The sequence below is a fragment of the Lentzea sp. CC55 genome (genome assembly GCF_021056325.1).
In the GTDB taxonomy this organism is placed as follows: domain Bacteria; phylum Actinomycetota; class Actinomycetes; order Mycobacteriales; family Pseudonocardiaceae; genus Lentzea; species Lentzea jiangxiensis.
Window position 1 is genome coordinate 56,534 of the sequence record NZ_JAJCXE010000009.1, and the last position, 54,938, is coordinate 111,471.

Sequence of the window (54,938 nt, forward strand, 5' to 3'; positions counted from 1 at the left end):
AGCGCCGGGTCATCTTCGAGTGGGAGCCGTTGGCGTTCCCGCTGCACGACGAGGTGGCGACCAAGTACTTCTCACTCGAACCGTGACTGGCCCCAGGTGCCGGTGAAGACGGTTTCGGACAGCGGCTGGCGCCGGCGTTCGCGCTGTTCGCGGGCCTGGAGGTCGTCCGGGAGGACCGAGAGGTCGCCCTGACGGCCCAGAGCCATCGCCACGAGCGGGCGGACGTCGCCGGGCATGGCGAACGCGGTGTGGGCGGCCCGCTCGTCGAAGCCGCCCATCATGTGCGCGATCAGGCCCAGGTCGGTGGCCTGCAGGGCCATGTTCTCCATGGCGAGGCCCAGGCCGAACTCGACGTTCGGGATGTCGCCGCGCGCGTCCCGGGTGATCACGCAGCCGATGAGCAGCACCGAGGCGCGGTGGGCCCACGTCCTGTTGCCGCGGGTGAGGGTGTCGAAGATCGCGTCGAACGTCTCCGTGCCTCGGTGGCCCACGATGAAGCGGGACGGCTGGCTGTTGCCGTGGGACGGGGCCCAGCGGGCCGCTTCGAGCACCGTGCGCAGCTCGTCGTCGGAGACCTCGGCCCCGGCGTCGAAGGCTCGGGGGCTCCAGCGCTTCGAGATCAGCTCGTTCATCAGATCGCATACTGCCAAACGGCGAGGGAGTAGGCGCCGAACCACGCGCTGAGCAGCGTCGCCATGCCGAGCACGGTCAGCACCGTCGAGGTGCGGCGGCGCGCCAGGACCAGCGCGAGGGGGAGCAGCAGGGTGAACGCGGGCAGCAGCAGGCGGGCCTTCGAGTTCATCAGGCCGTTCGAGCCGAGGTCCATGACCAGGACGCCGATCGCGTAGACGACCAGGGGCCATTCGAGGCGGCGCTGGAAGGCGTAGAAGACCAGCACGATCGCCAGGCCCAGGAGCCAGACGGTGCCGGTCTCGAGGACCGAGCGCGGGTTCGCGAGGTGGCCCAGGGCGAAGTCCCAGGTGGCGGCGCCGCCGTCGAACTTCGAGCCCCAGCCCCGCTGCTGCACGCCGAACCAGCCCATCAGGTCGCCCGTCCGGACGGCGACCCAGCCCAGGTAGCCGAGCAGGCCGAGCGGGGCGATCGCACCACCCACCCAGGCCCGCCAGTCCCGGTGGTCGGCGATCACCGCGACCAGGGCGGCCAGGCCGACGGCGGCGATCAGGGCCGCCGCGGTCGGGCGGACCAGGCCCGCCGCCGCGCAGCAGACGCCCGCGAGGACCCAGCGCTTCTTCACGACACCGACCAGGGCCCACGCGGCGAACGCGCAGAACGTCGCCTCGGAGTAGGTCATCGACAGCACGACCGCCATCGGGGACGCGGCGAAGAGCGTCACGAAGACCAGGCCGGCCCTCGTCGAGCCGTCGCGCACGACGCGGCCGAGGACGAACAGGCCGTATGCGCAGAAGAGCCCGCTGATCAGGCTCACCGCGAACGCCGCGCCGACCACGTCCACGCCCGGCAGGCCGTCGACCCACCTGATCAGCGCGGGGTAGCCGGGGAAGAACGCGAGCGGCGTCTCGGCGGTGCGCCTGCCGAAGGCGTCGAACGGCGGCGACGGCACGCCGTTGTAGCCGCCCGAGGCGATGCCGAGGAACCAGTCGCCGTCCCACGACTTCAGGTTGCCGGTCGCGGTGTCGGCCTTGCCGGTGATCCCGTTCTGGTACTCGACGACGAGCTGCAGGACGAACAGGCCCACCTGGCGCACGGCCAGGTAGATGACCGCCGGGGCGGTCCAGAGCGCGGCCGGGTGTCTGAGCGCCTCGGCCATCCGTGAGCGCGCACTGCTCTCCTGCACGGCTGCTGGGGCCTCCACGACATCGGCGCTCGACGACACGCGGACAGAGTAGTCACGCGCATCACGGCTCCAGAGTCTCACCAGGTGGTCCGGGTAGGCTGCCTACGACGTGGGGTTTTGGTCGCGCGAAGGAGGTCAGGTCGGTGGCGCTCGTCGTCCAGAAGTACGGCGGTTCATCGGTGGAGAGTGCCGAGCGGATCAAACGCGTGGCCGAGCGCATCGTCGCGACCAAGAAGGCGGGGAACGACGTCGTGGTCGTCGTGTCCGCCATGGGCGACACGACCGATGAGCTGCTCGACCTCGCCCGCCAGGTCTCGCCGGTGCCCCCCGCCCGCGAGCTCGACATGCTCCTCACCTCCGGTGAGCGGATCTCCATGTCGCTGCTCGCGATGGCGATCAACTCCCTCGGTGCCGAGGCGCGCTCCTACACGGGCTCGCAGGCCGGCGTGATCACGACTTCGGTGCACGGCAAAGCGCGGATCATCGACGTGACGCCGAGCCGGATCCAGGACGCCACGGGCGAGGGGGCCATCGCGATCGTCGCGGGCTTCCAGGGCGTCTCCCAGGACTCGAAGGAGATCACCACGCTCGGCCGCGGCGGCAGCGACACCACCGCGGTGGCGCTCGCGGCGGCGACCAAGGCCGACGTGTGCGAGATCTACACCGACGTGGACGGCGTCTACACCGCCGACCCGCGCATCGTGCCGAACGCGAAGAAGCTCGACACGATCACGTACGAGGAAATGCTCGAGATGGCCGCCTGTGGCGCCAAGGTGCTGATGCTCCGCTGCGTGGAGTACGCCCGGCGCTACAACGTCCCCGTGCACGTCCGCTCTTCGTTCAGCAACAAGACCGGAACCATCGTGTCCGGTTCAGTGGAGGACCTTCCCGTGGAACAGGCGATGATCACCGGCGTCGCGCACGACCGGTCCGAGGCCAAAATCACCGTGACGGCAGTTCCCGACCACCCCGGCATCGCGGCCAAGATCTTCCGCGTCGTGGCGCAGGCGGAGCTCGACATCGACATGGTCGTGCAGAACGTGTCGCAGGCGGCGTCCGGCCGCACGGACATCACGTTCACGCTGTCCAAGGACGACGGCCCGCGCGCGGTGGCGGCCCTGGAGAAGGCCCGCGGTGAGATCGGCTTCGACCAGGTCCTCTACGACGAGCACGTCGGCAAGGTGTCGCTGATCGGCGCGGGCATGCGCTCGCACCCCGGTGTCACGGCGACGTTCTGCGAGGCGCTGGCCACGGCCGGCGTCAACATCGACATCATCTCCACCTCGGAGATCCGCATCTCGGTCATCTGCCGCGACACCCAGCTCGACGACGCCGTCCGTGCCCTGCACGACGCGTTCGACCTGGGCACCGACGAAGAGGCCGTTGTTCACGCAGGGACTGGACGATGACCGCCCCCGTGCTCGCGCTGGTCGGCGCGACCGGTGCCGTCGGCACCGTGATGATCGACATCATGAACACCCGCTCCGACTTCCCGTGGGGCGAGGTCCGGCTGATCGCCTCCCCGCGCTCGGCGGGCAAGAAGATCAACGTGCGGGGCCAGGACCTCACGGTCGTCGCGCTCTCGCCCGAGGCGTTCGACGGCGTCGACATCGCGATGTTCGACGTGCCCGACGAGGTCTCCGCCCAGTGGGCCCCGATCGCCGCCGAGCGCGGCGCGATCGCGATCGACAACTCCGGCGCGTTCCGCATGGACACCGACGTGCCGCTGGTCGTGCCCGAGGTCAACGCGGACCAGATCGACAACCGCCCGCGCGGCATCATCGCGAACCCGAACTGCACGACGCTGTCGATGATGGCGTCGCTCGGTGCCCTGCACCGCGAGTTCGAGCTCAAGGAACTGGTCGTCGCCTCCTACCAGGCGGCGTCCGGCGCGGGGCAGTCCGGCATCGACCGCCTGTACGCCGAGATCGCCGCCCTCGCGGGCAAGGAGGCGGGCGTCGCCGCGGGTGACGTGGCGCAGGCGCTCGCCGCCGCCGGTCTGTCGGCCGACGACTCGCCGTTCCCGGCCCCGCTGGCGCTGAACGTGGTGCCGTGGGCGGGGTCGCTCAAGGACGACGGCTGGTCGTCGGAGGAGCTCAAGGTCCGCAACGAGGCCCGCAAGATCCTCGGCATCCCGGACCTGAAGGTCTCGGCGACGTGCGTGCGCGTCCCGGTCGTCACCACGCACTCGCTGTCGGTCCACGCGACGTTCGCGCGCGAGGTCACCGTCGAGGCGGCGCACAAGATCTTCTCCGAGCAGCCGACCATCGTCCTCATCGACGACCCGGCCGCGGGGAAGTTCCCGACGCCCGCCGACGTGGTGGGCGGCGACCCGACGTACGTGGGCCGCGTGCGCCAGGCGCTGGACTTCCCGAACACGCTGGACTTCTTCGTGTGCGGTGACAACCTGCGCAAGGGTGCCGCGCTGAACACCTACGAGGTCGCGGAGGAGCTCGCGAAGCGGCTCTGAAGATCGTGAAGTCGAGGCCCCTGCCGTGCGAACGGCAGGGGCCTCTTCTCTCCTAGGCTGAGCCCCATGGCGGAGAGCGACGAGCAGTACGACGCCCTGGGCGCGATCTACGAACGTGCCAAGCACATCCCGACCGGACTGGCCGAGCGCGCGACCCTGCTGTCGGCGGTCGGCGACCTGCTCGGCAGGTCGGTGCTGGACGTGGCCTGCGGCACCGGGTTCTACGCGCGGCTCTTCCACGACCTCGGCGCGACGCGGGTCGTGGGCGTCGACTCGGCCGGCGAGATGATCGGCTACGCCCGGTACGTCGAGGGACGCGAACCCCGCGGCATCACCTACGAGCAGCACGACGCGACCGATCTGCCGGTGCTCGGCGAGTTCGACGTCGTGACGGCCGTGTGGCTGCTCGGGTACGCGGACGACGAGACCGCGCTCGACGCCATGCTCGCCAACCTGAAGGCGAACCTCGCGGAGGGCGGCCGGCTCGTCGTGCTCGTGCCGAACCCGGACGCCGACTGGGACCTGCTGGGCCAGTACGGCCGCTACGGCTACGAGATCACCCGCACCGGGCCGATGAACGTGAAGCAGCCGGTCAAGGTGCACGTGCTGGGCGACCCGCCGTTCGACTTCGACTCCTTCTACTGGGAGCGCGGCGTGTTCGACGCGGCGTTGACCCGTGCGGGGCTCACAGACGTGACGCGGCAGCCGGCCGTGACGCCGGACGACGAGCGCGGCGAGGAGTTCTGGGGCCCGCTGCGCAAGTCGCCGAGCTTCGCCGTCTTCACCGCGGTGCGAGGTGCCCGGTGATCGTTCTCGCCGTCGACCTCGGCACCACGGCCACCAAGGTCGTCGCGGTGGACGCGCAGGCCCGCGTCGTCGCCTCGACCGAACGCGCCTACCCGATGCGCACCAGCGGCCTCGAAGCCACGCACGACCCGCACCAGGTGCTCGCCGCCGCGGTCGACGCGCTGAGCGAGCTCGCCTCCGACGACGTCCGGGCGATCTCGCTGACCGGGGCCATGCACTCGATCATGGGCCTGGACGCGGGCCTGCGCCCGGTCACCGACGCGTTGAGCTGGGCCGACAACCGCGCCGTCGAGCAGACCGAACGCCTGCGCGGCACCGCGGAGGGCCGCGCGCTGCACCAGGCGACCGGCGCCCCGATCCACTCGTTCACGCCGCTGATGAAGCTCGCCTGGTTCCACGAGAACGGCATCCGCGCCGCGAAGTGGTGCGAGATCAAGGACTTCGTGCACCTGCACCTGACCGGCGAGCTGCTCAACGAGTACTCGTGCGGTTCCGGCACGGGCCTGATGAACATCAACACGCTCCAGTGGCACGAGCCGTCGCTCGAGTTCGCGGGCGTCACGGCGGACCAGCTCCCGCCGCTGGTCGACCCCACGCACTCGACGCCGCTGAGGGCCGACATCCCCGGTCTGCGACCGGGCATCCCCGTGGTCATCGGCGGTGGCGACGGGCCGCTGGGCAACCTCGGTGTCGGAGCGGCGACCCCCGGAGCCGGTGCCGTGTCGCTCGGAACGTCCGGCGCGCTCCGCGTGGCCCAGCTGGGGCCGGGCGTCGACGCCGAGGGCCGCACGTTCAGCTACGCGATCGGCGAGGGCCTCTGGGTGCGCGGTGGCGCGATCAGCAACGGTGGCGTCGTCGCGCAGTGGGCGGCGGAGATGTTCGGCGTCCCGGTCGGCGAGCTGCTCGCCCAGTCCGCCGACGCCGACTCGGACGGGCTCGTCGCCCTGCCCTACCTCCTGGGCGAGCGTGCGCCGTGGTGGGACCCGACCGCGCACGCCGCGTTGCTCGGCCTCCGGCGCGAACACACCCCTCAGCAGATCACCAAGGCGTTGGTCGAGGGTGTGTGTCAGCAGCTGGCGCTGGTGCTGGAGGCCGTGCCGCACGTGGAGTCGTTGCGGATCACCGGCGGTGCGTTCCGCGCCCCGGTCTGGGCCCAGACCCTGGCGAACACGCTCGGCATGCCGTTGCACCTCACCGAGGACACGGGCGGTTCGGCGGTGGGCGCGGCGCTGCTCGCGTGGCGGGCACTGGGGGAGATCGAGTCGCTGACCGTCGACCTCGTGGAGCCGATCCGGACGATCGTCCCGGACGAGGGGCTCGTCGAGCGCTATGCCGCCGCACGGCCGTTCGTGGTCAAGGCCTACCGGGCGCTGGAGGACCTCTACGGCTGAGGCGACGATCACATCGTTAGCAAAGAAAACCTTTTGCCGTCCGGGCGAGGATGACGGGTGTGGACCTCGCCCCCTTCAAACACGTCCTGATGCTCCCGGGAGTGCGTCCGTTCGCGCTGCTCATGTTCTTCGCGAGGATGCCCCCGGCGGCGACCGGCGTGATCCTGACGCTGCACGTCGCGGTCACGCTGGACCGGGGCTACGGCGCGGCGGGCCTGGTCGGCGCGGCGGGCACGGTCGGCATGGGGTTCGGCGCCCCGCTGATGGGCAAGCTGGTCGACGAGCGCGGCCTGCGGCCGATGCTCGCGGTCGGCGTCGTCGCGTCCGCGGCGTTCTGGCTGACCGCGCCGCTGATGGGCTACTGGACGCTGCTCGCGACGTCGTTCCTGGTCGGGCTCCTCGGCGTGCCGATGATGTCGATCGGCCGCCAGGTGATCACCGCGCTGGTGCCGCAGGACCGGCGCCGGGTGGCGTTGTCGGTCGACTCGATCTCGGTCGAGCTGTCCTTCATGGGCGGTCCGGCGCTCGGCGTGTTCGTCGCGACGAAGTTCTCCACGAACGTCGCGCTGCCCTTCATCGGCGTCTCGATCCTCGTCGCCGGAGTGCTGCTGTACTGGGCGAACCCGCCGATGCTGCACGAGGACGAGGTCGTCGACGGCCCCAAGCCGAAGCTCTTCGAGTGGCTGCGCGGCCGGATCTTCGGCGTGCTCGTCGTGTGCGTCGGCGCGACCGTGTGCCTCGCGGGCATGGAGGTCTCGGCGATCGCGTCCCTGGAGCACATCGGCAAGCAGAGCTGGCTCGGGGCCGTGTTCTTCGCGATGTGCGCGGCGTCGATCGTGGGCGGGCTGGTGTACGGCGGGGTCAAGCGGGTGCCCAGCGTGCTGGTGCTGCTCGTGCTCATGGCCGTGCTGGAGATCCCGGTCGGTCTGGGTGACGGAAACGTGCTGCTGCTGTGCCTGCTCCTCGTGCCGATGAACCTCATGTGCGCGCCGTTGATCGCGGCGTCCGGTGAGCACATCAGCAGGCTCGCGCCGCCCACGGCCCGTGGCCTCGCGATCGGGTTGCAGGGCTCGGCGTTCACCATGGGCAACGCGATCGGGGCGCCCGTCGTGGGCGTCGCGATCGACAGGGGCGGCGCTCCGGCGGGGTTCGCGATCGCCGGAGTGATCGGGCTGCTCGTGGCGGGTGTCGCCTGGCTGCTCACGCGGCAGCGGCGGGTAAATCCGTTGCCAGTCGGGTGACGATGGCTCCGTGAACCTCGCGCCGTTCCGGACCGTCCTGTCCCTGCCGGGGGTCCGGCCCCTGATGCTGCTGATGCTGTTCGCCCGGATCCCTCCGACGGCGGCGGGGGTCACGGTGACGCTGCACGTCGTCACCACGCTCGACAAGGGGTACGCGGCCGCCGGCACGGTCGGCTTCGCGACCATGGTCGGCCTCGGCCTCGGGTCGCCGCTCATGGGCAAGCTGGTCGACAGCAAGGGCTTGAGGTTCGTGCTGGCGCTCAGCCTGCTCGAAGGCCTGTTCTGGGTCACGGCGCCGCTGATGGACTACTACGTGCTTCTCGTGCTCGCGTTCGCCAACGGGCTGGTGGCGGTGCCGATGATGTCCATCGGCCGCCAGGCGCTGACGGCGCTCATCCCCGAGCCGCAACGGCGACCGGCGTTCTCACTGGACTCGATCTCGGTCGAGCTGTCGTTCATGGTGGGACCCGCGGCGGGAGTGCTGCTCGCGACGGAGTTCTCGACCGGCACGGCCCTGGTCGCGATCGGCGTGGCGATCCTGGCGGCGAGCCTGGTGCTCTTCGTCGTGAACCCCGTGCTGGTGCACGAGGACGAGGACGTCTCCGGTCCGCAGCCGCGCGTGCGGGAGTGGCTGCGCGGGCCGGTGATCGCGGCGCTGATCATCCCGTTCGGCGCCACGATGACGTTGTCCGGCATGGAGATCGCCTCGATCGCGTCGCTGGAGCAGGCGGGGAAGCAGAGCTGGCTCGGGCTCGTCTTCGTCGTGATGTGCGCGGCGTCGGCCGTCGGCGGCCTCGTCTACGGCAGCCTCAAACGGGTGCCGGGCGGGGTGGTGCTGCTGGCCTGCATGGCGTTGCTGGAGATCCCGGTCGGCCTGGGCGACGGCAGCGTGGCGTTGCTCGCGATCGCGCTGGTCCCGATGAACCTCGTGTGCGCGCCGACGATCACCGCGTCGACCGAGCTGATCAGCCGGCACGCGCCCGCCTCCGCCCGCGGTCTCGCGCTCGGCCTGCAGGGGTCGGCGTTCACGTTCGGCGTCGCCGCCGGCCAGCCGCTCGCGGGGGTCGCCGTGGACCACAGCGGACCCCCGCTCGGCTTCGTCGTCGCCGGGCTCGCCGGGCTGGTGGTGGCGGGCCTCGGCTGGGTGTTCTCCCGCCGGCGTCAGGCGGTCCCCGTCACGTCCTGAGCGGAGTCGGCCAGCGCGAAGCCGGTCCGCAGCGCGCCCACGGCCTCGGACACGGCCTCGCGGAAGACCCCGCCGACGCCGAGCACGTTCGCGAAGCCGTGGAAGAGGCCCTCGTGCCGCCGCAGCACGACCGGCACGCCCTCCGCCGCCAGCCGTTCCGCGAAGGCCTCGCCCTCGTCGCGCAACGGGTCGTAGCCCGCGGTCGCGATGTAGGTGGGCGGCATCTTCGACAGGTCCTCGGCCAGCATGATCGACAGACGCGGGTCGTGGCGGTCCCCGTCGCCGGGCGCGTACTGGTCGAGGAACCAGTCGATCTTCTCGTCGGTGAGGAAGAAGCCGTCACCGAAGACCTCGCGCGAGCGGCGGCGCACCGAGGCGTCCACGCCGGGGTAGAGGAGCAGCAGGAACGCGATGTCGACCTCGGCGCCGTGCGCGGTCACCGCGGCCAGGTTGCCTCCCGCGCTGTCCCCGCCGAGCGCGATCCGCTTGGCGTCGACGCCCAGGTCCCCGGCCTTCGCGACGGCGTAGCGCAGCACCTCGGCGGCGTCGTCGGCCGCGGCGGGGAACGGCGCCTCCGGGGCGAGCCGGTAGTCGGCCGCGAGCACCCGGACACCGGCCTGCGCGGCGAGGAACCGGCACAGGTTGTCGTGGCTCTCCAGACTGCCGCTCACCCAGCCGCCACCGTGGTAGAAGATCAGCAGCGGCGAGCCGGCGGCGAGGCCGTCCGGCGTGTAGAGGCGGCCGGCGAACTCCCCGATCGTGAGCTCGCGCGCACCCACACCGGTGATCTTCGGCCCCGCCACGAGCTTCGAGCTCAACTCCAGGTCCAGCCGGCTCTCGGGCGCCGTCCTCGTGCGCCACCCCGTCCCGGACAGCTGCTGCAACCTCAGCAGCAGCTGCGCCTCGGGGTGCAGGTCCTGACCGTCGAGGCGGATGGGGGGCCCGGCGATGAGCCGGCGCACGGGGCCGGGGAGACCGAACGCGAAGCGGAGAGCACGGGCCAGCGCGGCCGCCTGGAAGTTCGACATGTGGTGCAGGTTACTCACGAGTAGTGCTGGATCTCCAGGTAGCTGGAGGTGGAAGGATCGTTGCCATGACGGTGACGGTGGTGGGCATCGGGGGCTCGATCAGGTCCGACTCGCAGTCCGAACGGGCGCTGCGGGTGGCTCTGGAGGGTGCTCGCGAACTCGGTGCGCGGACGATCCAGTACAGCGGCCCCGACCTGGTGATCCCGTTCTACGACCCGTCGGTGCCGGACCGCACCGACGTCGCGACGAGGATGGTCGAGGACCTGCGCCGCTGCGACGGCGTGATCGTCGTGTCGCCCGGCTACCACGGCACCGTGTCCGGCCTGGTCAAGAACGCCCTCGACTACATCGAGGACCTGCGCGACGACGAACGCCCGTACCTCGACGGCCGCGCGGTCGGCACCATCACCGCCGCCTACGGCTGGCAGGCCGCGGTGAACACCCTCGCGGCGGTGCGCTCGATCGTGCACGCGCTGCGCGGCTGGCCGACCCCGCTCGGCTCCGCGATCAACTCCGCGCAGGTCAAGTTCGACGGCGACGGCTCCTGCTCGGACGCCGACGTGGACCGCAACCTGCGGGTCATCGGCCGTCAGGTCGCCGAGTTCGCGCTGCGCCAGGCGCCCCGCCCGGACGTGAACTGAGACACGATCGGGCATTTAAGTCGCGCGCGATGCGTTCTCCTGGGTGAAAGGGCACCACCCACTGACTCGAGGAGAGCGGAATGGAAGCGCTGTACACGGCTGAGGCGACTGCTTACGGCGAAGGCCGCAACGGCGAGGTGCGTTCCTCCGACGGTGTGATCGACGAGGTGCTGTCGGTCCCGAAGGAGATGGGCGGCCCCGGCGGCGACGCGACCAACCCCGAGCAGCTCTTCGCGGCCGGGTACTCGGCGTGTTTCAACTCCGCCATCGCAGCCGTCGCGCGTGCCGGGAAGATTCAAGTTGCGTCTTCCGAGGTAACCGCCAAGGTGGGTATCGGATCCAACGGCACTGGCGGCTTCCAGCTGGCCGTCGAACTCGCGGTGAAGATCCCCGGACTCGACCAGGCGGTCGCGGAGAAGCTCGTCGAGCAGGCCCACCAGGTCTGCCCGTACTCCAACGCGACGCGCGGCAACATCGAGGTGGCGCTCACCGTCACCGTCTGAGGAGGCTCGTTCCACCATGGCCAAGAACCCGATCACCAGCCCTCTCGCTGACGCTGACCGCGACGCCGTCGGCGCCATCCTGCAGGCGACGCTGGTCGACCTCGTCGACCTCTCCCTGATCGGGAAGCAGGCCCACTGGAACGTGATCGGCAAGAACTTCCGCAGCGTCCACCTGCAGCTCGACGAACTGGTCGTCCTCGCGCGCAACGCCGCCGACCAGGTCGCCGAACGCGCGGCCGCTCTCGGTGTCACGCCGAACGGCACGGCGAAGACCATCGCCGCGTCGTCCGGCGTGCAAGAGATCGAGACCGGCTGGCTGAAGGAGGAGCAGGTCGTCTCGTCGATCACGGCTTCACTGGGGTCGTTGATCGCCCGCATGCGCACGCGCATCGAGGAGTCCGACAAGCACGACCTCGTCAGCCAGGACCTGCTGATCGGCATCACGCAGGAGCTGGAGCAGGCGCACTGGATGTGGCAGGCCCAGTCGGCCTGACGCGCGGCGAACGGAAGGCCCGCTCCGCGGTGGAGCGGGCCTTCGTCGTGTCCGGACCTACTTCGCGAGGTGCCTGCGCGCGAAGTCCACCTCGGCCGCCGTCTGCCGCATGGTCTCGGCGACGACCAGCGAGCCGTGGCCCGCGTCGTAGCGGTACATCTCGTAGGTGTGCCCGCGCGCCGCGAGCGCGTCGAGGTAGTTGTCGATCTGCCGGATCGGGCAGCGCGGGTCGTTCTCGCCCGCGAGGATCAGCACCGGCGCGGTGACCCGGTCGACGTACGTGAGCGGCGAGCACTCCCGGTAGAGCTCCGGGAGCTCCTCCGGGGAGCCGCCGAACAGCGCCCGGTCGAACGCCCGCAGGGGCTCCATCTCGTCCTCGTAGGCGGCGAGGTAGTCGGCGACGGGAACGCCCGCGATGCCGACCGCCCAGCGCTCCGGCTGCGTGCCGATGCCGAGCAGGGTCAGGTAGCCGCCCCACGAGGCGCCGTTCAGCACCGACCGCGCCGGGTCGGTGAGCCCGGACTCGACCGCCCAGTCGTGCACGGCGGCGATGTCCTCGAGCTCGGTGATGCCGGGCCGGCCCTCGATGGCGTCGCGCCACTTCGAGCCGTAGCCGCTCGAACCGCGGTAGTTCACGTGCACGGTGGCGAAACCGGCGTCGAGCCACACCGCGCGGTACGCGGAGAAGCGGTCCTCGTCGGAGGAGTGCGGACCGCCGTGGATGAGGAAGACCGTCGGGAACGGGCCCTCGCCCTCCGGCTTCGACACCAGGGCGTGCACCTCGCCGACGAAGACGTCCTCCAGCGGCGCGGACGTCGCGGGCTTGGCGCCGGCCGGCTCGACGAGCACGCGCTCGGTGCCGTCCGTGGCGAGCGCGCGGATGACCGTGGACTTCTCGGCGGACGACCACGAGTACTCGACCGTGCCGTCCGGGCGCACCCCGGCGGAGCCGATCACGCCGGGCGCGGTGTCCAAAGTGGACAGCTCGCCGGTCGTGAGGTCGTAGCGGTGCACGGTGTTGCGGGCGTGGTGCGTGTGGACGATCAGCAGCGCGGAGGCGTCCGGGTACCAGTCGGCGGCGACCTCGCCCGGCAGGTCGAGGACGATCTCGCGCTCGGTGTCGGCGGCGACGTCCCAGATCAGCAGCTCCTCGCGGCCGCGGCGCTCGTGCAGCACCAGCAGCCGCTGGTCGCCGCGCACCGGGCTGAACGAGATGGCGTCGAGGCCCTTGCCCTTGCCGTCCCACTTCTCGGCGACCGTCTCGCCGGTCTCGGCGTTCAGGGCGCGCAACGCCATGTGCCGGTTGTCGCCGTGCTCGGAGTGCGCGATCACGACGAGCGACTCGTCCTTGGCCAGCGCGCTGACACCGGCGTCGTTGACGTGCTGGTAGAGCACCTCGCTCTTGCCGTCGCGCGACAGCCACACCGTGGTGCCGTCGTCGGTCGACGCGGCCACGGCCGTCACCGTGCGGCCGATCTCCAGACCCGCCGGGTAGCCGGGCGTGACACCGGCGACCGCGGGCTCGGCCTTGCCGCCGTCCGCCTCGAACGGCTCGCGCACCCACACGCCGAACTCGTCGCCGTCGTGGTCGTCGAACCACCAGATCTCGGTGCCGTCCGGGTTCAGCGTGGCGTGCGACGTGCCGTTCGGGCGGTCGGTGACCTTGCGGTGCTCGTCGGTCGCGCGGTCCCAGGCGTAGATCTCCCACACGCCGCTCGCGTTGGAGACGTAGAGGGTGCGGTCCGGTGCGTCGTCGGCCCAGCCGGGCAGGCTCATCCGGGGAGCGGTGAACCGTTCGCGCCACCGGGTCTCGGCGGCGGGGTCTTCGAAGAGCTGGTCCGGAATGGCGGGAGAAGGGTGCGTCGTCACGCTTCAACACTAGAGTCCGCTCCGGGCCCGGGGGAGGCGACGATCGGCTTCGACTCGTACGGGCCGGAACCGCCACCCCGCTCGACAGTTCGCGGCTTTGTTCTGACGCGCCCGGCTTTCCCGCGTGGCCAGAGCCGAAGCCGGGTGATCAATTCAATTGATCGAAACAGTTCCCGCCGCCGGTGGAACATCTAGGCGTGAGACCTGCCGACGGTTAACGTGGACGAATGTCCGACACGATGGAGCGCCTCGCGGGGGCTGCCACGTTGGAGGAAGTGCAGCGCATCGTGCGCACGACGGCCAGGTCGTCGCTGGCAGCGCACGGTGCGACGGTGGTCCTCCTCGACGGCGACCTCTGCTACTACGCCGACGAGGACTCCATGAGCCCGCTGTGGAAGGGCCAGCGCTTCCCCGCGGTGAACTGCATCAGCGGCTGGGCGATGAGAAATCGTCAGACCGTCGCGATCCGCGACATCCGCTTCGATTCGAGAATTCCCCAGGAAGCGTATCGGCCGACATTCGTGCGGAGCCTGGTGATCTCCCCGGTCCTGCGCCCGGACCCCATCGGCGCGATCGGGTGCTACTGGGCCGTCCCGCACTCCGCGACCCCTGCCGAGGTGCGGACGCTGGAAGCGCTGGCGGTCTCCGCCGGCGAGGCGCTGGAACGCTTCCCGGAGGGCCTGCCCGCACGGGGCTTCCTCAGCAGGTGACGCTCGCGAAGTGCCGCAGGGTCAACGGCCGCCGCAGGTACTCGTCCTCGTCCGGGAACGTCACCGGATCGGTCCGCCAGCCGGGCCCCGCATATCGTTCGAGCGCCTGTTCGTCCCGCCACCGGCTCACGTACCGCACGCGCGACGGGTCGTCGAGGTCGACGAGCACCTCGTGCCCCTCGAAGCCGTCGCAGGTCTCGGGGAACGTCCTGACGAGCTCCAGGACCCGCGCGACGAACTCCTCTTCCCGCCCGGGCTTCACCAGAGCCTCGGACACCCGCGTCAGCACGGACCGACCCTACTGGCGGCCCAGTTCCTCCTCGAAGATCCGGTCGACCCGGCGCGACGCGCGCGAGAGCACCTTGACCGAGAAGACGACGACCGCGATCGCGGCTGCGACAGCAAGCGTCACCCACACCGACGTGAGCATGTAAACGATCCCCAGTGATTGCAACACCACAATTGCCTTGGCCGCGATGACGATCCAAGAGCGATGACCGGGATTGGCGGCGGAGGCGGAGTTCATCAGAACATCTCCCGATTTCGTGCAACGAGGGCCGAGCCACTGCCTTCGTCGTCTGGATCAAGTTGCCCGTTACGCAACGTGAGTTGAACCGTCAACCTTCACTCGTAAGGGTTAACGTAACGTGGTCGTTCCGTAAGATTTGGTCCGGAACGATGGCTCTCTGTCATAAAGGCACGGTGACGTCTACGGCCGCGCGTGTCGAGCCGTGTCACACGATCGAGTGGCTTATCAGGAACGTTGATGTCCTTCGCGGGTGTGGAGTCGGGACCTTCGCCCCTGTGCTGTCGGGGCCTCGTCATCGACTTGTCGGCAAACAAAAAGCAATACGAATCGTGCTGATGTGGAATTGCATCCCTGGGTCGGGTTGGCTGGTCGATTCGGCTCCGTGAAGTCGCGAGACGAGCGATGGGACTGCTCGCCGACTCGACCCCTCGGCCCTGTCCGCCACCGCCGCAGCCGACCTTGCCGCGCCCGAGTGTTCTAAGTCACTCAAAGCCGCGCCGGTGTCCGCGGAAACAAAAAAGCCCCTGTCCGCATTGCTGCGGAACAGGAGCTGATTTGTATTTCAATCGGGGTGACAGGATTTGAACCTGCGACCTCTTCGTCCCGAACGAAGCGCGCTACCAAGCTGCGCCACACCCCGGCTGGGAACGAGTAGAACTCTACATCATGTCCGCCCCAGCTCCGAATCGGACCCCCTCATTTCGGCCCTGACCAGGCGTAACAGGCCTCGGGACCAGGGTCAGCAGGGACGCCTCCGGAGGACAGCAGAACCGCACCGGCGCGTACGGGGAAGTGCCCATGCCGGCGGACACGTTCATCCACATGTGCGAGCCCCAGCGCGAAACCCCGCGGGCGCGGCCGCGGTCCAGTTCGCAGTTCGTGACGACCGCGCCGTAGAACGGGATGCGGAGCTGGCCGCCGTGCGTGTGGCCGGCCATCACGAAGTCGTAGCCGTCGGCCGCGAACGGGTCGAGCACGCGGGGTTCGGGGGAGTGCGTGACGCCCAGCCGCAGGGCGGCGCTGGGGTCGGGGGTGCCCGCGATGTCGGCGTAGCGGTCGCGCTTGAGGTGCGGGTCGTCGAGGCCCGCGCAGAAGATGGCCTGGCCGTTGACCATCACGGTCTTGCGGACGTGCGTGAGGTCTTCCCAGCCCCGCTCGATCATGCCCGCGCGGAGGTCGCGCCACGGCAGCGTCACGCCGTGGATGCGCTTGGTCTTCGACGACGGCAGGAGGTAGCGCACCGGGTTCTTGAGCTTCGGGGCGAAGTAGTCGTTGCTGCCGAAGACGAACACGCCCGGCTTGTCGAGCAACGGGCCGAGCGCGCGCAGCGTTCCGGGGACGGCGTCCTTGTGCGCGAGGTTGTCGCCCGTGTTCACGACGAAGTCCGGGTCGAGGTCGGCCAGCGCGGCCACCCAGCGCTGCTTCGACACCTGGTTCGGCGTCATGTGCAGGTCCGAGATGTGCAGCACGCGGATCGGCTTCGCGCCGGGGGACAGCACCGGCACTGTCGCCGTGCGCAGGGTCCAGTGCCTCCTCTCGATTCCCGCCGCGTACGCGATGGTCGCGGCGCCTACTGCGGTCGTGGCGAGGAGGGCTCGGCCGAGCTTGTTCACGCGTCCAGGGTACGGAAGGCGGTTAACTCGATCGGCGCGGCATCCGGCGGGCGGTACCGTTCTGCGCCATGGCGGAGTTGAAGACGCGGCTGCAGAACGACCTGACTGTGGCGATGAAGGCTCGGGAGACCGTCACGGCCGGTGCGCTGCGGATGGCGCTCACGGCTGTCACGAACGAGGAGGTCTCGGGCAAGCAGGCCCGTGAGCTCACCGACGACGAGGTCGTGAAGGTCCTCGCGCGCGAGGCGAAGAAGCGCAAGGAGGCCGCGGAGGCCTTCGACGGTGCCGGCCGGGCCGAGAAGGCGGAGCTGGAGCGCCAGGAGCTCGCCGTGCTGGAGACCTACCTGCCCAAGCAGCTCGGCGACGCGGAGCTGGCGTCCATTGTGGACAAGGCGTACGACGCCGTCGCCGCGCAGCTCGGCGAGGCGCCGGGACCCAAGCAGATGGGCCAGGTCATGAAGGCCGTCAACGCCGAGGTCGCGGGCCGTGCCGACGGCGGTCGTGTCGCCGCCGCCGTGAAGGCCAAGCTCACCAGCTGAACCGACGTGCCGCAGCGGCCGGAACCGCTGCGGCACACCAACCTCAGAACGCCTTGTCGACCGCGTCCGCGAACTCGCCCATGGACCTGAACTCGAGGTCGTAGCGGTAGTCGCCGGACGGCTGCGGCGTCGCGCCCCAGCCGGGCCTGTCGTGCCGCCGGTTGATCCACACCGACGGCAGCCCCTCCCGCTTGGCCGGAACGTGGTCGTGGAACAGGCTCTGCGCCACGTGCAGCAGCTCCGACCGCTCCACCCCCAGCGAACCGAGCGTGGTGTCCAACGCGCGGAAGTGGTTCTCGGCGGGCTTGTACGCGCCGACGTCCTCGGCGGTGATGATCGCCGCGAAGTCCCCGCGCAGGTGCCGGTTGCTGCCCGCGAACCCCTCGCGGTGCACGTTCGACACGATGATCAGCTCGTAGTGCGCCGCCAGCCGCGCCAGCGCGTCCGCGGAGTCCGGGAACGCCGGCCAGTCGGGCACGGACGAGCCCAGCCGCTGGGCCCACTCGTCGCCCACCTCGCGCCCCAGTGCGGCGCCGGTGCGGCGGAACGACTCCGCGAGCACCTCCGGGTAGAGCCGGAACGGTGTCTCGGCCGCCACGACGGCCTCCTGCTCGCTGTACGCGAGCAGCAGTTCCTCGTCCGACACCGACAGGCCGGCCGAGCGCGCCCACGGCGACAGCACCGCCGCGATCCCGGTCTCCCAGTCGATGAGCGTGCCGTAGCAGTCGAAGCTGAGCGCCTTGTACGCAGTCAGGTCCATGACGCGAACTGTAGTACAGTTCAACTGTAAGGCAACCCGTTAAACTGGCCACATGTCAGCCCTCGACGGCCTCGAAGTGCGCCGCACCACCACGGCCCAGCAGCTCGCCGACGGCCTGTCCGAACGGATCATGGCGGGCGCCTTCGGCCCCGGTGACAGGCTGCGGGAGAGCGCGATCGCGGCCGAGCTCGGCGTCGCGCGCAACACCATCCGCGAAGCCGTCCGGATCCTGGAGCTGACCGGGCTGGTGCGCTACGAGGTCAACCGCGGGGCCGTTGTCATCGCGCCCACGCCGGAGAACGTCGAGGCCCTCTACACCGCCCGCGAACGCCTGGAGACCGCCGCGCTGGCCCGCGTCCCGCGCCCGGAGCAGCTCGCGGCGATCACGCAGAGGTTCGAGGAGCTGCGCGCGGCCGCGGAGAGGGGTGACACCCGCGAGATCGTCGACCGCGACCTCGCCTTCCACCAGGCGATCGTGGCGCTGCTCGACAGCACGAGGCTCGACGAGTTCTACGCCGGCCTGACCCAGGAGCTGCGCTTCTACCTCACGGTCCTGAGCAGGTCCGAGACGCCGGAGCAGGTCGTCGCGGAGCACGAGGCCATCCTCGACGCCCTCCGCCGCGGCGACCGCGACAGGGCGGTCGCCGAGATCCGCGCCCACGTCGACGCGAGCGTGGACCGCCTCAAGGCGATGCTGAGGCCTTAGCGGGTCGGCCTGCCCGGCTCGGTCGGCAGGGTGATCGGCGGGCCGTTGCCGTTGCCGTTGCCGGGGTCGCCCGGCGGTGGCGGGGCGTTCGACGGCTCCGTCGGCACCGGCGGCGGCACGTAGCCCGAGCTCACCGACAGCGTGATCACCGTGCCGCGCAACGCGTTGCCGCGCGGCGTCTGGCTCACGACCCTGCCCTTCGGCTGGTCGGAGTTGACGGTCTGCTGGCTCGACTTGTAACCGGCCTGCTCGAGCACCCGCACGGCGTCGTTGACCTGCCTGCCCACGACGTCCGGGATCTGGATCTCGCGGCCGCCCTTGAGGTAGCGCTGCTCCACCTGCGGCAGCGGCGACACCGGGATGGCCGCGTGCACCTTCGTCATCGTCTCGAACCACGTCTTGGCCGGGATGGTGCCGCCGAAGATGTTGCCGTTGCCGCACAACCGGGGCGTGCCGGTCACGCAGATCGGGCGCGGGGTGGTGCCGTCGTTGAACGTCTGCACGGCGCCCGCGAAGTCCGGGGTCGCGCCGATGAACGCCGCCGACTTGTACTCCTCGGTGGTGCCCGTCTTGCCGATCATCGGGCGGGTCCACTTGGCGTTGCGGGCGGCCGCCGCCGCGGTGCCGCCGCCGACGTCGTCCTTGCTCATGCCGACCGCGAGGCCGTTCGCGAGGCCCTCGGCGACCACCTGCTCGCACTGCGCCTCGTTGACCTGGACGGGCTTGCCGTTGCGGTCCAGCACCCTCGCGATCGGGGTGGGCGGGCACCACTTGCCGCCGCTCACGATGGTCGCGGCGACGTTCGCCAGCTCCAGCGTGGACACCGGCGCCGGCGACAGCGTGAACGACGCGTTGCCGCCGTTCTGCTTGTAGAACTCCGTCTGCGAGATGCGGTTCTGCTTGTCCTTGGCCTTCGGGTCGGGCCGGGTGCCCTGCAGGTTCGTGGCCATCGTCTCGCGCATGCCGAGGCGCGACGCCATGTCGACGACCGCGTCCATGCCGGTCTGCTCCTCGAGGATGACGAAGCCGGTGTTCGGCGACGTCGCGAGGGCCTGCTGCAGCGACATCGACGACGGGTAGCTCGAGTCGAAGTTCGACAGGCAGTACCAGCGGGTGCCGGGCTCACCGGTGCTCGGGCAGCGCTGGGCGCCACCCTTGAACACCCGCGACACGTGCGAGGTCGGCGTCGGGATGACGTTCTCGATGCCGAGGCCCTTCTCCAGCGCCGCTGCCGCGGTGAAGACCTTGTAGACCGAGCCCGCGCCGAACTTGTTCTCCACGCCGCTGGGCAGGTCGTACGTCGTCTGCCTCAGGTCCGACTTCAGGCCGTAGTCGCGGTTCGCGACCAGCGCCAGCACCTCGTGGCGTTCCTTGCCGGGCTTGACGACCGCCATCGTGTTCGCGATGCCCTCGGTGGTCTTGGCGACGCCCGCCTCGGCCGACGCCTTGGCCTGCTGGGTGACCGTCCTGTCCAAAGTGGTCTGGACGGTGTAGCCGCCGGTGCGCAGCTGCTCCTCGCTGAAACCCGCGCGCTGCAAGTAGTTCACGACGTACGAACAGAAGAAACCGTTTTCCGGGCCGGCGCCGACACAGCCGTTCGGCGGGGTGCGGACCGGGGTCGCGAGACCCAGTCCTTCCTTCTTCGCCGCCTCACCCGCGTCGCGCGACAGCTTGTCGTTCTCGACCATCCTGTCGATCACTTTGTTGCGCCGGTCCAAAGCTTTGTCCGGATACGCTTCGGGGTCGAGCGCTGACGGACTGTTCACCATTCCCGCGAGCATCGCGGACTGGGGAACGGTCAACTTGTCCGGCGTCGTGTTGAAGTAAGCCTGCGCCGCCGCCGCGATGCCGTAAATGGTCGAGCCGAAAGGAACGACGTTGAGGTACCGGGCGAGGATCTCCTCCTTGCCGAGCTTGCGCTCCAGTTGCAGCGAGATCCGGGCCTCGCGCATCTTGCGCGCGATGGTCTGCTCCTGGGCCTTGGCCTGCTCCAGCTTGTTGTTCCGCGCCACGACGTGGACCAGGTAGTTCTTGACGTACTGCTGGGTCAGCGTGGACGCGCCCTGCGACACCGAGCCGCTGACCTGGTTCGTCAGGCCCGCGCGGATGGTGCCCTTCCAGTCCACGCCCTGGTGCTCGTAGAACCGGCGGTCCTCGACCGAGATCAGCGCGGCCTTCATGGTCGGCGAGATCTTCTCGGGTGGTGTCAGCACCCTGTACTGGTCGAACAGGTAGGCGATCGGGGCGCCCTCCCTGTCCGTGACCGTGGTGATCAACGGGGGATCCGTCGTCACGAGGTCGGCGGAGATGCTGTCCACGGTGTCGCTGGCCCTGTTCGAGACGAGGCCTGTCGCACCCACGACTGGGAACAGCATGCCGGCGAGGAGAACCCCAGCCAGCAGGCACAGGCCGAGCATCTTGAGCACGCCATTCCTGACTCGCACGCAGGTCAGCGTACGCCGTACACGAACGGGTGAAGGTGATCAGTAAGTGCCGTTACTCAGCATGAGTAGACATACGCAAGACAGGTAACAGTCGGGTGACCCAGGGTTGGACAGGGAACCGAACGGCACTACAGTCCGTCAACGTCCAAGGAATGCAGTCGTAGCTCGAACGCTACGGCATCCGTGGCAGGGGTGTGGCGGATTTCCACATTTGGACAGCACTGAGGAGTGGGGGATATGAACCAGGGGGATTGGCGTATCAACGCTTCGTGCCGGGACGAAGAGCCGGATCAGCTCTTCGTCCGAGGTGCGGAGCAGCGCAAGGCGAAGCTCGTGTGCCTGGGTTGTCCGGTGCGCATGGAATGCCTGGCCGAAGCGCTGGACAACAAGATCGAGTTCGGGGTCTGGGGAGGCATGACCGAGCGCGAACGCCGCGCTTTGCTGCGCCGCCGCCCGGACGTCGAATCGTGGTTCGAACTGCTCGACAACGCACGTCAAGAGCACGTCGAAGACACGAGGGTCGGCTAGGGGACTATTCCCCGGCGAGCCGGCGACCTATCTCCCGCAGGCCGTCGAGGTCGTGCACGTCCGCGGGCAACGCGGGCACGCCGACCAGCGCGACACCGGGATGAGCACGCGTGAACCGGGCCAGCAGCCGCTTCTCACGATCGGCCACTGCGACCCGGTCCGCGTGCAGCCGGAGCACTGCCGCGGCGAGCGGCGCGTCACCGGAGCGGTCGAGGTCGTCCGCCGCGGCCAGCGCCTTCGCCGCGGGCAGGTCCGCCGCGAGCACCGGGTGGGTCCTGTTCGCGACGAGGCCGCACAACGGCATGTTCTCGGCGCTGAGCCGTTCCACGAAGTAGCTCGCCTCGCGCAACGCGTCGGGTTCGGCCGCCGCAACCACCACGAAACCGGTTCCGGGCGACCGGAGGAGTTCGTACGTGCGCTGCGCGCGCTCGCGGAATCCGCCGAACATGCTGTCGAAGGCCTGGACGAACGTCGACGCGTCCTGCAGCAGCTGGCCACCGACGATCGTCGAGACGGCCCGCGTGAAAAGGCTGAACCCGGTTCCGACGATTTTGAGCAACCCCCGGCCGCTCGCGCGGGCCGGTGCCGAGAGCATCCGGATGAACTTGCCGTCGAGGACGGTCGAAAGCCGCTGCGGCGCGTCCAGGAAGTCGAGCGCCGACCGGCTCGGCGGGGTGTCGACGATGATCAGGTCCCACTCGTCCTGCGCGACCAGCTGGCCCAGCTTCTCCATCGCCATGTACTCCTGCGTGCCGGAGAACGACGAGGAAATGGTCTGGTAGAAGGGGTTCGACAGGATCTGGTCCGCCCGGTCGCGACCGGCGTGGGTCAGCACCATGTCGTCGAACGTGCGACGCATGTCGAGCATCATCGCGAACAGCTCGCCCTTGGGCTGGAAGCCGTCGACGGTGACCGCGCGCGGGTGGTTGTCGAGCTCCCGCAGGCCCAGCGACTGCGCGAGGCGCCGGGCCGGGTCGATCGTCAGCACGACCACGCGCCTGCCGCGTTCGGCCGCGCGCAGCGCCAGCGCCGCCGCGGTCGTCGTCTTGCCCACGCCGCCGGAACCGCAGCACACGAGGACGCGCGTCTCGAGGTCGTCGAGCAACGGGTCGAAGTCGAGCTTGTTCATCGGACTCCCGCCGCGACCAGCACCTCGGCCAGCTCGTACAGCGCGGCCACGTCCACCCCGTCCGTCAGGTCGGGCAGCTCGAGCGTCGGCAGGTCCGACTCGCCGAGCAGCTCCTTGGCCTCCTGCTGCGACTGCACCCGGACGGCGTGCTCCACGGTCTCGTCGACGAGGCCTTCGAGCGTGAACTCGTCGAGGTCGAGCCCGGCGGTCCTCAGCCCGGCGAGCACGCGCGACTCGTCCACCCTGCCCTCGGCGGCGACCGGCACGGACCGCGCGGGCAGCCGCGCCGGCTGCACCCGGTTCACCAGCACCGCGCCCGGTCGCAGGTCGGCGCCGTCCAGTTCGGCGACGGCGTCCAGGGTCTCGCGCACCGGCATCTCCTCCAGCAGCGCGACCAGGTGCACCGCCGTGTCACCGGAGTGCAGCAGCCGCACGACGCCCTCGCTCTGCCCCTTGATCGGCCCGACCTTCGCGAGGTCGGCCATGGCCTTCGTGACGTCGAGGAACTTGACCACGCGCCCCGTCGGCGGCGCGTCCAGCACGACGGCGTCGTAGACGTGGCGGCCGTCCGGCCCGGTGCGGTTGACGCATTCCTTGACCTTGCCGGTCAGCAGCACGTCCCGCAGGCCGGGCGCGAGCGTGGTGGCGAACTCGATGGCGCCCATCTTGCGCAGCGTCCGGCCGGCGAAGCCGAGGTTGTAGAACATCGCCAGGTACTCGAGCAGCGCCGCCTCCGCGTCGACCGCGAGCGCGTGCACCTCACCGCCGCCCGGCGCGGACGCGATCCGCTCCTCGGAGTACGGCAGCGGGGCCCGGTCGAAGAGCTGGGCGATGCCCTGCCTGCCCTCGACCTCCACCAGCAGCACCCGGCGGCCACCGGTGGCGAGCGCGAGCGCCAGCGCGGCCGCGACCGTGGTCTTCCCGGTGCCGCCCTTGCCGGAGACCACGTGCAAACGGGCTCGGGTCAGCTCCTCGGTCCACGACGTCACACGTCCAGACTATGTGTGAAATCGGTCAGGTGTGGCCCGGGCGGTCAATCAACCATGGTGAGGAAGAGAACTGCCATGGCGGTGGCGGCGACCAGTGCCCAGGCCACGACGGACGGCAGCCACAGCGCGATGCTCGCCGTGACGACGACCACGACGACCAGACCGATCAGACCCGCCTGCACGACCTGGGGGCGGTTGCTGTGCTTGCGGTCGCGGACCTGGGCCATGGCGACGAGCACCATCACGAGCCCACCCAGCGCGAACAGGCTGGTGGCGATGATCCTCCAGGTCTCCACGTGATCAAGGTAGCCCGAAGTGCGCGAACCCCGCAGGCGTCGATCGGGTGGCAAGTTAGGCTCGGCGCATGACGAAGTGGGAGTACGCGACCGTGCCGTTGTTGATCCACGCCACGAAGCAGATCCTCGACCAGTGGGGCGAGGACGGCTGGGAGCTGGTCACCGTGCTGACCAACCCGACCGGTGAGCAGCACGTCGCGTACCTGAAGCGGGTGAAGGCGTGAGCACCTGGAGCGCGCGGTTGCAGGAGCTCGGCATCGAGCTCCCCGGCGTCGCGGCGCCGCTGGCGGCGTACGTGCCCGCCACGCAGAGCGGTTCGTGGGTCTTCACCTCCGGCCAGCTGCCGTTCGTCGACGGCAAGCTCCCCGCCACCGGCAAGGTGGGCGCGGAGGTCTCGCCGGAGGAGGCCAAGGAGTACTCGGCGACGTGCATCCTCAACGCCCTCGCGGCCATCGACGCGCTCGTGGGGATTGACTCGATCAAGCGAGTCGTGAAAGTTGTCGGGTTCGTGGCCTCCGCCGAGGGCTTCACGGGGCAGCCGGGTGTCATCAACGGCGCGTCGGAGCTGCTCGGCGAGATCTTCGGCGACGCGGGCAGGCACGCCCGGTCCGCCGTGGGCGTGGCCGAGCTGCCGATCGGCGCTCCGGTGGAGATCGAACTGGTCGTCGAGGTCTGAGTCCCGGTTCGCGTACCGGGTTCCGCTGAAGGGTGTGACATGTCGGACACGTGCCACGAGCTGCTCCTGAGGCTCGCCGGACGCCTGCCGGACGAGCTGCTGTGGCGGTACCGCGACTGGGCGGCCTCGGACGCGTACGCGGTGCTGGCCAGGTCACTGCCGCGCACCCTGCTGCACGGGCGCATCCCCTTGACCGATCACGAGCTGCGCCTCCTGCAGGACTCGCTCGTGCCCTACGGGGCGGAACCCGGTGCCGTCAGTTCGGTCAAAGGGCTGGACGAACTGCCCCCCACCGACTACACCTTTTCCCCAGAATCACCCGATCGGGTGCCGATGGGGGATTCCGCGACCGTCGTTCTCGGTGCCACGCTGCGAGGCCGCAACGGGGTCGGTGAGGTTCGCTCCTGCTGGCGCATCGGTCCCTCGGGGATCAACCGCGTCCTGCTGGTGGCGGCCACCACCGGTCACTCCCGGCTGACCGGAGAGTTGCAGCGCGTGCTGCGGGCGTTGGGCGAGCACGACCCGTGCGTCGAGGTCGTTCCGTCCGGCATGGACCTTCCGCCCTACCACCGGGCGGCGTTGGCGGCATCGGAGCTGGTCTGCGCCGGCGCCGAGTCCGATGAGCACCTCGTGCTCAGCTAAGGAGAGTTGACGTGACGAACGACGGTGTCGGCCTGCCGGTCCGTCTGCACGACCTCCTGCTGTCGATGGCCGGGCGCGTCGACGACGACGCCCTGTCGCTGGCGCGCGAGTTCCTCGCGGTCGGAGAACTGGACCGCTCGATCGAACTGCTCGTCGGCACCCTCATCGCCGGCGGCATCCCGGTGCTGCCGGACGAGCGCGCGACCATCACGTGGGTCCTGCACGAGGTCCGCTCGGACGCCTCGCTCACCGACCGCCTGCCGGTGGTCGAGATGGTGCCGTTCATCCGGCACCGCTTCACCTCCGAGACCGACCCCGGCGCGGACATCGCCGCGCACCTGGTCCGCGCGGTGTCGGTGCTGCCCGACATCCGCTCGGTGCGGTGCGTCTGGCGTTCCTCGCCGACGGGCTCCACGCCCGGCCCGCTGCCGCAGCGGGTGGTGCTGGTGGACATCGGCCCGCAGGGCTTCGCGCCCGCGACCGCGTACCGGATCGACTCCGTGCTGCGCAAGGCCGGCGTCCGCGCAGCCGTCGAGGTCCTCACGACCGGCATGCAGCTCGGCGAGTACCACGCGTCCGCCGTGACGTCCTCGCGCGCGGTGCCGATGTCCGGGTCCCCGGTCCCGGTCGCCGAGCCCGTCTCCCCGCAGGGTGCGTGGTTCGACCAGCCGGAAGAGCCTCCCGCTCCGGCGCCGGTGGCCGAGCCGACACCGGCGCCGGAGCCACAGGAGGAGACCGGCTCACGACGCACGCGTTCCACACCGGCGCTGGAGGGCTCGCAGCCGTTCCCGCCCAAGCCCGTGAAGCGCATCCCGATGGCGACCGTCGAAGCGCAGGCCGAGCCGCTCCCGGAGCCGCTGCCCGAGCCGGTGCCGATCAACAGGGCCGAGGTCACCACGGAGCTCAAGGCCGACGAGCTGGCGGCCCTGCAGGCCGCTCTCGCCGAGCCCGCCGAGCCGTCCTCGGTGGACGCGAACCTCAGCGAGCGCGAACGGGCCCTGCTGCAGCAGCTGCACGAGGAGCTGGCACAGCGGGAGCAGACCGGTGCGCCCGCCTCGGACAGCGGCCGCTGGCAGATCGACCGCTCCTCGTCGCGCCAGTCCGCGTTCGGCGCGACGAACAACGGCCACCAGTCTCAGTAGCCGCCGCGCAGGTACTCGAGCTGGGCCCGCACCGACCACTCGGCGGCGGGCCACAGCACCCTGTCCACGTCCGCGTAGACGACCTCGACGACCTCACGTGGGGTCGGTGCGCCGCCGAGAGCTTCCACGGCGTTGCGGACCTGCTCCAGCCGTTGCGTGCGGTGCGCGAGGTACATCCGTGCGGCCTCGCCCGCGTCCGCCAGTTCGGGGCCGTGGCCGGGCAGCACGGCCGTGTGCTCCGGCAGGTCGGCGAGCAGCTTCAGCGACTCGAAGTAGTCGCCGAGCCTGCCGTCCGGGTGGGCCACGATCGTCGTGCCGCGGCCGAGGACCGTGTCGCCGGTCAGCACGGCCTCGCCGTCGATCACGAAGCACAGCGAGTCGCTGGTGTGGCCGGGCGTGCCGAGGACCCGCAGCTCCAGGCCGGAGCTGGTGATCACGTCGCCGTCGCGGAGACCTTCCGAGCCGTAGGTGAACGTCGGGTCGAGCGCGCGCACCGGGGCTTTGACCAGTTCCGCGAACTCACGAGCGCCGTCGGAGTGGTCCGGGTGGCCGTGGGTCAGCAGGATCTCGGACACCGGGCCGAACGACGCGATGCGCTTCAGGTGCGCGTGGTCGAGAGGGCCTGGGTCGACCACGACGTACGACTCGGCGTCCGGGGCCTTGAGCAGCCACGTGTTCGTGCCGTCGAGCGTCATCGGTGACGGGTTGTCCGCGAGCAGCACGGCCGCGTGCGGCGTGACCTGGCGCAGCTCGCCGTACAGCGGGTGCGCGGCGCGGGCGCCGATCAGCGGGGACCCGCTCACGGCAGCACCACCCGGATGACGTCGCCGTCGCGGATCAGCTTGGGGATGATCTTCTCGACGCTGCGCTCCTCGGCCATCACCTTCTCGACGCTGCCGAGCGCGCCGACCTCCTCGAGGGTGCGCCAGGTCGGCGGCATGAGCATCCGACGACCCTCCTGCGCGTCCTGGACGGCGTCCTCTGGCGTCTGCCACGACGCGTCCGACGCCTCGGTCGTCTCCCCGTCGGCCTTCTGGCCGGACGGCAGCGCGGCGACGAAGAACCGGGTGTCGTAACGGCGGGGCTCCTCCTGCGGAGTCACCCAGTTCGCCCACGGCCGCAGGAGGTCCGCCCGCAGCACGAGGCCCTCCGAGGTGAGGAACTGCGCCAGCGAGATCTCGCGGTCGACCAGCTGCTGCCGGGCCTTCGAGTACGCCGAGGTGTCCGCGACGACCGACGTGGCGTCAGGACCCGCGAGCAGCACTCCGGACTCCTCGAACGTCTCGCGCACGGCCGCGCACACGAACGCACGGGCCGTCGACGCGTCGACGCCGAACACCTCGCCCCACCACTGCGGTTCCGGACCGGTCCACGCGACGGACGTGTCGGCGTCGCGCCGGTCGACGCCGCCGCCGGGGAAGACCGTCATGCCCCCGGCGAACGCCATGCCCTTCACGCGGCGCAGCAGGAAGGCCTCCAGGCCCCGCACGCCGTCGCGCAGCAGGACCACGGTGACGGCGTCGCGGGGCTCGGCAGGTTGGGAGACGGGCTTCGCGGGTACCAGGTTTCCCGGCAAGGTCATGTCGTCGGGCATCCTCCGAGCGTACGACCGCGCTTACCCGAGGATGGTGTGATGGCGACGAAGGTCTCCGGTTGTCTGGTGCAGGTGCTGCTGTTCCTGCTCGGAGCCGTGCTGGCGACGGGACTCACCGCGGTGGCGGGCGTGGTGATGTTCGTGCCGGACCGCACGACCGTGATCAGCGTCGACCCGACCTCCACGACACCGGGCGTGTACGTGAAGAAGGTCGAGCAGCTCGTCGGCGGCACCCACTACGAGATCTGGCTGGGCCCGTCCCCTGACCGCGGCCACGTCGTGACGGTGCCCGCCGGCTGGGACCACGACCCGCGGCGCGAGTCCTCCCCGGACGGCCTGCGCCTGGAGTTCGGCAACGGCGGCGAGATCTTCGTCCCCAAGGCGAGCTACTCCTGAGGCAGGATGTGCGAGTGGACGAACAGCTGCGCGTAGGACTTGTCGGTGCGGGCCCGTGGGCCCGGATGATCCACGCCCCCGGCATCGCGAACCACCCCGGCACCACGCTGACCGGCGTGTGGGCGCGCCGCGAGGAGGCAGCCGCGGAACTCGCCGCCTCCTCCGGCGCCGAGCCGTTCTCCGACTACGGCGCAATGCTGTCCACAGTGGACGCCGTGGCGTTCTGCGTGCCGCCGGGCGTGCAGGGCCCGATGGCGATCGAGGCCGCCCGCGCCGGCAAGCACCTGGTGCTGGAGAAGCCGATCGCCGAGAACGCCGAGGTCGCCGCCACCCTGGCCGACGCGGTGGCCGAGGCCGGCGTCGCGTCGCTCGTCGTGCTGACCCGCCGCTACGCCCCGGAGACCAAGCAGATGCTGGCCCAGCTGCACCGCACGGGCGGCTGGACCGGCGCCGACAGCCGCTGGATCTCGGGCGCGCTGCTCGACGGCCCGTTCTCGAACTCCCCGTGGCGCCACGACAAGGGCGCGCTCGACGACGTCGGTCCGCACGCCTTCGACCTGCTGGACGCGGCCCTCGGCGAGATCACCGACGTCGTGGCCGCCACCGTCTCCGACACGGGCCTGTGGCAACTGATCCTGCGGCACGAGGGCGGCGCCACCAGCACCGTCTCGCTGTGCCTGTCCCTGCCGCTGCAACCCGCTTTCGCCGACCTGACCGTCTTCGGGGTCAACGGCGCGCGCACTCTGACCAACCGCGACACGCCCGCGTTGGAGTGCTTCACGAACCTGCTCGACGACTTCGTGGCGATGGTGCACAGCGGAACGACTGCGCACGAGTGCGATGTGCGGCGCGGGTTGCACCTGCAGCGGATCATCGACCTGGCGAGGAGCAAGGCCGGGGCGTGAAGGGGCTGGCGCGAGGCTCGAAGGGCTGAGTGCCACCGGGCGGGTGGCCGGGGTGGTGAGCGGCGAGTCGGCTGCGGTGCAGCCGGGCGTGGGCAACTCGGGCATGCGGGAAGCCGGGCATGCGGGAAGCCGGGCATGCGGGAAGCCGGGCGGACGGGAAGCCGTGTGGCGTTCGACAGGAGGCAGCTGCCGAGTCGCCTGCCGCACTGCGATTGCCGTCTCGCCGCAGCTACCGCGGACCACTGCCGCTGCTCGGTCGCCGCCGGTTGCCCGTCGGCCTGCCGCCGCCAGTTGCGCCCCGGTCGCTGACCGCGCCAGCCGCCTTGGGTCGCTGCCCGCGCGTCAGTCGCCTTGGGTCGCTGCCCGCGCGTCAGTCGCCTTGGGTCGCTGCCCGCGCGTCAGTCGCCTTGGGTCGCTGCCCGCGCGTCAGCCGCCTTGGGTCGCTGCCCGCGCGTCGGCCGCCTCCGGCCGATACCCGCGCGCCAGCCGCCTCCGGCCGCTACCCAGTCCCGCAGCCGGCCAGCCATCACCAGCCGGCCGCTCGCCGGTCAGCCGCCGCCGCAGTCGCCCGAAGCCGTCCACAGCAGCGCCTTCACCCCGTCCCCCAGCGCCGGTCCCCGGCCCGCCCCTCGCGCGCGGAGCCGACGCCCGTCAGGCCACCGAGCGCATCGGCACCACGAGGTAGGTGAGCTCCACCCCGTCCTCACCCGGCGTCGACGTCAGCACCGTCGACCGTAGGCCGTCCTGGATCTTCAGCTCGATCCGGCGGCCGGCGAACGCCTTCAGCGCGTCGGCCAGGTAGCGGGCCTGGAAGGTCTTGGTCAGGCGGTCGCCCTCGACGTCGGCCTTGACGAACTCCTCGGACTCGCCCTGCTGCGGGTCGCTGCCCTTGACGCGCAACTCGGCGTCCTCCACCTGGATCGTCACCGCCTGGTGAGGTCCGCCGTAGGGGGTTGCTCTGCGGACGGCGCGGGCGAGCGCGTCCGCGTCCACGAGCACCGTGCTGTCGATGACTGCCTCCAGGAGTCGGCGCGCGCGGTCGTCCGGGAACGGAGCGGCCAGGAGCGCGGTGGAGATGGAGTTGTTGCCCCAGGCGAGGCCGATGCGGTCGGCGTTCGCGTGCAGGGCCACCCGGCCGGTGGCCTGCCTCGCCGCTTCGACGACGGCCTTCGCAGGTACCAACAGGTCGAGTTGACCTTCTTGTTCCCACGGGAGAGTGGCGTACGCCATGCGGTAGCGGTCGGTCGCCATGATGTGCAGCCTGCGGGCGTCCGACTGGATGCGGATGCCGGTGAAGATCGGCAACGCGTCGTCCTTCGACGCCGCGCCCGCCACAGCCGCGACGGTCTTGAGCTTCTCGGCGTCGACGTGGCCCTGCCGGGGCGGGAGTTCGGGGACGCCGGGGTGGTCGTGCAGGTCGAGGAGCGGGAGCGCGAAGCGGGACGTCGGCGTGCGGACGGCCAGCCGCCGGCCCTCGACCTTGAGCCTCACCTGCGGTTCGTCCAGCGCCTGGAGGGTCGCCGCCAGCGGTTTCGCGGGCACGAGCACCTCGCCCTCGGTGTGGACGGTCGCGTCGACCGTCAGGCGCACGCCGTGCTCCTGGTCGCTGCCCGCGATCTCGACGTCCGTGCCCGCTCGCAGCCGCAGCCCGGCCAGCACCGGGTCGAGCACGCGGGTGGGCAGCAGCCGCGCCACCTCGGCGGCGGCGCCGGCCAGGCCGGCTGTCGTGGCGGTGAGGTCCATGATCGGGACGGTAGCGGGCACCCCTGACAATTCCGGGTGCCTCGAAAGGCTCGGCCGGTCACGCGGTTCGCGGCAAGCTGGTCCTGTGGCGGAGAAGAGCGGGAACGGGGCGTTCGAGTGGACGGGCGGATGCCCGATCTGCGCCAAGCACCGCGGTGAAGGGCCGTTGGCCGGACCCGTGGTGTTCGCCGACGACCTGGTCGTCGTGTCGCACCTGCCGCGAGGGGTTCTCGGCTACCTCTTCGTCGAGACGCGCAGGCACGTCGCCTGGCTCGACCTGCTCACGGTCGCCGAAGCGGAGGCCGTGGCGCGGGCGGCGAGGCTGACGGCCGTCGGCCTGCGGGCGGAGCTGGATCCCGAGTTCGTCTTCTCGGCCGTGGTCGGGCGGTCCGTGGCCCACTTCCACCAGCACGTGTTCGTCCGGCACCGGGGGACGCCGGACGAACTGCCGTGGATCGAGGCCGACTGGCCGGGAGCGCCACGGGCAGGCGCGGAGGAGCTGAGCGCCCGGCTCGGCACCTACTTCGAGGAGAACTAGCGCGAGGCGAGTTCCATCTCGGACCGCGCCGGCACCTCGGAGGGCACGCCGCGGCTCACGGTGCCGCGCAGCAGCCAGACCGCCAGCGCGATCAGCAGACCCGCGACACCGGCCGCGACGAACGCCGGGCGCGTGCCGAAGTGCTCGATCAACTGGCCGGCCAGGCCCTGGCCGAGGGCGAGGCCCACGGTCACCGAGGTGATCACCCAGCCGAACGCCTCCGCGGCCATGCCGTTCGGCGTGACCTGCTCGATCGCGGCGGAGTGCGCGGTCGACTGCGGCGTGATCAGCGTGCCGACCAGGAACAGCGCCACGGCGAGGCCGACCAGCGTGGCCGGGACGGCCAGCAGGAACGACAGCAGCGCGAAGCCGCCCAGCAGCACCGGCAGGCGCAGGTGCATCGGGCGCGGCCACGGGCGCATGCCGTAGAGCACGCCGAAGATCACCGAGCTGATCGACCACAGCGACAGCATCAGGCCGCCCATCGAGGCGTGGCCCGCGGCCTTCGCGAACGCCGGCACGGCCACCTCGACGAAGCCGATGGTCACACCGAAGCCGAGCGCGGCCAGGGCGACCGTGCGCATGCCGGGGTAGGCGAACGCGCCGAGGAGCGGGCGAGGAGCCTGCTCGACCGGCCCCCAGGCGCGGACGACCCCGTTGAACGCGAACCACAGCGCGCCCACGACCATCAGCACGGCACCCACGACGACACCGGTGCCCGCCCACGGCGCGGCCAGCAGCAGGCCGGCGAGACCCGGCCCGAGGATGAAGAAGACCTCCATGCTGATGGCCTCGTAGGCGTAGCCCGCCATCCGCGTGGGCCCGGCCGGGACCATCCGCTCCCACAGCGCCCGCGACGCGGAGCCCACCATCGGCTCCGTGGCGCCGACCCCGAAGGCCAGCGGGACCAGCACGAACACCGGCGCGTCCGCCTCGACGGCGAGCACGGAGACGGTCACGAAGAAGGCGAACAGCCCGGTCGTGAAGAGCAGCGGGCGGGTGGGGCCGAAGCGGTCCATCAGCCGGCCCTGGACGACGGACCCGAGCGCCACGCCCACCAGAGCCGCCGCCGAGACCATGCCGGCGACCGCGAACGAGTCCGTCGCGCGCTCCACGTAGAGCAGCAGCGAGAGCCCGACCATCGCGATGGGCAGGCGGGCGAGCAGCGACGCGACCACGGCGCCGCCCATGCCGGGAGTCGTCAGGGCAGCGCGGTAGTCGGAGAGGCGGGCGGAGTGGGACATGCGTACCAGTGTGCCAGACCTGGTACGTGCGTACCAGTTCGGGTGCGCGGAGTCACCACGGTTGCGATTGGGTCACGGGAATGGGATGACCGGGTGAAACATGCAACGAATCGGCAACACACGAGGTCCTTGAGGGTGAAAGGACTTGAGTGGTCAGGGTGCCGACGTGCGAAAGTTGACTCGCCGATCGAGACCAACCTCCGGCCTGAGGGTCGGGGCCTGTGCGCCGGAGGGATGGAAAGCACGGTTCGTCGGGGGATGGGCCGTGCAGCGCAAAGGACCGGTGCGCCACGTCGGGGGTGGCGCCCGGTCCTTTGTGTTCGGTCGTGCCTGTCGGCCGTTGCCGCGCGGGCCGCGAGCGGTGCCGGTCGTCCGTCCGAGGAGGAACGACCGGCGCGAACTCCGTCGCGTGCCCGAGGATCTCGCTAGCGGGCGCGGCGCGCGAGGCGCTCCGGGTCCAGGATCAGCACGCTCTTGCCCTCGAGGCGCAGCCAGCCGCGGTGCGCGAAGTCGGCCAGCGCCTTGTTCACGGTCTCGCGGGACGCGCCGACGAACTGGGCGATCTCCTCCTGCGTCAGGTCGTGCGTGACGCGGAGCAGACCGGCCTCCTGCGAGCCGAAGCGCTGCGCGAGCTGCAGCAACGCCTTGGCGACGCGGCCGGGCACGTCCGTGAAGATCAGGTCGGCCAGCATGGAGTTCGTCCGGCGCAACCTGCGGGCCAGGGCCCTCAGCAGCTGCTCGGCGATCTCCGGCCGGTTGGTGATCCACTGGCGCAGCGCGGGGCGGTCCATCGACACCGCGCGGACCTCGGTCACCGTCGTCGCAGTGGACGTGCGGGGGCCCGGATCGAAAATGGACAGTTCGCCGAACATGTCGGAGGGCCCGAAGATCCCCAACAGGTTCTCGCGGCCGTCCGGCGACTTGCGGCCGATCTTCACCTTGCCGGACTGGATGATGTACAGGCGATCGCCCGGCTCACCCTCCGCGAAGATCACGTGGCCACGCGGGAACTCCACCGTCTCCAGGGTCGTCGCCAGCGCCTCTGCGGCCGCCGGGTCCACCCCCTGGAAGATGCCCGCTCGCGCCAGGGTCTCGTCCACCTCGTCCCTCCTAATCGACGCGACGGCACGCCTACCACCTTCTTTGGTGGAGTCAGCGCCGTGCCGCCGATCACTGCGTTGCAGTCTAAGGGCTCTCTTGTGGATCGCCGCTCGGCTCGCCGTCTCAGCGGGAACAACAAGACTGACTCGATCCAGAGCCCAACGAACCAGTCTACGCCATTCGGGTGTGCGTCAGAGCCGGGGCCGTCAGCGAACGCGCTTCTGGCGCACGCCACGACCGCGACGACGGAGGCGGAACAGTTCCAGTGCGCGACCGATGCCGTGTCCGTAGAGCGCCTTGACCTCATCGGGTCGCGCCGACTCCAGGAACTCCTCGACCTCGTTCTCCTGCACGGCGACGTGCCGGAGCTTCGCTTCGACGCGCTCCATGAAGAGCGCGAAGAACATGATCACGATGGGGACGACGATCACAAACCAGGCAGTCATGATGCTCCGCAGTCTGGCGCATGAGGGATTCGAGTACGGATCTAGGGGTCGGTTGCGGCGTGTTGACTACTCTGGATCAGTGCCCGCAACCAAGAAACCGGAAACCAAGCTCGGCCTGACCCGAAGGGCCCGCCGGATGGTCCGCGTGCTGGCCGAGGGATACCCCGACGCGCACTGCGAGCTGGACTTCACCACGCCGCTCGAGCTCGTCGTGGCGGTGGTCCTCTCCGCGCAGTGCACCGACAAGAAGGTCAACGAGGTCACTCCCGCCCTCTTCGCGAAGTACCCGACGGCCGCCGACTACGCCGGCGCCGACCGGGTGGAACTCGAAGAGATGCTCCGCCCCACCGGTTTCTTCCGGAACAAGGCGACGTCTCTGATGGGTCTCGGTGCCGCTCTTGTGGAGCAGCACGACGGTGTGGTGCCGGGCACCATGGAGGAGCTGGTCAAGCTCCCCGGTGTAGGACGCAAGACGGCCAACGTGGTTCTCGGCAACGCCTTCGGTGTGCCCGGGCTCACAGTCGACACCCACTTCGGCCGCCTGGTGCGCCGCTGGGGCTGGACCGACCTCGAGGACGCCGTCAAGGTCGAGCACGCCGTCGGCGAGCTGGTCGAGAAGCGCGACTGGACCATGGCCTCGCACTGGATCGTCTTCCACGGCCGGCGCGTCTGCCACGCCAAGACCCCCGCTTGCGGCGCCTGCCTGCTGATGAAGGACTGCCCGTCGTACGGCCTCGGCCCGGAGGACCCGGACAAGGCGGCGAAGCTCGTCAAGGGCGATGAGAAGCCACACCTGATCGAGCTGGCGGAGCGGGTCAGGGCCGGTGAGAAGCTGGTGGGGTGAACAACCGCACGCGCTGGCTCGTCGTGGTGCTCGTCCTCGGCCTGGCGGGTGTCGTGGCCCTCTGGCCCCGTGACGACGAGCCGGGGCCGCCGCCCACACCGTCCCGCCCGACGCAGGACGTGTCCGCCCTGCGCGCTCAGGCCCAGCTCAGGCCGTGCGTGCCGGGCTCGGAGGGCGGCGTGGACGTCACGTGCCTCGGTGACGGCACCCGGACGGCCCTCGCGCTCGAGGGCCCGCTCCTGATCAACTTCTGGGCGACCTGGTGCCAGCCGTGCCAGGAGGAGCTGCCAGTGCTGGACTCGTACGCGAAGCAACCGGGCGCCGTGCCGGTCGTCCCGGTTCTCGTGGAGAGCAGGGAAGCGGACGGCCTGGAGCTGCTCGCCCGGCTCGGGGTGCGGCTGCCGTCCGTCCACGACGGCGCCGACGAACTCCGCAAGCGGGTGAAGGCGCCGAACTCGCTTCCCGCCACGTATTACGTAACAGCGGACGGTCAGGTCCGGCTGATCACCGATCCGCCGACCTTCACCGCTCCGGAGCAGGTGGAGAAGGCGGTTCGATGACGGAGGCGGTAGAGCCACCCGACTGGATGCAGCGCCTGGCCAAGGCCACCGAGGAGATCGACGGGCGAACGTTCATGCGGGACCCGCGCACTCCGACGAGGGCCTACCGCAAGGCGGCCGTTCTCATGCTGTTCGGCGAGTCCGAGGAGCACGGGCCGGACATCTTGCTGCTGCGCCGGTCGGACACGCTGGGGTCGCACCCCGGCCAGGTCGCGTTCCCGGGCGGGGCGATGGACGACACCGACGACGGGCCGGTCGCCACCGCATTACGCGAGGCTTACGAGGAGACCGGTGTACTTGCGTCAGGAGTGAGACCGCTCGCCCTGCTGCCGGAGCTGCACGTCCCGGTGTCCGGGTTCGTGGTCACGCCCGTGCTCGCCTACTGGGAACAGCCGAGCCCCGTCGCACCCGTCGACCCGGCGGAGACCGCCGCCGTCGCGCGGGTGCCCGTGTCGCACCTCGCCGATCCTGCCAACAGGTTCCGGGTGCGCCACCCCGCGGGCTACGTCGGAGCGGCCTTCTCCGCGCCGGGCATGCTGGTCTGGGGCTTCACCGCGGGGTTGATCAACGGCCTGATCGCACTCGGCGGCTGGGAACGGCCGTGGGATGCGACGGATGTGCGCGACCTTGAACTAGCGTTGCGCGCTACACAGTGAGGCGGAGGTTCTGGGTTGAACTGGGTTGACCTGCTCGTGCTGGGCCTCGCCGCGATAGCCGCGGTGTCCGGGGCCAGGCAGGGCATGGTCGTCGCGCTGCCCGCGTTCGTCGGTGTGCTCGTCGGCCTGATCCTCGGCACGCAGATCGCGCCGCTGCTGGTGTCCCAGTTCGAGAACGTCGTCACCAAGGTCGTGTTCGCGGTCGGCATCGTCGTGCTGCTCGTGGCGCTCGGCGAGACGATCGGCGTCTACATCGGGCGGACGATCAAGGCGCGGGTCAACGCGTCGCCGTTGCGCGGCGCGGACAACGCGCTGGGCGCGATCGTGCAGGGCTTGGTCGTGTTCGTGGTGGCGTGGATGATCGCGCTGCCGCTCACCTCGGTCGTCGGCCTGCCGGACCTCACCTCGTCGCTCAAGCAGTCGGTGATCCTCGGCAAGGTCGACCAGGCCATGCCGCCCGCCGCCCGCGTGCTGTCGGGCGACCTGCAGAAGCTCTTCGACGTCTCCGGCTTCCCGCAGGCGATGGACCCGTTCAACCGGACGCCGCTCAAGGAGGTCGAGCCGCCGGACGGCCAGCTCGCGAGCTCCCCGGTCGCGGGCCGGCTGAAGTCCTCGGTGCTCAAGGTCCGCGGCCGCGCCCCGTCGTGCTCGCGCGCCCTGGAGGGCACCGGCTTCGTGATCGCCCCGGAGCGCGTCATGACGAACGCCCACGTCGTCGCCGGCACGAACGAGGTGACGGTCGAGGTCGGCCGCGGCCAGTTCGACGCGACGGTCGTGGCGTACGACCCGAAGACCGACATCGCCGTGCTCGCGGTGCCGGACCTGGAGGCCACGCCGCTGCAGTTCCGCTCGGACGAGGTGCAGCCGGGGGAGGACGGCATCGTGCTCGGTTACCCGCTCGACGGCCCGTACAAGGCCTCGCCGGCCCGCGTGCGGGAGCGCATCCCGCTGTTGCGCGGCCCGGACATCTACGACGCCCAGACGGTCACGCGGGACGTCTACACGGTGCGCGCGGAGGTCCGCTCCGGCAACTCGGGCGGCCCGCTGGTCGACCCGAACGGCCGGGTGATGGGCGTGGTGTTCGGCGCGGCCGTCGACGACCCGGAGACCGGCTTCGTGCTCACGGCCCAGCAGGTGCAGCAGACGGTGCAGAAGGCGCCGTCGCTCACCCGCCGCGCCTCGACCCAGGGCTGCGCCTCCTAGAGCGAGTGGCGGGCCGCGACGCCGTCCAGGACGTAGCCGAGGCCCGTCTCGAACCTCTCCGCGGGGTCGCGGTCGCTCGATTCGTGCATGACCCTGGCGAGCGTCGGGAACCGGCCGGTGGCGAGCACCCGCTGCAGGTAGGGGCCGGACGCCCGCTGCCACTGCTCCTCGGTCATGCCGCTCGACCGCTCCGCGCGGAGCTCGGAGATCTCGCCGCGGACGGCGCCGAACACGTAGGCCATCACGGCGCCGACCACGTCGAGCACCTGGTCGATGTCGTCGAACCGGACGGTGGCGAGCGTCGTCTCCAGGTGCGTGAGCGCGTTCGGGCCCTGGTGCGGGCGGTTGCCGACCAGGTCGACGAACCACTCGTGCCGCTTCGCCGCGGCCCGGATGCCGTGCGCGACGTGCCGGAGTCCCTCGCGCCAGCCCGCTGAGGGCGACGGCGGCGTGATCTCGCCGTAGACCTCGTCGACCATGAGGTCGAGCAGCTCGTCCTTGGTCTCCACGTACCCGTACAGGCGCATCGGACCCGCGCCGAGGACGGCGGCGACCTTGCGGAAGGACACCTCGTCGAGCCCGCCCGCGTCGGCGAGCCTGATCGCGGCGCCCACGACGAGCTCCCTGCTCAGCGGGGTCGGCGACGGCTTGGCGGGCGGCTCGGTGCGGTCCCACACGGTCTCGTTCGACATCGCACTGGACAATACACCGTCTCATACCGATACAGTGTATTGAGCAATACAGCGTATCGAGAGGGGATGTCGTGAAGACTTCGGTGTTGGTCGTGGGGGGAGGCCTCGCGGGAACGTCGGCCGCGCTGTTCCTGGCGTGGCGCGGCGTGCCCGTGACGCTGGTGGAGAAGCACTCGGGCAGCTCGGCGCACCCGCGCGCGGTCGGGTTCAACGCCCGCGTGGGTGAGCTGCTGCGCGGGGTCGGGCTGGAGGACGAGCTGCCGGCGAGCCGGATGGCGAAGGGCTTCGGCATCCGGCGGGTCAGGGCGGAGAGCCTCGTCGGGAAGAGGTACGAGGAGACGTTCTGGACGCCGCCCGCCGAGCTGTCCGACGTCGAGCACTCACCGGTCGCGGGCATCGGCGTGGCGCAGGACCGGATGGAGCCGATCCTGCGCGACAAGGCCCGCGAGCTCGGCGCGGACATCCGCATGAGCACGCGGATGCTGGAGTTCTCCCAGGACGACGACGGCGTCACGGCGGTCGTCCAGGGCGACGGCGACCCGTACGAGATCCGCGCCGACTACCTCGTCGCGGCGGACGGCCACCGCAGCCCGGTCCGGGAACAGCTCGGCATCACCCGCACCGGCCGCGGGTACCTGCACACCTCCCGCAGCGTGCTGTTCCGCGCGCCGCTGGAGGAGTACCTGCGGGACGGGATCGGCCAGTTCGTCATCGACGACGTCGGGTTCCTGACCACCTACGGCGACGGCCGCTGGGTCCTCATGCTCGACGACCGCGAGTACGACGAGCCCGAGCTGCGGCGGAAGATCTTCCAGGCCATCGGCCGCGACGACCTGGACGTCGAGATCATCACGACCGGCCGGTGGACGATCAGCGCGTCGGTGGCGGACCGGTTCTCCGACGGCAGGGTCTTCCTGGCGGGCGACGCCGCGCACACGCTGCCGCCGAGCCGCGGCGGGTTCGGGGCGAACGTCGGCATCGAGGACGCGCACAACCTCGCCTGGAAGCTCGCCGCCGTGCTGAACGGCGAGTCACGACCGTCCCTGTTGGACACCTACGACGCCGAGCGGCGGCCGGTCGCGCTCCTCTGCCACCAGCAGATCTTCGCGCGGAGCGACGGCCACAACCGCGACGGCGAACCGGACGAGGCGCCGTTGTACGACAACAACGCCATGCACTTCGGCGTCCTCTACCGGTCGTCGGCCGTGCTCGGTGCGGGTCCGGAGCTGCCGCCCGCCCAGCTCCCCGAGCAGTGGAACGGCCAGCCCGGCACGCGCGCCCCGCACGTGTGGACGGAGCCGGGCAGGTCCACCGTGGACCTCTTCGGGCGCGGCTGGGTGCTCGTCGCCGACCACCCGCAGTGGGAGGAGGCCGCCGCACCGCTCGGCGTCCGGTGTGAACGCGTCGAGCGGCTGGACGCGTTCGGGCTGTCCGAGAAGGGCGCCTCGCTGGTCAGGCCGGACGGCTACGTCGCGTGGCGGTCGGTCGACCTGCCGGACGACCCGGCCGCCGCCCTGGAGGCCGCGTTCAGGTCAGCTTCCGCAGGAACTCGGTGATCAGCCTGCTCGTGGTGTGGGGCGCCTCCTGGTTGGGGAAGTGCCCCACCTCGGGCAGGTAGCGGAACTCCGACTCGGGGCCGAGCCACGGCAGCGAGTCGCGCGCCGAGGACTCGAGCACGACCGGGTCCAGGGCGCCGTGGAGCTGCAGCACGGGCACCTGCACCGGCTTGTCGACGGCCTCGGCGAACCGGCGGCCGTCGCTGCGCAGCTGCGAGCGCACCGCCCAGCGGTAGTACTCGAGCGCGCTGTGGGCGACGCCCGGCACCGTCATCGCCTGCCGGCAGCGGCGGATGACCTCGTCGAACTCGGGCGCCGACCGCCACTTCGGACCGGACCACGCCGAGAGCAGCTTGGCGACCTGCAGGGCGTTCTCGCGGGTCAGCCAGCGCTCGGGGTGGATCGGCAGCTGGAAGCGCAGCACGTGGGAGTTCACGCGGGGGTGCGTGCGGAACGCCCGGCGCGTCACCAGCGGGTGCGGCGCGGACAGCACGGAGACCGACGAGACCACGCGCGGGTGCAGGGCGCCGACCGTCCAGGCGGTGGAGCCGCCCCACGCGTGGCCCACCAGGTGCGCGCGTTGGGCGCCGAGCGCCTTGACCAGCCCCGCGACGTCACCGGCGAGCGTGAAGCCGTCGTAGCCGCGGGGTGGCTTGTCCGAGTCGCCGTAGCCGCGCAGGTCGACGGCGACCGCGCGGTACCCGGCCTCGGCCAGCGCGGTCAGCTGGTGCCGCCACGACCACCAGAACTCGGGGAACCCGTGCAGCAGCAGCACGAGAGGTCCCTCGCCGAGTTCGGCGACGTGCAGGCGGATGCCGTTGGCCGAGACGTCGCGGTGCGTCCACGGACCCGCGACCCGCACGACGGACGGGTCGGGTTTGCGGCTCAGTTGACGGCGCCCCTGCTCTGGGAGTCGCGGTGCGTCAGCGCCGCGACGGTGTCCTTCGCGGCCGCGATCGACTTCTCCGGCGCCCTGATCTTCTTCACCTTGCGGTAGCCGAGGAAGGCGCAGGCGACGGCGGTCAGCAGCATCACCGCGAAGACCAGCCCGAAGCCCGCCCAGTAGCCCCAGCCGAACCACTCGGCGAAGCCGAAGCCGAGGGCCATGAACAGGAAGAACAGGCTGAAGCACAGCACGGTCAGCGCGACGATGAAGAAGACGCTGCCCTTGACGCCCTTCTTGATCTCCTTGGTGATCTCGCCCTTGGCGAGTTCGACCTCTGCTCTGACCAGAGTCGACACGTGGGCGGTCGCATCACGAACGAGACCGCCGATCGATGCCTCGGCAGTCGGGTCGTCTGCGGTCAGCGGAATCGACGCGATGTGCTCCCTGGTGGTCACCCGGACATCGTGCCATGCGCCCGGCTGCGGCGAATGAGCAACACCGAGGCGAGCAGCGACGCGATCATCGAAGCGAGCAGGACGGCGGCCTTCGCGGTCTCCGGCTGGTCGAGCGAGAGGTCCGCGATCAGCAGGCTGACGGTGAACCCGACACCGCCCAGCGTCGCCACCGCCACGATGTCGCGCGGTCCCGCGCCGGACGGCCAGACGGCGGCCTTGAACCACACCGCGAGCGCCGAGGCGCCCACGATGCCGATCACCTTGCCGATGACCAGCCCCGCCATCACCCCGATCGCGATCTTGTCCGAGAAGAGCTTCCCGAACGCCTCCGCGCCCACCGGCACACCCGCCGCGAACAGCGCGAACACCGGCACGGCCACCCCGGCCGAGAACGGCTGCAGCCGGTGCTCCAGCCGGACCGCCGGCGCCTCGGCCTCGTACGGGTCGCGCCTCACCCGCGTCAGCAGGGCGAGCGCGACACCCGCGATCGTGGCGTGGATGCCCGACTCGTGCATGAACCACCAGGTGCCGAGCGCGATCGGCACGTAGAGCCACGGACTGGTGATCCTCTTGTGCTGCAGGAACCAGTACAGCGCCAGCAGCAGCACGACCGCACCCGCCGCGAGCAGGTTGAACTTCGCCGTGAACAGGACCGCGATCACGATGATCGCCCCCAGGTCGTCCACGACCGCGAGCGACAGCAGGAAGACCCGCAGGCTCGACGGCAACCCGGACGCCGTGAGGGCCAGCACCCCGAGCGCGAACGCGATGTCCGTCGCGACGGGGATCGCCCACGCCTTCTCGATCCCCGGCTGCCCCCAGCCGATTCCCAGCGCGACCAGCGCGGGCACGACCATCCCGCCGATCGCGGCGACGATCGGCAGGACGGCCGCCTTGAAGTTCGACAGCTCCCCGACGACGAGCTCGCGCTTGAGCTCCAGACCGGCGACGAAGAAGAAGATCGCGAGCAGCCCGTCCTTGGCCCAGTCGCCGACGCTCAGCGGCCCCAGGTGGAGATCGCGCAGCGTGAAGTAGGCGGGGGCGAGCGGCGAGTTGGCCCAGATCAACGCGACGGCGGTGGCGCCGAGCAGCACCATGCCCCCGACGGTCTCGGTGCGGAGGTAGCGGGCGAAGTCGGCGATCTTGGGCGGCACGGGTCTCCTCCGGACAGTCAGCGGGCACGGCAAATCCTCGTGCCGACCAGACTTCCCGGCTCACCCTGGCGCAACCTTAACGCGAACGGGCGCCCTCCCCGGAGGACGCCCGTCACGTTTCGAGCGGAGGATCAGTCCTCGGACTTGCCCGACTGCAGGCCCGCCGAGATCAGGTCCATGACCGACGAGTCGGCCAGCGTCGTCACGTCGCCGACGGTGCGGTTCTCCGCCACGTCGCGCAACAGGCGGCGCATGATCTTGCCCGAGCGCGTCTTCGGCAGCTCCGGCACGACCATGATCTGCCGCGGCTTCGCGATCGGGCCGATCTCCTTGGCCACGTGGTCGCGCAGCGCCTTGATCGCCTCGGCGCCACCGGCGTCGGAGCCCGCGCCACCGCGCAGGATCACGAACGCCACGATGCCCTGGCCGGTCGTCTCGTCGGACGCGCCGACGACGGCGGCCTCGGCCACGGTCGGGTGCGACACGAGCGCCGACTCGACCTCGGTGGTCGAGATGCGGTGACCGGACACGTTCATCACGTCGTCGACGCGGCCGAGCAGCCAGATGTCGCCGTCGCCGTCGTACTTGGCGCCGTCACCGGCGAAGTAGAAGCCCTGCTCGCCGAAGCGCGACCAGTACGTGTCGCGGTAGCGCTCCTCGTCGCCCCAGATGCCGCGCAGCATCGACGGCCACGGCTCGTCGAGCACCAGGTAGCCACCGCCGCCGTGCTCGACCTCGACGCCCTCGTCGTTGACGACCTTCGCGCCGATGCCGGGCAGCGGCTGCTGGGCCGAGCCGGGCTTGGCCGAGATCACGCCGGGCAGCGGCGAGATCATGATCGCGCCGGTCTCGGTCTGCCACCACGTGTCGACGATCGGGGCCTTGCCGCCGCCGACGTTCTCGCGGTACCAGATCCACGCCTCGGGGTTGATCGGCTCGCCGACCGAACCCAGGACGCGGAGGCTGCTCAGGTCGTACCTGGCCGGGATGTCCGCGCCCCACTTCATGAAGGTGCGGATCAGCGTCGGCGCCGTGTAGTAGATCGAGACGCCGTACTTCTGCACGATCTCCCAGTGGCGGCCCTCGTGCGGGGTGTTCGGCGTGCCCTCGTAGACGACCTGCGTCACGCGGTTCGACAGCGGGCCGTAGACGATGTAGCTGTGGCCGGTGACCCAGCCGATGTCCGCGGTGCACCAGTACACGTCGGTGTCCGGTTTGAGGTCGAACACGTAGTTGTGCGTGTACGACGCCTGCGTGAGGTAGCCGCCGGACGTGTGCAGGATGCCCTTCGGCTTCCCCGTGGTGCCCGAGGTGTAGAGGATGAAGAGCGGGTGCTCCGAGTCGAACGCCTCGGGGGTGTGCTGGTCGGACTGCGAGTCCACCAGCTCGTGCCACCACACGTCCTTGTCGGTCCACGCGACCTCGGTGTCGGTGCGCTTCACGACGATGACCTTCTCCACCGACGGCGCGCCGGCGACGGCCTCGTCCACGGCGGGCTTGAGCGGAGCCGGGTTGCCGCGGCGGTACTGGCCGTCGGTCGTGATCACGAGCCGGCACTCGGAGTCCTGGATGCGGGTGCGCAGCGCCTCGGCGGAGAAGCCGCCGAACACCACGCTGTGCATCGCGCCGACGCGGGCGCAGGCCAGCATCGCGAAGATCGCCTCGGGGACCATCGGCATGTAGATCGCGACGCGGTCCTCGGCGCCGATCCCCAGCGACGTCAACGCGTTCGCGGCCTTGGAGACCTCGCGCTGCAGCTCGGCGTAGGTGATGGCGCGGGAGTCACCGGGCTCGCCCTCCCAGTGGATCGCGACCTGCTCGCCGTGGCCGGACTCGACGTGCCGGTCGACGCAGTTGTAGGCGACGTTGAGCCTGCCGCCGACGAACCACTTCGCGAACGGCGCGTTCGACCAGTCGAGCACCTGGTCCCACCTGGTGTCCCAGTGCAGCCGTTCCGCCTGCTTCGCCCAGAACGCCTCGCGGTCGGCCTTCGCCTCCTCGTACAGCGCGGGCTGCGCGTTCGCCTGTGCCGCGAACTCGTCGGAAGGCGGGAACGTCCTGCTCTCCGTGAGCAGGTTGTCCAGGGCGTTGCCCTGGCCTGGCGACTGCGTCATGGTGCGAGACCTCCTGGAAAGTCCAGACCGGTTGGGGATGCGGGACTGACCGTAGTGCGAGCCAGCTCACTTCCAACAGGTTCCTCCCCAAAAAGGTTCAGACCAATTTGGGGAGGTCGGTTACACGGCAGTCACTGTGTAACCCGTTTTGTCTGGTCCGGGCACGTGTGGCGCGTTGAACGGACGAAGTTGCGCGCTCAACGGTCCTCCCAGTGAGCTGGGTCACGCGTTTCACCTGGTCAGGTACTCTGCGCGACCGTGACCGATCCTCTCGCTCCGCTGCTTTCCTTGCCCGGTGTGGCAGACGCCGCGAACGCCGCCAAGGACGCCGTCTTCCAGGTGCACCGCCATCGGGTGAACCTGCGCGGCTGGGCCACCACGGCGGCGGAGGCGTCCGTCCGCGCGGCCCGTGCGTCGGCGGCGCTGGAGGGCGGCCCGACCGAGATCCCCGAGTCCGGCGAGGTCTCCGACCCGGTGCTGGCCGGCTCGCTGCGGGTCGCCGAGGCCCTGGGCGGCCTGGTGGCCGTCTGGCAGCGCGCGCCCTTGCAGGCTCTCGCGCGGTTGCACGTCCTCGCCGCCGCCGACCTGAGCTCCGAAGTCGGACGGCCGCGCGTCTCCGAGGACGTGTCGCAGCGGCTCGACCTGCTCGGCTCCCTCGTCACCGGCGGGACGTCCGTGCCGTCGCCGGTCGTCGTCGCCGTGGTGCACGGCGAACTGCTAGGCCTGGCGCCGTTCGACGTCGCCAACGGCGTGGTGGCGCGTGCCGCAGCGCGGATGACGTCGATCTCGACCGGCCTCGACCCCAAGGGGCTCGGCGTGCCGGAGGTGGCGTGCCTGCGCCGGCCGGCCGAGTACGAGGCCGCGTCCGTGGCGTTCGCGTCGGGGACCCCGGAGGGCCTGGCCCAGTGGATCCTGTTCGTGTGCTCGTCGCTGGAGGCGGGCGCCCGCGAGGCCAAGAGCATCGCGGACGCCGCACTCACCGGGTGACTTCCGCCAGCACCTCGGCGGCCCTGACCGCGTCCTCGTCGGTCACGTAGAGCGGGGCGAACCCGAACCGCAGGACGTCCGGCGGCCGGTGGTCGCCGATGACGCCCCGCGCGATCAGCTCGTCCATCACCGCCCTGGCGTCCCGGCAGCGCACCGAGATCTGGTTGCCGCGGTTCTCCGGGGTGATCACTTCGAGGGACGTGAGCTTCTCGACGTGCTCGCGGAACAACGCGGTCAGCGCGAGGCCGCGCTGCCGCAGTTCGACGAGGTCCACGTCGTCCCACACGTCCAAGGCGGCGTCGAGGGCCAGCATCGACAGGATGTCCGGCGTGCCGACGCGTGCGCGCGCGACGCCGGGATCCGGTTCGTAGGAGGGCTTCATGCCGAACGGCTCGCGGTGCCCGTTCCAGCCCGACAACGGGTTCTCGAAGCTCGCCTGCTTGTGCTTCGGCACGTAGATGAACGCCGGCGCGCCCGGCCCGCCGTTGAGGAACTTGTACGTGCAGCCGATCGCGTAGTCGACCCCGAGGGCGTCCAGCTCGATCGGCAGCACACCCGCGCTGTGGCAGAGGTCCCAGACCACCTGCGCGCCGACGCCGTGCACCTGCTCGGTGAGCGCCTTCATGTCGTGCAGCTCGCCGGTCCGGTAGTCGACCTGGTTGAGCAGCACCACCGCGGTGTCCCCGGTGAGGTCCAAAGAGGACGGATGCGCGGCGCGGATCTTCATGCCGGTCAGGGAAGCGACCGACTGCGCGATGTAGCCGTCAGTCGGGAACGTCGACTCGTCGCACACGATCTCGGTGCGGTCGGTGCCCCTGACCGCGCCCATCAACGCCTTGAAGACGTTGACCGACGTGGAGTCGCCGACGACGACCTGGCCCTGCGCCGCCCCGACCAGTCGCCCGACGCGGTCGCCGACCCGTTGCGGCGTCTCCCACCAGCCCTCGGACCACGACCGGATCAGCCGCCGGCCCCACTGGTGCTCCACGACCTCCCGCATGCGTTCGGCGACGTGCTTCGGGAGTGCGCCGAGGGAGTTGCCGTCGAGGTAGATGACACCCTCGGGGATGTCGAACAGCTCGCGCCTCACACGTAGCTCCTGGCGGTCCACAGTTCGGGGAACACCGCGCGCTGGGTGCGCTTCTCCAGCCACGCGACACCGGCAGAGCCACCCGTGCCGACCTTCGAGCCCATCGAGCGGCGGGTCGCGAGCAGGTGGTCGTAGCGCCAGCGCGCGAACTCCTCGGCGATGTCGGTCAGCGCCTCGCCCAGCTCCAGCAGGTCGCGGTCGTCGCCGCGGTAGATCGCCGCCCACACCTGCTCGACCTCGGGCGACGGCTCGTAGGCCTGGGTGAGGTCGCGGTCCAGCACGGCCTGCGGGATGGCGAAACCCCTGCGCTGCAACGCGGCCAGCACGTCGTCGTAGAGCGACGGCTCGCCCAGCGACTTCTCCAGCTGGTCGTGCATCGCCGGCACGGCGCGGTGCGGCACGAGCATCGACCGCGACTTCTCGCCGAGCAGGAACTCCATCTCGCGGTACATGCCGCTCTGGAAGCCCGAGCCCTCGCCGAGCGCGTCGCGGAAGGAGTTGAACTCGGTCGGCGTCATGCGCGCGATCGGCCGCCACGCCGCCGACAGCGCCTGCAGGTGCAGGTCGGACCGGCGGAGCGTCCGGACCGCCGCGCGCAGGTCGTCGGCGCGCAGCTCGGTCTGGGCCTGCCGCCACTCGAAGCAGAGCAGGCCGAAGTACAGCTCCATCACCTGCGTGATGACCAGGAACGACATCTCGCGCGGATCTTTGGACCACTGCTGTTGAAGGGTGTGCAGCACCGACGCGTGCACGTAGTCCTCGTACGGCGTGGTGCCGCCGAAATCCAGCTTCGGAGAAACGGGGCAGCTCATGCCCTCAATCGTCGCCGGAACGGCTCGTCACCTGAATGGACGACGAAAGGCATTCGCGTCGAAGTTCTTCCGAACGAAAAACAGATCGCCGGGTAGCTTTGCGTTCATGTTGGACGACGTGGACAAGGCCCTGTTGGAGGCGCTCCAAGAGGATGCGCGCCTGTCGTACAACGAACTGGCCCGCCGGGTCCACGTCTCGCCGCCGACGGTCGCGCAACGGGTCCGGCGCCTGGAGAACATGGGCGCCATCACCGGCTATCGCGCCGTCGTCGACCCCACCGTCGTCGGACGTCCGGTCGTCGCGTTGGTGCGCATGAAGTGCTACGGCCCGAGGTGCATCACGGTCCACCCGGAGCTGCTCGACGACCTGCCCGAGGTCGTCGAGGTCGTGCGGCTGACCGGGGACATCTGCTCGGTGGTGAAGGTCGTGACCACGTCGATCGTGGAGCTGGAACGGCTGCTGGTCCGCCTGGCGGCGCACGGGGAGACGTCCAGCGCGATGGTGCTGTCGACGCCGATCCCGTGGCGCCCGGTGTTGCCCGGATAACATGCATCTCAAATTCCAATTAAGCTAGCGTCGGCTCCGTGAGGCTGACCAAGAGCACCGACATCGCGCTGCGGATCGTGATGCGGCTGGCCGTCGCCGGTGCGGCGAACCCGACCACGCGAGAAGTCGCGGAGGTCATGGGCGTGCAGTACACCCACGCGGCCAAGGTCGTGGCCCAGCTCCAGCACCTCGGCGTCGTGGAGGCACGGCGCGGCCGGGGCGGTGGGCTCACGCTCACCGAGCAGGGCCGGGCCGGTTCGATCGGCCACCTGATGCGGCAGCTGGAGGGCGTGGGCGACGTCGTCGACTGCGAGGGCGAGATCGCCTGCCCGGTGAGCTCCGCCTGCCGGTTGCGGCGCGCGCTGCGCCAGGCCCAGGAAGCTTTTTACGCCTCGCTCGATCCACTGCGCGTCGAGGACCTCGTCGCTGATCCCACCGGTCCCGTTCTGCTCACCCTGGGGCAGAAGTGAGGAGCACGTCGATGCTCTCCCCGAAGTCGGCCAGCCTGGTCGAAGCCACCCTGCCCGCCGTCGGCGCCGCCATCGGCGAGATCAGCTCGTTGTTCTACGAGCGCATGTTCGAGGAGCACCCGATCCTGCTGCGGGACGTGTTCAACCGCGGCAACCAGGCCAACGGCACGCAATCGCAGGCGCTGGCGCGGTCCATCGCCGCCTTCGCGTCCGGCTTGATCGCCGGCCGGACGCCGGACGACATGATGCGCCGCATCGCTCACAAGCACGTTTCGGTCGGTGTCACGCCCGGCCAGTACGCGGTCGTGCACAAGCACCTGCTCGGCGCCGTCGCGGAGGTCCTCGGCGTCTCCGACGAGGTCGCGGCGGCCTGGAGCGAGGTCTACTGGCTGATGGCCGACACGCTGATCGGCCTCGAGCGGTTCCTGCCGCAGGGGCAGCAGGAGCATCGGGTCATCGCGCGGTTCCAGGAGACCGACGACGTGGTGACGTTCGTGGTCAGGCCGCTCGACGGCCAAGTGCGCGCGGGCGAGCCGGGGCAGTACGTGTCGGTGCAGGTGCCGCTCGCCGACGGCGCCCGGCAGATCCGCCAGTACAGCCTGTCCGGACGGACCGACGACGCGCTGCGGTTCTCGGTGAAGCGCGACGGCGAGGTGTCGAACCACCTGCACGACAACGTGCCGGTGGGCAGCACCGTGCTGGTCAGCCAGCCGGCCGGGGACCTCGCGCTGCGGCCCGGCGACGGCCCGGTGCTGCTCGCGTCGGCGGGCATCGGCTGCACACCGATGATCTCGATGCTCGCCGAGCTGGCGTTCACCGGCTCGACCCGGCGGGTGATCGCGGTGCACGGCGACCGCGACCAGCTCACGCACCCGTTCCGCGCAGAGCTCGCGCAGCTCACCGCCAAGCTGGAGGACGCGCAGGCGCACGTCTTCTACGAGCGGCCGATCGGGGACTGGCCCGCCGAGCGGACCGGGTTCGTCGACCTCTCGTCGGTGCCGGTCCCGGCCGGTACGACCGCCTACCTGTGCGGGCCGGTGCCGTTCCTGCGCGCGGTGCGGGCCCAGCTGCTCGAAGCCGGGGTCACCGACATCCACTACGAGGTGTTCGGCCCGGACGTCGTCGCGTCAGCCGGCTAGCCGGTCCAGGGCGTTGCGGACGTGGCCCTTGGTGTCCTCCAGCGCCGCGGCAGCACGTTCGGCCGGTTCGCCGGACAGCAGGTGCACCAGCGCCACCTTGAGGTCGCCGGACGCGTCCGCCAGCGCCCGCTCGCAGTCGTCCACCGGCAGGCCGGTGGCCTCGTGCAGGATCCGGATCGTCCGGCCGCGCAGCTTCGCGTTCGTCGCGCGCATGCTGACCATCAGGTTCGAGTAGGTGCGGCCGAGCTTGACCATCACCGCGGTGGAGAACGACGTCAGGACGAGCTTCTGGGCCGATCCCGCCTTCATCCGCGTGGAGCCCGCGATGGCTTCGGGGCCGGTGTTCAGGGCGACCAGGACGTCCGGGGTGAACGGCACGGAGGCGTTGTTCGACACGAGCACGGTGCGAGCGCCCAGCGCCCGCGCCTCTTCCAGCGCGCCGATCACGAACGGCGTGCGCCCGGACGCCGTCACGCCCACGACCAGGTCCTCCGCCGTGGCGTGGCGGCGGATCTGGGCCGCGCCGGAGGAGTCCTCGACCTCCTCGACCGCGCGTACCAGCGCCTCGGAGCCGCCCGCGTGGTGGGCGACGAACCAGTCGGCCGGCACGTTGAACGTCGGCACCAGCTCCGCGGCGTCCAGCGTCGCGAGCCGGCCGGACGTGCCGGCGCCGACGTAGTGCACGCGGCCGCCGGACATGATCGCGGCGACGCCGAGGTCGACCGCCTCCGCGAGCTCCGGCAACGCCGCGGCGACGGCCGCCGGGACCGTGCTGTCCTCGTCGTTGATCATGCGGAGCACGTCGAGCGTGGGGACCCGGTCGATGTCGGTCGTGCGAGGGTTCCGCTGCTCGGTCGGAGATTCCACGCGCACCACCACACCGTTCCGGGGGGACGTCATTTAGTCGTCTCCCGCGGCCGCCTGCGACCGTCCGGTCTCGCTCCCAGCCGGTGGCCGGAGACGGCCTCGTAGGTCGCCTCCAGCGCCGTCTTCGCCGAGTCCACGTGGTGCTGGGCGACGCCGATGAACAGGCAGTCGATCACCGTGAGCTGGGCGATCCTGCTCGCCATCGCACCGGAGCGGAACGTGGTCTCGCGCGCGGCCGTGGTCAGCACGTGGTCGGAGACCTCGGTGATCGGCGAGCGCGGGAAGTTCGTGAGGGCGACCGTGGTGGCGCCGGTCTCGCGGGCGACGCGCAGGGCCTCGACGGTCTCCGAGGTCGAGCCGGTGTGCGAGATGCCCACGGCGACGTCCGCCTCGGTCAGCACGGCGGCCGACGTCAGCGCGATGTGCGTGTCGTTCCACGCGAAGCAGGTGAGCCCTATGCGGTGCAGCTTCTGCTGCAGGTCGAACGCGACGAACGCGCTCGCGCCGAAGCCGTAGACGTCCACGCGGCGTGCGCCCGCGACGGCCTGGACGACCTTGTCGAGCGCCTCGACGTCGAGCTGCTCGGCGGTCTCCTCGACGGCGCGGGCGTCGGCGAACGCGACCTTGCCGACGACCTGCCGCAGGTCGTCGCCGGGGCCGATGTCGCCGCCCATGTCGTGGTTCGCACGGGCGGCGCTGCGGGCGGTGTCGGCGGCCAGCGCGATGCGCAGCTCGGGGTACCCACCGACGCCGATGGCCTTGCAGAACCGCGTCACCGTCGTCTCGCTGGTGCCCGCCTGCTCGGCGACCTCGGTGATGCTGCGGTGCGCGACCGTCCCCGGGTTCTCCAGCACCACCTTCGCGACGCGCTGCTCGGCGCGCGCGAGACCCGGCAGCAACGACCGGATCTTCACCAGCGGACTGGATTCGGCACTGCTCTCACTGGACACGTGGGAAACTTACTAACCGCCACACCAACGGTCAACGGAGTGTGTCCGAAAGTCACTCTGTCGGCAGGTCCGCCGGTCAGCGGACGTCGGGCTTCTTCCGCGTGGACACGGCGATCCGGTTCCACGAGTTGATCGTGAAGATCAACGCGATGAGCTGCGCCAGCTCCTCCTCGCCGAAGTGCTCCGCGGCCCGCTCGTAGACCTCGTCGCTGACGTACCCGTGGCTGCTGAGGACCGTGATGGCCTCGGTGAGGCGCAGTGCGGCCTGCTCCTTCTCGGTGTAGAGGTCGCCCGCTTCCTCCCACGCGTTGAGCAGGTGGATGCGGGCCTCGGTCTCGCCTCCCTTCCGCGCGTCGACCGTGTGCATGTTGAGGCAGTACGCGCAGTGGTTGAGCTGCGAGGCGCGGATGCGGACGAGTTCGGCGAGCTGCTCGTCGAGTCCCTCGCGGGCGGCGGCGTCGAGGGCGATCATGGCGCGGTAGACCTTCGGGGCCTTCTTGGCGATGTCGATGCGGTTCGTCATGTCTTGAAACTAGGCCGCGCAATGGCCCTGGTCGTGGTGCAATCTGATCGTGGAATCGTGGGCCAATCTCGACTTCCACCTGGACCTGTCCGGTCCGGGTGGACTGCGGCACCGGTTGACGGCGTCGCTGCGGGACGCGGTCCGGTCGGCGCGGTTGCCTCCCGGTACCCGGCTGCCCGCCTCGCGGTCGCTCGCCGCCGACCTCGGGATCGCGCGCAACACCGTCGCCGAGGCCTACGCGGAACTGGTGGCCGAAGGCTGGCTGACCGCGCGTCAGGGATCCGGAACCGTTGTCGCGCAACGCGTTTCACCGCCTGCCCTCGTCACCCGCAGGTCCGCGGAGCCGGACGCGCAGTTCGACCTGACCGTGTCGACGCCGGACGTCACCGAATTCCCGCGCGCGGAGTGGATCCGCTCGACGCGGCGGGCGTTGACGGCGGCGCCGTCGGAGGCGTTCGGTCCGGGGGACCCGCAGGGGCGCATCGAGTTGCGCACCGCGCTGGCCGAGTACCTCGCACGGGCGCGGGGCGTGCGGGCCGACCCCGAGCGGATCGTGGTGTGCTCGGGGTTCGGAGGCGCTGTCGGGATGTTCGACCGGCTGCTCGAGCCACCCGTCGTCGTCGAGGAGTACGGGCTGCACTTCCACCGGTCGCTGTGGACGTCGACGGTGCCGTTGGCGGTGGACGACCACGGCGCCAACACCGAGCAGCTGCCCGACGACCTGCGTACGTGCGTGTTGACGCCGGCGCACCAGTTCCCGCTGGGCGGTCCGCTGCACCCGCGGCGGCGCGCATCGGCCGTGGAGTGGGCACGGCGCGTGGACGGGCTTGTGCTGGAGGACGACTACGACGGGGAATTCCGCTACGACCGGCAGCCGGTGGGAGCCGTGCAGGGGCTGGACCCCGAGCACGTCGTCTACCTCGGGACGTCCAGCAAGGCGCTGTCGCCGGCGTTGCGGATCGCGTGGATGGTGCTGCCGGACCGGTTCGTGGACCCGGTGCTGGAGTTGAAGACCGACCGCGAGCAGCACGTCAGCATGCTCGACCAGCTGACGTTGGCCGACTTCCTGTCGTCCGGCGCCTACGACAGCCACGTGCGGCGGATGCGGCTGAAGTACCAACGGCGGCGCGACCGGCTCGTGGAGGCTGTCTCGCCGTACGTGAACGTCTCGGGCATCGCCGCCGGGATGCACGCAGTGCTGGAGACGCCTCACGAAACGGCGATCGTGGAGACCGCGCGCGAACGTGGGATCAAGCTCAGCCCGCTGTCGTGGTTCCGGCACGAGCAGAGCGACGACGACCGGTCCGGAGTGGTCGTGAGCTTCGGAGCGCCCGCGTTTCCCCGGGCGCTCCGGAGCTTCGCCGAAGTGCTAGCGGCGTGCTGCTGACCAGCCCTCGGCCGTGACTTCGCCACGGGCGTGCACGTAGACGCCACGGCCGTTGTACTGGCCTGCCTTGGTGTGGACGAACCGGGACCTCACCGGTTCCACCGTCACCCAGCGACGGCCGGTCGTCGTGATCGTCCGCGCGTCCTGCCAGTCGGTGCCGTTCCAGTGCTGCACGGTGAGCTTGTCGCCCTTGTCGACGTCGACGAAGACCTCGACAGGGCGTTCCGCGACCAGCGTGCCGCCGGAAGTCGTCGCACGCCACTGCCTTCCGTGCGCCTTGACGGCGAGCGCGTTCGCCAGGCCGTCGGCGGCGACGCGGCGGGCCGGGTTCACGCTGCCCCAGTCGCGGCTCGGGTGCACGCGGTTGGTCAGCAGGACCGCGATCGACCGCGAGGCCTTGTCGACCACGAACGACGTGCCGGTGTAGCCGGTGTGCCCGGCGGTGCCCGGCCCGCTCAGCGCGCCCATGTACCAGCGCTGGTCGAGCTCGAAGCCGAGACCGTGGGCGTTGTCGGGGAACTGCTGGTTGAAGTTCGTGAGCATCAGCTCGACGGAGTGCTCGGTCAGGATCCGGCGGCCGCCGTACGTGCCGCCGTTGAGGATCGTCTGGCCGAGGACGGCGAGGTCCCTGGCCGTGCCGAAGACGCCCGCGTGGCCGGCGACTCCTCCGAGGGACCAGGCGTTCTCGTCGTGCACCTCGCCGCGGACGATGCCGCGTGGCGGTGAGGACTGGAACTCCGTCGCGGCAGTGCGATCCTCCGACTTCGGGTTGTAGCCGGTGTCCCTCATGCCGAGCGGCCCGGTGATGCCGTCCCGCACGGCCTGGTCGAGCCTCTTGCCGCTCACCTTGAAGACGATCTCGCCGAGCGTGATCAGGTTCAGGTCCGAGTAGACGTACGTGGTGCCCGGCGTGGACTTCGGCTTCACGTCCATCACGGCTTTGATGCGCGACGGGATGTCCGGGTACAGCTTCCACAACGGGATGAACGGTTCAAGGCCGCTCGTGTGTGTGAGGAGCTGCTTGACGGTGATGTCCTCCTTGCCGTTCACGCCGAACTCGGGCAGGTAGGTCGCGACGCGTTCGTCGATGCCGACGCGCCCCTGCTCGACCTGCTGGATCACCGCGATCGACGTGAACAGCTTGGAGATGGAGGCGAGGTCGAAGATCGTGTCCTTGCGCATCGGGACGCGTTCTTCCTCGGGCAGCTGGGTTTGCGCGTCCCCGTAGAGCACCGCGTAACCCGTGCGGTCGTGCGTGACGATCTTGCCGTCGTGCACGTACAGCGTGACGGCGCCCGCGTAGAGCGGTTTGCCGTTCGCCTGCGGTTTCGTGAAGTCGTGGAGCCGGCGCAGGGCCGCGTTGATCGGCTCGGGGGCGAGGCCCGCCCAGTACGGGTTGGACTGGCGCAACGTCGTCCGTTCGTGCGCGAAGCCGTCCTGGGGCTGGTCGAAGTGTCCGGGGACCGCCGTCGTCACGAGCGCGACGGCCAGTGCAGGGATGAGCATGGCGTCCTCACCGGTAGCGCAGGTAGGGCAGGCGGGTGCGGCGGAACTGCTGCAGCTCCTGCTGCCACGCGCCGACGACCTCGTCCAGCGGAGCCTGGGCGTCGATCATCCCGCGCAGCCGGCCGGAGCCGCTGAGCTTGTCGATCCAGTTGTCGGGCCGCCACGCGAAGACGGCCGGGTACAGCGACCTCACGGTGATGATCATCGCGACGGCGGCTCGGATGGCGTCGAACTCGTGCGGGTCGGTGACGTGCAGGGTGACACCGCCGCAGGTCTTGCCCTGGAACTTGTTGAACGTCGGCGAGAAGTAGGTCTCGCGGAACCTCACCCCCGCCAGGCCCAGGGAGTTCAGCTCCTCCGCCCAGCGCCAGTCGATGCCGGGTGCGCCGACGGTCTCGAACGGACGGGTGGTGCCGCGGCCCTCG

General features: G+C 70.5%; 61 protein-coding genes and 1 tRNA gene (2 of these 62 running past the window's edge). 31 read left to right on the forward strand and 31 right to left on the reverse strand.

Annotated features, from left to right (window positions below; genetic code table 11):
* Positions 1–86: the end of an NUDIX domain-containing protein gene (locus tag L6E10_RS06765; RefSeq protein WP_236217858.1), read on the forward strand. Its footprint begins 415 nt before the window's first position; only the last 86 of its 501 coding nucleotides appear in the window; its start codon lies off the left edge, out of view; its stop codon occupies positions 84–86.
* Here the strand turns inward: L6E10_RS06765 and L6E10_RS06770 are convergent.
* Positions 72–632, reverse strand: coding sequence for a nitroreductase family protein (locus tag L6E10_RS06770; RefSeq protein WP_236217860.1), 561 nt, complete (start codon positions 630–632; stop codon positions 72–74). The genes L6E10_RS06765 and L6E10_RS06770 overlap by 15 nt on opposite strands.
* Positions 632–1,855, reverse strand: a complete 1,224-nt coding sequence (locus tag L6E10_RS06775) for a hypothetical protein (protein ID WP_236217862.1) — start codon at positions 1,853–1,855, stop codon at positions 632–634. The genes L6E10_RS06770 and L6E10_RS06775 overlap by 1 nt, the downstream gene beginning before the upstream one ends.
* Before the next feature lie 104 nt (positions 1,856–1,959).
* Between L6E10_RS06775 and L6E10_RS06780 the strand changes: the two genes are divergently transcribed.
* From L6E10_RS06780 to L6E10_RS06805, 6 genes are all read left to right on the forward strand, one after another.
* The gene (locus tag L6E10_RS06780; RefSeq protein WP_236217864.1) at positions 1,960–3,225 is read left to right on the forward strand and encodes an aspartate kinase; all 1,266 of its coding nucleotides are present in this window, start codon (positions 1,960–1,962) and stop codon (positions 3,223–3,225) included.
* Positions 3,222–4,286, forward strand: coding sequence for an aspartate-semialdehyde dehydrogenase (locus tag L6E10_RS06785; protein ID WP_236217866.1), 1,065 nt, complete (start codon positions 3,222–3,224; stop codon positions 4,284–4,286). Before L6E10_RS06780 ends, L6E10_RS06785 begins: the two co-directional genes overlap by 4 nt.
* 66 nt (positions 4,287–4,352) lie before the next feature.
* On the forward strand, positions 4,353–5,093 hold the full coding sequence (locus L6E10_RS06790) for a class I SAM-dependent methyltransferase (RefSeq protein ID WP_236217868.1): 741 nt from the start codon (positions 4,353–4,355) through the stop codon (positions 5,091–5,093).
* On the forward strand, positions 5,090–6,484 hold the full coding sequence (locus L6E10_RS06795) for a gluconokinase (RefSeq protein ID WP_236217870.1): 1,395 nt from the start codon (positions 5,090–5,092) through the stop codon (positions 6,482–6,484). Before L6E10_RS06790 ends, L6E10_RS06795 begins: the two co-directional genes overlap by 4 nt.
* 59 nt (positions 6,485–6,543) lie before the next feature.
* On the forward strand, positions 6,544–7,725 hold the full coding sequence (locus tag L6E10_RS06800; protein WP_236217872.1) for an MFS transporter: 1,182 nt from the start codon (positions 6,544–6,546) through the stop codon (positions 7,723–7,725).
* A gap of 10 nt (positions 7,726–7,735) precedes the next feature.
* The gene (locus L6E10_RS06805) at positions 7,736–8,911 is read left to right on the forward strand and encodes an MFS transporter (RefSeq protein WP_236217874.1); all 1,176 of its coding nucleotides are present in this window, start codon (positions 7,736–7,738) and stop codon (positions 8,909–8,911) included.
* On the opposite strand, the gene L6E10_RS06810 is transcribed toward L6E10_RS06805, so the two are convergent.
* Complete coding sequence (locus L6E10_RS06810; RefSeq protein WP_236217876.1) at positions 8,887–9,939, reverse strand: alpha/beta hydrolase; 1,053 nt, start codon at positions 9,937–9,939, stop codon at positions 8,887–8,889. The two genes, L6E10_RS06805 and L6E10_RS06810, sit on opposite strands and share 25 nt — an antisense overlap.
* Before the next feature lie 65 nt (positions 9,940–10,004).
* Between L6E10_RS06810 and L6E10_RS06815 the strand changes: the two genes are divergently transcribed.
* From L6E10_RS06815 to L6E10_RS06825, 3 genes are all read left to right on the forward strand, one after another.
* The gene (locus L6E10_RS06815; RefSeq protein WP_236217878.1) at positions 10,005–10,580 is read left to right on the forward strand and encodes an NADPH-dependent FMN reductase; all 576 of its coding nucleotides are present in this window, start codon (positions 10,005–10,007) and stop codon (positions 10,578–10,580) included.
* 80 nt (positions 10,581–10,660) lie between these two features.
* Positions 10,661–11,083 carry an organic hydroperoxide resistance protein gene (locus L6E10_RS06820; RefSeq protein ID WP_236217880.1) on the forward strand — a complete coding sequence of 141 codons (423 nt, stop codon included), beginning with the start codon at positions 10,661–10,663 and terminating at the stop codon, positions 11,081–11,083.
* A 16-nt stretch (positions 11,084–11,099) separates the two neighbouring features.
* Positions 11,100–11,576, forward strand: a complete 477-nt coding sequence (locus L6E10_RS06825) for a Dps family protein (RefSeq protein WP_236217882.1) — start codon at positions 11,100–11,102, stop codon at positions 11,574–11,576.
* 57 nt (positions 11,577–11,633) lie between these two features.
* Here L6E10_RS06825 and L6E10_RS06830 read toward each other — a convergent pair whose 3' ends face one another.
* Positions 11,634–13,445 (reverse strand): prolyl oligopeptidase family serine peptidase, encoded by a 1,812-nt coding sequence (locus L6E10_RS06830; RefSeq protein ID WP_236217884.1) that lies wholly within the window; start codon positions 13,443–13,445, stop codon positions 11,634–11,636.
* Positions 13,446–13,672: 227 nt separating this feature from the next.
* On the opposite strand from L6E10_RS06830, the gene L6E10_RS06835 reads away from it, so the two are divergent.
* Entirely contained in the window at positions 13,673–14,155 is a 483-nt protein-coding gene (locus L6E10_RS06835; protein WP_236217886.1) for a GAF domain-containing protein, read from the forward strand.
* Here L6E10_RS06835 and L6E10_RS06840 read toward each other — a convergent pair.
* The 4 genes from L6E10_RS06840 to L6E10_RS06855 all read right to left on the reverse strand — a co-directional run bounded on the left by L6E10_RS06840 (position 14,145) and on the right by L6E10_RS06855 (position 16,297).
* Positions 14,145–14,444, reverse strand: coding sequence for an antibiotic biosynthesis monooxygenase (locus L6E10_RS06840; RefSeq protein WP_236217888.1), 300 nt, complete (start codon positions 14,442–14,444; stop codon positions 14,145–14,147). The two genes, L6E10_RS06835 and L6E10_RS06840, sit on opposite strands and share 11 nt — an antisense overlap.
* A gap of 9 nt (positions 14,445–14,453) precedes the next feature.
* Positions 14,454–14,681, reverse strand: coding sequence for a hypothetical protein (locus L6E10_RS06845; RefSeq protein ID WP_236217890.1), 228 nt, complete (start codon positions 14,679–14,681; stop codon positions 14,454–14,456).
* 569 nt (positions 14,682–15,250) lie between these two features.
* Positions 15,251–15,324: transfer RNA gene (locus L6E10_RS06850), tRNA-Pro, on the reverse strand.
* Between the two features lie 19 nt (positions 15,325–15,343).
* Positions 15,344–16,297 (reverse strand): metallophosphoesterase, encoded by a 954-nt coding sequence (locus L6E10_RS06855; RefSeq protein ID WP_236217892.1) that lies wholly within the window; start codon positions 16,295–16,297, stop codon positions 15,344–15,346.
* Between the two features lie 68 nt (positions 16,298–16,365).
* On the opposite strand from L6E10_RS06855, the gene L6E10_RS06860 reads away from it, so the two are divergent.
* Positions 16,366–16,836 (forward strand): GatB/YqeY domain-containing protein, encoded by a 471-nt coding sequence (locus tag L6E10_RS06860; protein WP_236217894.1) that lies wholly within the window; start codon positions 16,366–16,368, stop codon positions 16,834–16,836.
* 43 nt (positions 16,837–16,879) lie between these two features.
* Here the strand turns inward: L6E10_RS06860 and L6E10_RS06865 are convergent, their stop codons facing one another.
* The gene (locus tag L6E10_RS06865) at positions 16,880–17,596 is read right to left on the reverse strand and encodes a haloacid dehalogenase type II (protein ID WP_236217896.1); all 717 of its coding nucleotides are present in this window, start codon (positions 17,594–17,596) and stop codon (positions 16,880–16,882) included.
* Between the two features lie 52 nt (positions 17,597–17,648).
* On the opposite strand from L6E10_RS06865, the gene L6E10_RS06870 reads away from it, so the two are divergent.
* A complete protein-coding gene (locus L6E10_RS06870; RefSeq protein WP_236217898.1) occupies positions 17,649–18,302 on the forward strand; it encodes a GntR family transcriptional regulator in 654 nt (217 codons plus the stop codon).
* On the opposite strand, the gene L6E10_RS06875 is transcribed toward L6E10_RS06870, so the two are convergent.
* Positions 18,299–20,746 carry a transglycosylase domain-containing protein gene (locus tag L6E10_RS06875; RefSeq protein WP_236217900.1) on the reverse strand — a complete coding sequence of 816 codons (2,448 nt, stop codon included), beginning with the start codon at positions 20,744–20,746 and terminating at the stop codon, positions 18,299–18,301. The two genes, L6E10_RS06870 and L6E10_RS06875, sit on opposite strands and share 4 nt — an antisense overlap.
* A gap of 237 nt (positions 20,747–20,983) precedes the next feature.
* Here L6E10_RS06875 and L6E10_RS06880 point away from each other — a divergent pair, with 237 nt between their 5' ends.
* Complete coding sequence (locus L6E10_RS06880) at positions 20,984–21,274, forward strand: WhiB family transcriptional regulator (RefSeq protein ID WP_090097622.1); 291 nt, start codon at positions 20,984–20,986, stop codon at positions 21,272–21,274.
* A gap of 4 nt (positions 21,275–21,278) precedes the next feature.
* Here the strand turns inward: L6E10_RS06880 and L6E10_RS06885 are convergent, their stop codons facing one another.
* The 3 genes from L6E10_RS06885 to L6E10_RS06895 are packed head-to-tail and all read right to left on the reverse strand — an operon-like array spanning position 21,279 to position 23,688.
* Positions 21,279–22,403: an ArsA-related P-loop ATPase gene (locus L6E10_RS06885; RefSeq protein ID WP_236217902.1), complete on the reverse strand. Its 1,125-nt coding sequence runs from the start codon at positions 22,401–22,403 to the stop codon at positions 21,279–21,281.
* Positions 22,400–23,392, reverse strand: coding sequence for an ArsA-related P-loop ATPase (locus tag L6E10_RS06890; RefSeq protein WP_236217904.1), 993 nt, complete (start codon positions 23,390–23,392; stop codon positions 22,400–22,402). Before L6E10_RS06890 ends, L6E10_RS06885 begins: the two co-directional genes overlap by 4 nt.
* A gap of 44 nt (positions 23,393–23,436) precedes the next feature.
* Positions 23,437–23,688: a hypothetical protein gene (locus L6E10_RS06895; protein ID WP_090097619.1), complete on the reverse strand. Its 252-nt coding sequence runs from the start codon at positions 23,686–23,688 to the stop codon at positions 23,437–23,439.
* Between the two features lie 68 nt (positions 23,689–23,756).
* Here L6E10_RS06895 and L6E10_RS06900 point away from each other — a divergent pair, with 68 nt between their 5' ends.
* The 4 genes from L6E10_RS06900 to L6E10_RS06915 are packed head-to-tail and all read left to right on the forward strand — an operon-like array spanning position 23,757 to position 26,148.
* Positions 23,757–23,912 carry a DUF4177 domain-containing protein gene (locus L6E10_RS06900; protein ID WP_086668176.1) on the forward strand — a complete coding sequence of 52 codons (156 nt, stop codon included), beginning with the start codon at positions 23,757–23,759 and terminating at the stop codon, positions 23,910–23,912.
* Positions 23,909–24,364 carry a RidA family protein gene (locus L6E10_RS06905; protein WP_236217906.1) on the forward strand — a complete coding sequence of 152 codons (456 nt, stop codon included), beginning with the start codon at positions 23,909–23,911 and terminating at the stop codon, positions 24,362–24,364. Before L6E10_RS06900 ends, L6E10_RS06905 begins: the two co-directional genes overlap by 4 nt.
* 39 nt (positions 24,365–24,403) lie before the next feature.
* Entirely contained in the window at positions 24,404–25,006 is a 603-nt protein-coding gene (locus L6E10_RS06910; protein WP_236217908.1) for a hypothetical protein, read from the forward strand.
* A gap of 11 nt (positions 25,007–25,017) precedes the next feature.
* Positions 25,018–26,148 (forward strand): hypothetical protein, encoded by a 1,131-nt coding sequence (locus L6E10_RS06915; RefSeq protein ID WP_236217910.1) that lies wholly within the window; start codon positions 25,018–25,020, stop codon positions 26,146–26,148.
* On the opposite strand, the gene L6E10_RS06920 is transcribed toward L6E10_RS06915, so the two are convergent.
* On the reverse strand, positions 26,142–26,951 hold the full coding sequence (locus tag L6E10_RS06920) for an MBL fold metallo-hydrolase (protein WP_236217912.1): 810 nt from the start codon (positions 26,949–26,951) through the stop codon (positions 26,142–26,144). The genes L6E10_RS06915 and L6E10_RS06920 overlap by 7 nt on opposite strands.
* Positions 26,948–27,742: an NUDIX domain-containing protein gene (locus L6E10_RS06925; RefSeq protein WP_236217914.1), complete on the reverse strand. Its 795-nt coding sequence runs from the start codon at positions 27,740–27,742 to the stop codon at positions 26,948–26,950. Before L6E10_RS06925 ends, L6E10_RS06920 begins: the two co-directional genes overlap by 4 nt.
* Positions 27,743–27,781: 39 nt before the next feature.
* On the opposite strand from L6E10_RS06925, the gene L6E10_RS06930 reads away from it, so the two are divergent.
* Both L6E10_RS06930 and L6E10_RS06935 read left to right on the forward strand, forming a co-directional pair.
* Positions 27,782–28,138, forward strand: coding sequence for a hypothetical protein (locus L6E10_RS06930; RefSeq protein WP_236217915.1), 357 nt, complete (start codon positions 27,782–27,784; stop codon positions 28,136–28,138).
* A 14-nt stretch (positions 28,139–28,152) separates the two neighbouring features.
* Positions 28,153–29,043: a Gfo/Idh/MocA family protein gene (locus L6E10_RS06935; protein ID WP_236217916.1), complete on the forward strand. Its 891-nt coding sequence runs from the start codon at positions 28,153–28,155 to the stop codon at positions 29,041–29,043.
* A gap of 651 nt (positions 29,044–29,694) precedes the next feature.
* Here L6E10_RS06935 and dnaN read toward each other — a convergent pair.
* Positions 29,695–30,786 carry a DNA polymerase III subunit beta gene (gene dnaN / locus L6E10_RS06940; protein ID WP_236217918.1) on the reverse strand — a complete coding sequence of 364 codons (1,092 nt, stop codon included), beginning with the start codon at positions 30,784–30,786 and terminating at the stop codon, positions 29,695–29,697.
* Between the two features lie 85 nt (positions 30,787–30,871).
* Between dnaN and L6E10_RS06945 the strand changes: the two genes are divergently transcribed.
* Entirely contained in the window at positions 30,872–31,324 is a 453-nt protein-coding gene (locus tag L6E10_RS06945) for an HIT family protein (RefSeq protein ID WP_236217920.1), read from the forward strand.
* On the opposite strand, the gene L6E10_RS06950 is transcribed toward L6E10_RS06945, so the two are convergent.
* From L6E10_RS06950 to L6E10_RS06960, 3 genes are all read right to left on the reverse strand, one after another.
* Positions 31,321–32,568 carry an MFS transporter gene (locus tag L6E10_RS06950; protein ID WP_236217922.1) on the reverse strand — a complete coding sequence of 416 codons (1,248 nt, stop codon included), beginning with the start codon at positions 32,566–32,568 and terminating at the stop codon, positions 31,321–31,323. The two genes, L6E10_RS06945 and L6E10_RS06950, sit on opposite strands and share 4 nt — an antisense overlap.
* 425 nt (positions 32,569–32,993) lie before the next feature.
* Complete coding sequence (locus L6E10_RS06955) at positions 32,994–33,668, reverse strand: Crp/Fnr family transcriptional regulator (RefSeq protein ID WP_030477589.1); 675 nt, start codon at positions 33,666–33,668, stop codon at positions 32,994–32,996.
* Between the two features lie 207 nt (positions 33,669–33,875).
* Positions 33,876–34,115, reverse strand: coding sequence for a hypothetical protein (locus tag L6E10_RS06960; protein WP_090097610.1), 240 nt, complete (start codon positions 34,113–34,115; stop codon positions 33,876–33,878).
* A gap of 136 nt (positions 34,116–34,251) precedes the next feature.
* Between L6E10_RS06960 and nth the strand changes: the two genes are divergently transcribed.
* The 4 genes from nth to L6E10_RS06980 are packed head-to-tail and all read left to right on the forward strand — an operon-like array spanning position 34,252 to position 37,378.
* A complete protein-coding gene (nth, locus tag L6E10_RS06965; RefSeq protein WP_236217969.1) occupies positions 34,252–34,959 on the forward strand; it encodes an endonuclease III in 708 nt (235 codons plus the stop codon).
* Entirely contained in the window at positions 34,956–35,519 is a 564-nt protein-coding gene (locus L6E10_RS06970) for a TlpA disulfide reductase family protein (protein ID WP_236217924.1), read from the forward strand. The genes nth and L6E10_RS06970 overlap by 4 nt, the downstream gene beginning before the upstream one ends.
* Entirely contained in the window at positions 35,516–36,175 is a 660-nt protein-coding gene (locus L6E10_RS06975; RefSeq protein WP_236217926.1) for a CoA pyrophosphatase, read from the forward strand. Before L6E10_RS06970 ends, L6E10_RS06975 begins: the two co-directional genes overlap by 4 nt.
* A 15-nt stretch (positions 36,176–36,190) precedes the next feature.
* Positions 36,191–37,378, forward strand: a complete 1,188-nt coding sequence (locus L6E10_RS06980; RefSeq protein WP_236217928.1) for a MarP family serine protease — start codon at positions 36,191–36,193, stop codon at positions 37,376–37,378.
* Here L6E10_RS06980 and L6E10_RS06985 read toward each other — a convergent pair.
* On the reverse strand, positions 37,375–38,070 hold the full coding sequence (locus L6E10_RS06985) for a TetR/AcrR family transcriptional regulator (RefSeq protein WP_236217930.1): 696 nt from the start codon (positions 38,068–38,070) through the stop codon (positions 37,375–37,377). The genes L6E10_RS06980 and L6E10_RS06985 overlap by 4 nt on opposite strands.
* Before the next feature lie 71 nt (positions 38,071–38,141).
* On the opposite strand from L6E10_RS06985, the gene L6E10_RS06990 reads away from it, so the two are divergent.
* The gene (locus L6E10_RS06990; RefSeq protein ID WP_236217932.1) at positions 38,142–39,626 is read left to right on the forward strand and encodes an FAD-dependent oxidoreductase; all 1,485 of its coding nucleotides are present in this window, start codon (positions 38,142–38,144) and stop codon (positions 39,624–39,626) included.
* On the opposite strand, the gene L6E10_RS06995 is transcribed toward L6E10_RS06990, so the two are convergent.
* From L6E10_RS06995 to acs, 4 genes are all read right to left on the reverse strand, one after another.
* The gene (locus L6E10_RS06995) at positions 39,598–40,515 is read right to left on the reverse strand and encodes an alpha/beta fold hydrolase (protein ID WP_236217971.1); all 918 of its coding nucleotides are present in this window, start codon (positions 40,513–40,515) and stop codon (positions 39,598–39,600) included. The genes L6E10_RS06990 and L6E10_RS06995 overlap by 29 nt on opposite strands.
* Positions 40,512–40,967 carry a phage holin family protein gene (locus L6E10_RS07000; RefSeq protein ID WP_236217934.1) on the reverse strand — a complete coding sequence of 152 codons (456 nt, stop codon included), beginning with the start codon at positions 40,965–40,967 and terminating at the stop codon, positions 40,512–40,514. Before L6E10_RS07000 ends, L6E10_RS06995 begins: the two co-directional genes overlap by 4 nt.
* On the reverse strand, positions 40,964–42,121 hold the full coding sequence (nhaA, locus tag L6E10_RS07005; protein ID WP_308102677.1) for a Na+/H+ antiporter NhaA: 1,158 nt from the start codon (positions 42,119–42,121) through the stop codon (positions 40,964–40,966). The genes L6E10_RS07000 and nhaA overlap by 4 nt, the downstream gene beginning before the upstream one ends.
* A 131-nt stretch (positions 42,122–42,252) precedes the next feature.
* Positions 42,253–44,235, reverse strand: a complete 1,983-nt coding sequence (gene acs / locus L6E10_RS07010) for an acetate--CoA ligase (protein WP_236217936.1) — start codon at positions 44,233–44,235, stop codon at positions 42,253–42,255.
* Positions 44,236–44,493: 258 nt separating this feature from the next.
* On the opposite strand from acs, the gene L6E10_RS07015 reads away from it, so the two are divergent.
* A complete protein-coding gene (locus L6E10_RS07015) occupies positions 44,494–45,222 on the forward strand; it encodes an oxidoreductase (RefSeq protein WP_236217938.1) in 729 nt (242 codons plus the stop codon).
* Here the strand turns inward: L6E10_RS07015 and kynU are convergent.
* Together kynU and L6E10_RS07025 are read right to left on the reverse strand one after the other, a co-directional pair.
* A complete protein-coding gene (kynU, locus tag L6E10_RS07020; RefSeq protein ID WP_236217940.1) occupies positions 45,212–46,312 on the reverse strand; it encodes a kynureninase in 1,101 nt (366 codons plus the stop codon). The two genes, L6E10_RS07015 and kynU, sit on opposite strands and share 11 nt — an antisense overlap.
* Positions 46,309–47,124, reverse strand: coding sequence for a tryptophan 2,3-dioxygenase (locus tag L6E10_RS07025; protein ID WP_236217942.1), 816 nt, complete (start codon positions 47,122–47,124; stop codon positions 46,309–46,311). Before L6E10_RS07025 ends, kynU begins: the two co-directional genes overlap by 4 nt.
* Before the next feature lie 106 nt (positions 47,125–47,230).
* On the opposite strand from L6E10_RS07025, the gene L6E10_RS07030 reads away from it, so the two are divergent.
* From L6E10_RS07030 to L6E10_RS07040, 3 genes are read left to right on the forward strand one after another with little or no spacing between them, the layout of a single operon-like run.
* Positions 47,231–47,671 (forward strand): Lrp/AsnC family transcriptional regulator, encoded by a 441-nt coding sequence (locus tag L6E10_RS07030; RefSeq protein WP_218130281.1) that lies wholly within the window; start codon positions 47,231–47,233, stop codon positions 47,669–47,671.
* A 38-nt stretch (positions 47,672–47,709) separates the two neighbouring features.
* Positions 47,710–48,141, forward strand: a complete 432-nt coding sequence (locus tag L6E10_RS07035; RefSeq protein WP_236217944.1) for an Rrf2 family transcriptional regulator — start codon at positions 47,710–47,712, stop codon at positions 48,139–48,141.
* 11 nt (positions 48,142–48,152) lie between these two features.
* Positions 48,153–49,280, forward strand: coding sequence for a globin domain-containing protein (locus L6E10_RS07040; protein ID WP_236217946.1), 1,128 nt, complete (start codon positions 48,153–48,155; stop codon positions 49,278–49,280).
* Here the strand turns inward: L6E10_RS07040 and L6E10_RS07045 are convergent.
* The 3 genes from L6E10_RS07045 to L6E10_RS07055 form a co-directional block, all read right to left on the reverse strand.
* Positions 49,269–50,180, reverse strand: coding sequence for an N-acetylmuramic acid 6-phosphate etherase (locus L6E10_RS07045; RefSeq protein ID WP_236217948.1), 912 nt, complete (start codon positions 50,178–50,180; stop codon positions 49,269–49,271). The genes L6E10_RS07040 and L6E10_RS07045 overlap by 12 nt on opposite strands.
* On the reverse strand, positions 50,177–51,097 hold the full coding sequence (locus L6E10_RS07050) for a MurR/RpiR family transcriptional regulator (protein WP_236217950.1): 921 nt from the start codon (positions 51,095–51,097) through the stop codon (positions 50,177–50,179). Before L6E10_RS07050 ends, L6E10_RS07045 begins: the two co-directional genes overlap by 4 nt.
* Positions 51,098–51,173: 76 nt before the next feature.
* Positions 51,174–51,620, reverse strand: a complete 447-nt coding sequence (locus L6E10_RS07055; RefSeq protein ID WP_236217952.1) for a carboxymuconolactone decarboxylase family protein — start codon at positions 51,618–51,620, stop codon at positions 51,174–51,176.
* Positions 51,621–51,669: 49 nt separating this feature from the next.
* On the opposite strand from L6E10_RS07055, the gene L6E10_RS07060 reads away from it, so the two are divergent.
* A complete protein-coding gene (locus tag L6E10_RS07060) occupies positions 51,670–53,007 on the forward strand; it encodes a PLP-dependent aminotransferase family protein (protein WP_236217953.1) in 1,338 nt (445 codons plus the stop codon).
* Here the strand turns inward: L6E10_RS07060 and L6E10_RS07065 are convergent.
* Complete coding sequence (locus L6E10_RS07065; protein WP_236217955.1) at positions 52,990–54,513, reverse strand: serine hydrolase; 1,524 nt, start codon at positions 54,511–54,513, stop codon at positions 52,990–52,992. The genes L6E10_RS07060 and L6E10_RS07065 overlap by 18 nt on opposite strands.
* 7 nt (positions 54,514–54,520) lie before the next feature.
* Positions 54,521–54,938 carry the final stretch of an exo-beta-N-acetylmuramidase NamZ domain-containing protein gene (locus L6E10_RS07070; RefSeq protein WP_236217957.1) on the reverse strand. 788 nt of this gene lie beyond the right edge of the window, so only the last 418 of its 1,206 coding nucleotides appear in the window; its start codon lies off the right edge, out of view — the gene reads right to left on this strand; its stop codon occupies positions 54,521–54,523.

Bases quoted from the DNA above. Each gene is read 5' to 3' on its own strand.
- L6E10_RS06770 (WP_236217860.1), bottom strand. From the start codon at position 632: ATGAACGAGCTGATCTCGAAGCGCTGGAGCCCCCGAGCCTTCGACGCC.
- L6E10_RS06785 (WP_236217866.1), top strand. From the start codon at position 3,222: ATGACCGCCCCCGTGCTCGCGCTGGTCGGCGCGACCGGTGCCGTCGGC.
- L6E10_RS06790 (WP_236217868.1), top strand. From the start codon at position 4,353: ATGGCGGAGAGCGACGAGCAGTACGACGCCCTGGGCGCGATCTACGAA.
- L6E10_RS06810 (WP_236217876.1), bottom strand. From the start codon at position 9,939: ATGTCGAACTTCCAGGCGGCCGCGCTGGCCCGTGCTCTCCGCTTCGCG.
- L6E10_RS06815 (WP_236217878.1), top strand. From the start codon at position 10,005: ATGACGGTGACGGTGGTGGGCATCGGGGGCTCGATCAGGTCCGACTCG.
- L6E10_RS06820 (WP_236217880.1), top strand. From the start codon at position 10,661: ATGGAAGCGCTGTACACGGCTGAGGCGACTGCTTACGGCGAAGGCCGC.
- L6E10_RS06825 (WP_236217882.1), top strand. From the start codon at position 11,100: ATGGCCAAGAACCCGATCACCAGCCCTCTCGCTGACGCTGACCGCGAC.
- L6E10_RS06835 (WP_236217886.1), top strand. From the start codon at position 13,673: ATGTCCGACACGATGGAGCGCCTCGCGGGGGCTGCCACGTTGGAGGAA.
- L6E10_RS06845 (WP_236217890.1), bottom strand. From the start codon at position 14,681: ATGAACTCCGCCTCCGCCGCCAATCCCGGTCATCGCTCTTGGATCGTC.
- L6E10_RS06860 (WP_236217894.1), top strand. From the start codon at position 16,366: ATGGCGGAGTTGAAGACGCGGCTGCAGAACGACCTGACTGTGGCGATG.
- L6E10_RS06865 (WP_236217896.1), bottom strand. From the start codon at position 17,596: ATGGACCTGACTGCGTACAAGGCGCTCAGCTTCGACTGCTACGGCACG.
- L6E10_RS06870 (WP_236217898.1), top strand. From the start codon at position 17,649: ATGTCAGCCCTCGACGGCCTCGAAGTGCGCCGCACCACCACGGCCCAG.
- L6E10_RS06880 (WP_090097622.1), top strand. From the start codon at position 20,984: ATGAACCAGGGGGATTGGCGTATCAACGCTTCGTGCCGGGACGAAGAG.
- L6E10_RS06885 (WP_236217902.1), bottom strand. From the start codon at position 22,403: ATGAACAAGCTCGACTTCGACCCGTTGCTCGACGACCTCGAGACGCGC.
- L6E10_RS06900 (WP_086668176.1), top strand. From the start codon at position 23,757: ATGACGAAGTGGGAGTACGCGACCGTGCCGTTGTTGATCCACGCCACG.
- L6E10_RS06910 (WP_236217908.1), top strand. From the start codon at position 24,404: ATGTCGGACACGTGCCACGAGCTGCTCCTGAGGCTCGCCGGACGCCTG.
- L6E10_RS06925 (WP_236217914.1), bottom strand. From the start codon at position 27,742: ATGCCCGACGACATGACCTTGCCGGGAAACCTGGTACCCGCGAAGCCC.
- L6E10_RS06930 (WP_236217915.1), top strand. From the start codon at position 27,782: ATGGCGACGAAGGTCTCCGGTTGTCTGGTGCAGGTGCTGCTGTTCCTG.
- dnaN (WP_236217918.1), bottom strand. From the start codon at position 30,786: ATGGACCTCACCGCCACGACAGCCGGCCTGGCCGGCGCCGCCGCCGAG.
- L6E10_RS06950 (WP_236217922.1), bottom strand. From the start codon at position 32,568: ATGTCCCACTCCGCCCGCCTCTCCGACTACCGCGCTGCCCTGACGACT.
- L6E10_RS06960 (WP_090097610.1), bottom strand. From the start codon at position 34,115: ATGACTGCCTGGTTTGTGATCGTCGTCCCCATCGTGATCATGTTCTTC.
- nth (WP_236217969.1), top strand. From the start codon at position 34,252: ATGGTCCGCGTGCTGGCCGAGGGATACCCCGACGCGCACTGCGAGCTG.
- L6E10_RS06975 (WP_236217926.1), top strand. From the start codon at position 35,516: ATGACGGAGGCGGTAGAGCCACCCGACTGGATGCAGCGCCTGGCCAAG.
- L6E10_RS06985 (WP_236217930.1), bottom strand. From the start codon at position 38,070: ATGTCGAACGAGACCGTGTGGGACCGCACCGAGCCGCCCGCCAAGCCG.
- acs (WP_236217936.1), bottom strand. From the start codon at position 44,235: ATGACGCAGTCGCCAGGCCAGGGCAACGCCCTGGACAACCTGCTCACG.
- L6E10_RS07025 (WP_236217942.1), bottom strand. From the start codon at position 47,124: ATGAGCTGCCCCGTTTCTCCGAAGCTGGATTTCGGCGGCACCACGCCG.
- L6E10_RS07030 (WP_218130281.1), top strand. From the start codon at position 47,231: ATGTTGGACGACGTGGACAAGGCCCTGTTGGAGGCGCTCCAAGAGGAT.
- L6E10_RS07040 (WP_236217946.1), top strand. From the start codon at position 48,153: ATGCTCTCCCCGAAGTCGGCCAGCCTGGTCGAAGCCACCCTGCCCGCC.
- L6E10_RS07045 (WP_236217948.1), bottom strand. From the start codon at position 50,180: ATGACGTCCCCCCGGAACGGTGTGGTGGTGCGCGTGGAATCTCCGACC.
- L6E10_RS07055 (WP_236217952.1), bottom strand. From the start codon at position 51,620: ATGACGAACCGCATCGACATCGCCAAGAAGGCCCCGAAGGTCTACCGC.
- L6E10_RS07065 (WP_236217955.1), bottom strand. From the start codon at position 54,513: ATGCTCATCCCTGCACTGGCCGTCGCGCTCGTGACGACGGCGGTCCCC.